At 33.0% G+C, this 57,671-nt stretch carries 56 protein-coding genes and 1 pseudogene (1 of these 57 running past the window's edge); 54 read left to right on the top strand and 3 right to left on the bottom strand.

The genetic code is table 11. The annotated features are described in order from the left end of the window. From BMZ74_RS06700 to BMZ74_RS06605, 20 genes are all read left to right on the top strand, one after another. Positions 1-1,162 carry the 3' portion of a Na+/H+ antiporter NhaC family protein gene (locus BMZ74_RS06700; protein ID WP_089861302.1) on the top strand. It extends 269 nt beyond the left edge of the window, so 1,162 of the gene's 1,431 nt are visible here — the last part of the coding sequence; its start codon lies off the left edge, out of view; it ends in the stop codon at positions 1,160-1,162. 107 nt (positions 1,163-1,269) lie between these two features. After that, positions 1,270-1,551, top strand: coding sequence for an SHOCT domain-containing protein (locus tag BMZ74_RS06695; protein ID WP_089861300.1), 282 nt, complete (start codon positions 1,270-1,272; stop codon positions 1,549-1,551). Positions 1,552-1,603: 52 nt separating this feature from the next. Then, the gene (locus tag BMZ74_RS06690; RefSeq protein WP_089861298.1) at positions 1,604-2,458 is read left to right on the top strand and encodes a DegV family protein; all 855 of its coding nucleotides are present in this window, start codon (positions 1,604-1,606) and stop codon (positions 2,456-2,458) included. Positions 2,459-2,632: 174 nt separating this feature from the next. Next, positions 2,633-2,815 carry a peroxiredoxin gene (locus tag BMZ74_RS06685; protein WP_089861295.1) on the top strand — a complete coding sequence of 61 codons (183 nt, stop codon included), beginning with the start codon at positions 2,633-2,635 and terminating at the stop codon, positions 2,813-2,815. A gap of 97 nt (positions 2,816-2,912) precedes the next feature. Next, positions 2,913-3,560, top strand: a complete 648-nt coding sequence (locus tag BMZ74_RS06680) for a pentapeptide repeat-containing protein (protein ID WP_177181384.1) — start codon at positions 2,913-2,915, stop codon at positions 3,558-3,560. Positions 3,561-3,664: 104 nt separating this feature from the next. Continuing rightward, positions 3,665-4,225, top strand: coding sequence for an AAA family ATPase (locus tag BMZ74_RS06675; RefSeq protein WP_089861292.1), 561 nt, complete (start codon positions 3,665-3,667; stop codon positions 4,223-4,225). A gap of 65 nt (positions 4,226-4,290) precedes the next feature. Beyond that, complete coding sequence (locus BMZ74_RS06670) at positions 4,291-5,259, top strand: D-2-hydroxyacid dehydrogenase (protein ID WP_089861290.1); 969 nt, start codon at positions 4,291-4,293, stop codon at positions 5,257-5,259. A gap of 121 nt (positions 5,260-5,380) precedes the next feature. Next, entirely contained in the window at positions 5,381-7,120 is a 1,740-nt protein-coding gene (locus tag BMZ74_RS06665) for a methyl-accepting chemotaxis protein (protein WP_089861288.1), read from the top strand. A gap of 269 nt (positions 7,121-7,389) precedes the next feature. After that, positions 7,390-8,940, top strand: a complete 1,551-nt coding sequence (locus BMZ74_RS06660; RefSeq protein WP_089861286.1) for an acyl-CoA carboxylase subunit beta — start codon at positions 7,390-7,392, stop codon at positions 8,938-8,940. Positions 8,941-9,016: 76 nt separating this feature from the next. After that, the gene (locus BMZ74_RS06655) at positions 9,017-9,733 is read left to right on the top strand and encodes an OadG family transporter subunit (protein WP_089861284.1); all 717 of its coding nucleotides are present in this window, start codon (positions 9,017-9,019) and stop codon (positions 9,731-9,733) included. Positions 9,734-9,801: 68 nt separating this feature from the next. Further along, the gene (locus BMZ74_RS06650; protein WP_218142054.1) at positions 9,802-10,932 is read left to right on the top strand and encodes a sodium ion-translocating decarboxylase subunit beta; all 1,131 of its coding nucleotides are present in this window, start codon (positions 9,802-9,804) and stop codon (positions 10,930-10,932) included. A 166-nt stretch (positions 10,933-11,098) separates the two neighbouring features. Then, a complete protein-coding gene (locus BMZ74_RS06645) occupies positions 11,099-11,404 on the top strand; it encodes a late competence development ComFB family protein (protein ID WP_089861282.1) in 306 nt (101 codons plus the stop codon). A gap of 45 nt (positions 11,405-11,449) precedes the next feature. Beyond that, positions 11,450-12,505 (top strand): AI-2E family transporter, encoded by a 1,056-nt coding sequence (locus BMZ74_RS06640; protein ID WP_089861280.1) that lies wholly within the window; start codon positions 11,450-11,452, stop codon positions 12,503-12,505. Between the two features lie 140 nt (positions 12,506-12,645). Beyond that, entirely contained in the window at positions 12,646-13,413 is a 768-nt protein-coding gene (gene sufC / locus BMZ74_RS06635) for a Fe-S cluster assembly ATPase SufC (protein ID WP_089861279.1), read from the top strand. A gap of 77 nt (positions 13,414-13,490) precedes the next feature. Continuing rightward, the gene (gene sufB / locus BMZ74_RS06630; protein WP_089861277.1) at positions 13,491-14,894 is read left to right on the top strand and encodes a Fe-S cluster assembly protein SufB; all 1,404 of its coding nucleotides are present in this window, start codon (positions 13,491-13,493) and stop codon (positions 14,892-14,894) included. A gap of 10 nt (positions 14,895-14,904) precedes the next feature. Beyond that, positions 14,905-16,095, top strand: a complete 1,191-nt coding sequence (gene sufD / locus BMZ74_RS06625; protein ID WP_089861274.1) for a Fe-S cluster assembly protein SufD — start codon at positions 14,905-14,907, stop codon at positions 16,093-16,095. Beyond that, the gene (locus BMZ74_RS06620) at positions 16,067-17,308 is read left to right on the top strand and encodes a cysteine desulfurase (protein WP_089861272.1); all 1,242 of its coding nucleotides are present in this window, start codon (positions 16,067-16,069) and stop codon (positions 17,306-17,308) included. The genes sufD and BMZ74_RS06620 overlap by 29 nt, the downstream gene beginning before the upstream one ends. Continuing rightward, on the top strand, positions 17,298-17,732 hold the full coding sequence (gene sufU / locus BMZ74_RS06615; protein ID WP_089861270.1) for a Fe-S cluster assembly sulfur transfer protein SufU: 435 nt from the start codon (positions 17,298-17,300) through the stop codon (positions 17,730-17,732). The genes BMZ74_RS06620 and sufU overlap by 11 nt, the downstream gene beginning before the upstream one ends. Positions 17,733-17,883: 151 nt before the next feature. Continuing rightward, positions 17,884-18,765, top strand: a complete 882-nt coding sequence (locus tag BMZ74_RS06610; RefSeq protein ID WP_089861268.1) for a DMT family transporter — start codon at positions 17,884-17,886, stop codon at positions 18,763-18,765. 31 nt (positions 18,766-18,796) lie between these two features. Beyond that, positions 18,797-19,297 carry a KdsC family phosphatase gene (locus BMZ74_RS06605; protein WP_089861266.1) on the top strand — a complete coding sequence of 167 codons (501 nt, stop codon included), beginning with the start codon at positions 18,797-18,799 and terminating at the stop codon, positions 19,295-19,297. Between the two features lie 82 nt (positions 19,298-19,379). On the opposite strand, the gene thiI is transcribed toward BMZ74_RS06605, so the two are convergent. Beyond that, a complete protein-coding gene (gene thiI / locus BMZ74_RS06600; RefSeq protein WP_089861264.1) occupies positions 19,380-20,603 on the bottom strand; it encodes a tRNA uracil 4-sulfurtransferase ThiI in 1,224 nt (407 codons plus the stop codon). A 68-nt stretch (positions 20,604-20,671) separates the two neighbouring features. After that, positions 20,672-21,820, bottom strand: a complete 1,149-nt coding sequence (locus BMZ74_RS06595) for a cysteine desulfurase family protein (protein ID WP_089861262.1) — start codon at positions 21,818-21,820, stop codon at positions 20,672-20,674. Between the two features lie 230 nt (positions 21,821-22,050). On the opposite strand from BMZ74_RS06595, the gene BMZ74_RS06590 reads away from it, so the two are divergent. The 19 genes and pseudogenes from BMZ74_RS06590 (at position 22,051) to BMZ74_RS06500 (ending at position 39,743) form a co-directional block, all read left to right on the top strand. Continuing rightward, positions 22,051-22,818, top strand: coding sequence for a TatD family hydrolase (locus BMZ74_RS06590; protein WP_089861260.1), 768 nt, complete (start codon positions 22,051-22,053; stop codon positions 22,816-22,818). A 115-nt stretch (positions 22,819-22,933) separates the two neighbouring features. Further along, positions 22,934-23,845, top strand: coding sequence for a 16S rRNA (adenine(1518)-N(6)/adenine(1519)-N(6))-dimethyltransferase RsmA (gene rsmA, locus BMZ74_RS06585; RefSeq protein ID WP_089861258.1), 912 nt, complete (start codon positions 22,934-22,936; stop codon positions 23,843-23,845). Next, the gene (locus BMZ74_RS06580) at positions 23,838-24,077 is read left to right on the top strand and encodes a (2Fe-2S) ferredoxin domain-containing protein (protein ID WP_089861256.1); all 240 of its coding nucleotides are present in this window, start codon (positions 23,838-23,840) and stop codon (positions 24,075-24,077) included. Before rsmA ends, BMZ74_RS06580 begins: the two co-directional genes overlap by 8 nt. Next, entirely contained in the window at positions 24,074-25,579 is a 1,506-nt protein-coding gene (locus BMZ74_RS06575) for a 4Fe-4S dicluster domain-containing protein (protein ID WP_089861255.1), read from the top strand. Before BMZ74_RS06580 ends, BMZ74_RS06575 begins: the two co-directional genes overlap by 4 nt. 88 nt (positions 25,580-25,667) lie before the next feature. Continuing rightward, positions 25,668-25,925, top strand: a complete 258-nt coding sequence (locus BMZ74_RS06570) for a Veg family protein (protein ID WP_089861253.1) — start codon at positions 25,668-25,670, stop codon at positions 25,923-25,925. 184 nt (positions 25,926-26,109) lie between these two features. After that, positions 26,110-27,780, top strand: a complete 1,671-nt coding sequence (locus BMZ74_RS06565; RefSeq protein ID WP_425432339.1) for a Na/Pi cotransporter family protein — start codon at positions 26,110-26,112, stop codon at positions 27,778-27,780. A gap of 380 nt (positions 27,781-28,160) precedes the next feature. After that, positions 28,161-28,753: pseudogene (locus tag BMZ74_RS06560) on the top strand (GrpB family protein). A 56-nt stretch (positions 28,754-28,809) separates the two neighbouring features. Further along, positions 28,810-29,499, top strand: coding sequence for a winged helix-turn-helix domain-containing protein (locus BMZ74_RS06555; protein WP_089861249.1), 690 nt, complete (start codon positions 28,810-28,812; stop codon positions 29,497-29,499). Beyond that, positions 29,483-31,264, top strand: coding sequence for a two-component system histidine kinase PnpS (pnpS, locus tag BMZ74_RS06550; protein ID WP_089861247.1), 1,782 nt, complete (start codon positions 29,483-29,485; stop codon positions 31,262-31,264). The genes BMZ74_RS06555 and pnpS overlap by 17 nt, the downstream gene beginning before the upstream one ends. A gap of 146 nt (positions 31,265-31,410) precedes the next feature. Then, complete coding sequence (locus BMZ74_RS06545) at positions 31,411-32,232, top strand: phosphate ABC transporter substrate-binding protein (RefSeq protein ID WP_089861245.1); 822 nt, start codon at positions 31,411-31,413, stop codon at positions 32,230-32,232. A 123-nt stretch (positions 32,233-32,355) separates the two neighbouring features. Next, on the top strand, positions 32,356-33,243 hold the full coding sequence (pstC, locus tag BMZ74_RS06540; RefSeq protein ID WP_089861244.1) for a phosphate ABC transporter permease subunit PstC: 888 nt from the start codon (positions 32,356-32,358) through the stop codon (positions 33,241-33,243). Further along, positions 33,243-34,109 carry a phosphate ABC transporter permease PstA gene (gene pstA, locus BMZ74_RS06535; protein ID WP_089861241.1) on the top strand — a complete coding sequence of 289 codons (867 nt, stop codon included), beginning with the start codon at positions 33,243-33,245 and terminating at the stop codon, positions 34,107-34,109. Before pstC ends, pstA begins: the two co-directional genes overlap by 1 nt. Positions 34,110-34,128: 19 nt before the next feature. Next, a complete protein-coding gene (gene pstB, locus BMZ74_RS06530; protein ID WP_089861239.1) occupies positions 34,129-34,887 on the top strand; it encodes a phosphate ABC transporter ATP-binding protein PstB in 759 nt (252 codons plus the stop codon). Positions 34,888-34,914: 27 nt separating this feature from the next. Then, the gene (gene phoU / locus BMZ74_RS06525; protein WP_089861237.1) at positions 34,915-35,568 is read left to right on the top strand and encodes a phosphate signaling complex protein PhoU; all 654 of its coding nucleotides are present in this window, start codon (positions 34,915-34,917) and stop codon (positions 35,566-35,568) included. 210 nt (positions 35,569-35,778) lie between these two features. Next, on the top strand, positions 35,779-36,540 hold the full coding sequence (locus tag BMZ74_RS06520) for a hypothetical protein (protein ID WP_089861235.1): 762 nt from the start codon (positions 35,779-35,781) through the stop codon (positions 36,538-36,540). A 71-nt stretch (positions 36,541-36,611) separates the two neighbouring features. Then, a complete protein-coding gene (locus tag BMZ74_RS06515; RefSeq protein ID WP_089861234.1) occupies positions 36,612-37,040 on the top strand; it encodes an RrF2 family transcriptional regulator in 429 nt (142 codons plus the stop codon). Positions 37,041-37,121: 81 nt separating this feature from the next. Next, positions 37,122-38,849, top strand: a complete 1,728-nt coding sequence (locus BMZ74_RS06510) for an ABC transporter ATP-binding protein (protein ID WP_089861231.1) — start codon at positions 37,122-37,124, stop codon at positions 38,847-38,849. 116 nt (positions 38,850-38,965) lie between these two features. Then, positions 38,966-39,439 carry a PspC domain-containing protein gene (locus BMZ74_RS06505; protein WP_089861229.1) on the top strand — a complete coding sequence of 158 codons (474 nt, stop codon included), beginning with the start codon at positions 38,966-38,968 and terminating at the stop codon, positions 39,437-39,439. Continuing rightward, on the top strand, positions 39,432-39,743 hold the full coding sequence (locus tag BMZ74_RS06500) for a LiaI-LiaF-like domain-containing protein (protein WP_089861227.1): 312 nt from the start codon (positions 39,432-39,434) through the stop codon (positions 39,741-39,743). The genes BMZ74_RS06505 and BMZ74_RS06500 overlap by 8 nt, the downstream gene beginning before the upstream one ends. 36 nt (positions 39,744-39,779) lie before the next feature. Here BMZ74_RS06500 and BMZ74_RS06495 read toward each other — a convergent pair whose 3' ends face one another. Then, a complete protein-coding gene (locus BMZ74_RS06495) occupies positions 39,780-40,295 on the bottom strand; it encodes a biotin transporter BioY (protein WP_089861225.1) in 516 nt (171 codons plus the stop codon). Between the two features lie 105 nt (positions 40,296-40,400). On the opposite strand from BMZ74_RS06495, the gene ispE reads away from it, so the two are divergent. From ispE to BMZ74_RS06420, 15 genes are all read left to right on the top strand, one after another. After that, entirely contained in the window at positions 40,401-41,261 is an 861-nt protein-coding gene (gene ispE / locus BMZ74_RS06490) for a 4-(cytidine 5'-diphospho)-2-C-methyl-D-erythritol kinase (RefSeq protein WP_089861223.1), read from the top strand. An 86-nt stretch (positions 41,262-41,347) separates the two neighbouring features. Next, positions 41,348-41,749 (top strand): MerR family transcriptional regulator, encoded by a 402-nt coding sequence (locus BMZ74_RS06485; protein ID WP_089861221.1) that lies wholly within the window; start codon positions 41,348-41,350, stop codon positions 41,747-41,749. Continuing rightward, complete coding sequence (glnA, locus tag BMZ74_RS06480; protein ID WP_089861219.1) at positions 41,749-43,080, top strand: type I glutamate--ammonia ligase; 1,332 nt, start codon at positions 41,749-41,751, stop codon at positions 43,078-43,080. The genes BMZ74_RS06485 and glnA overlap by 1 nt, the downstream gene beginning before the upstream one ends. A 43-nt stretch (positions 43,081-43,123) precedes the next feature. Further along, positions 43,124-43,660 carry an ECF transporter S component gene (locus tag BMZ74_RS06475; protein ID WP_089861217.1) on the top strand — a complete coding sequence of 179 codons (537 nt, stop codon included), beginning with the start codon at positions 43,124-43,126 and terminating at the stop codon, positions 43,658-43,660. 4 nt (positions 43,661-43,664) lie between these two features. Further along, on the top strand, positions 43,665-44,666 hold the full coding sequence (locus BMZ74_RS06470) for an AIR synthase family protein (protein ID WP_089861313.1): 1,002 nt from the start codon (positions 43,665-43,667) through the stop codon (positions 44,664-44,666). 60 nt (positions 44,667-44,726) lie between these two features. After that, positions 44,727-45,008, top strand: a complete 282-nt coding sequence (locus BMZ74_RS06465; RefSeq protein ID WP_089861214.1) for a SpoVG family protein — start codon at positions 44,727-44,729, stop codon at positions 45,006-45,008. Between the two features lie 180 nt (positions 45,009-45,188). Continuing rightward, positions 45,189-46,046, top strand: a complete 858-nt coding sequence (locus tag BMZ74_RS06460; protein ID WP_089861212.1) for a 3'-5' exonuclease family protein — start codon at positions 45,189-45,191, stop codon at positions 46,044-46,046. Further along, positions 46,039-47,400, top strand: coding sequence for a bifunctional UDP-N-acetylglucosamine diphosphorylase/glucosamine-1-phosphate N-acetyltransferase GlmU (gene glmU, locus BMZ74_RS06455; RefSeq protein WP_089861210.1), 1,362 nt, complete (start codon positions 46,039-46,041; stop codon positions 47,398-47,400). Before BMZ74_RS06460 ends, glmU begins: the two co-directional genes overlap by 8 nt. A 40-nt stretch (positions 47,401-47,440) precedes the next feature. Next, complete coding sequence (locus tag BMZ74_RS06450; RefSeq protein ID WP_089861311.1) at positions 47,441-48,382, top strand: ribose-phosphate diphosphokinase; 942 nt, start codon at positions 47,441-47,443, stop codon at positions 48,380-48,382. 135 nt (positions 48,383-48,517) lie between these two features. Then, positions 48,518-49,177, top strand: coding sequence for a 50S ribosomal protein L25 (locus BMZ74_RS06445; RefSeq protein WP_089861208.1), 660 nt, complete (start codon positions 48,518-48,520; stop codon positions 49,175-49,177). A 70-nt stretch (positions 49,178-49,247) separates the two neighbouring features. Then, on the top strand, positions 49,248-49,802 hold the full coding sequence (gene pth / locus BMZ74_RS06440) for an aminoacyl-tRNA hydrolase (RefSeq protein ID WP_089861206.1): 555 nt from the start codon (positions 49,248-49,250) through the stop codon (positions 49,800-49,802). A gap of 175 nt (positions 49,803-49,977) precedes the next feature. After that, positions 49,978-53,460, top strand: a complete 3,483-nt coding sequence (gene mfd / locus BMZ74_RS06435; protein WP_089861204.1) for a transcription-repair coupling factor — start codon at positions 49,978-49,980, stop codon at positions 53,458-53,460. 51 nt (positions 53,461-53,511) lie between these two features. Then, positions 53,512-55,143 (top strand): putative polysaccharide biosynthesis protein, encoded by a 1,632-nt coding sequence (locus BMZ74_RS06430; RefSeq protein ID WP_089861202.1) that lies wholly within the window; start codon positions 53,512-53,514, stop codon positions 55,141-55,143. Positions 55,144-55,215: 72 nt separating this feature from the next. After that, a complete protein-coding gene (gene mazG, locus BMZ74_RS06425) occupies positions 55,216-56,079 on the top strand; it encodes a nucleoside triphosphate pyrophosphohydrolase (protein ID WP_089861200.1) in 864 nt (287 codons plus the stop codon). Positions 56,080-56,123: 44 nt separating this feature from the next. Next, positions 56,124-57,275, top strand: a complete 1,152-nt coding sequence (locus BMZ74_RS06420; protein ID WP_089861198.1) for a D-alanyl-D-alanine carboxypeptidase family protein — start codon at positions 56,124-56,126, stop codon at positions 57,273-57,275. Positions 57,276-57,671: the final 396 nt, after the last annotated feature.

Genomic DNA, 57,671 nt, shown 5'->3' with positions numbered 1-57,671 from the left:
TATTAATTATTTAACTAAAAAGAAAAAATTAATAAAAAATAAACGGGGCGCACTGTTTTTGGCTTATGTTATTGGTCTGGTGATTTTTATAGAATCGTCTATTACTAGTCTTGTAGCAGGAACTGTTGCCCGTCCTTTAACTGATAAGTATAATGTTTCACGAGAAAAGCTGGCCTATGTTTGTGATTCTACTTCTGCTCCGGTGTGCGCTTTAATTCCGCTTAATGGCTGGGGGGCAATGCTGATGGGGGTAATTGGAGTTCAAATTACTAATGGAGTAGTTAATGGTTCAGCTGCTAATCTGCTTATTAGGTCGATTCCTTTTCAATTTTATAGTATAATAGCTATTCTGGCTGTAGCCTATTACATAATTACTGAAAATGATTGGGGGCCGATGAAAAAAGCAGAAAAACGTGCTGCTGAAAGAGGTCTTGTCCTTAGAGAAGGAGCCACTCCAATGGTTGCTGAAGAGGCAACTGCAACACCACCTAAAGAGGGTGTAAAACCTAATAAATGGAACATGATTCTGCCTTTATTAGTTTTAATTGCAATGATGCCAGTTGGCCTTTATCTTACAGGTGAGGGCAATTTACTGCAGGGATCAGGCTCGACTTCTGTTTTTTGGGCAGTAATTACAGCTGTTAGTTTTGCTGGTTTTTTATATGTGTGGGGTAAAATAATGACCTTAAAAGAATATATTGATTATGTTTATCAGGGAATTGGAGCTATTGTACCAGTCGCAATTTTATTAATATCAGCTTTTACAATTGGTAATGTAATCAGTGATCTACAAACAGGAGAATTTATGGCCTCACTTGTAGCTGGCAGAGTGAACGGCTCTTTCGGTCCTGCAATTGTATTTTTGCTGGCAGCGGTAATGGCTTTTGCAACTGGAACAAGTTGGGGTACTTTTGGTATTATGATGCCGATTGGTATTCAGATGGCAGTTGCTATGGGCGCACCACTAACAATTACTATTGGAGCAGTAATTTCTGGTGGAATTATGGGTGATCATTGTTCGCCAATTTCTGATACTACAATTATTTCTTCAATGGCTTCTGCCTCAGATCATATTGATCATGTTAACACTCAATTACCTTATGCACTTTTAAATGGATTAATGGCGTTAATTTTATATTTATTAGCTGGAATTATAGTCTGAAATTTGTGATTTAGCTAGTTAAGAGCAGGTAGAATTCATATTTAATTCATATTTTTGTTTTATAATTAATTTAATATTAATTTGTTAAACAAAGGAGTAGTGATAATATGTTTAGATATGGACACATGTATGGTCATATGGGTTTTTGGCCCGGGAGAGGGGGCAATCTAATGTTTTTTATCTGGATTATTATAATTGGGGTTGCTGTTTACCTGCTTTTACAGCGTAATAATAACAATAAAAATAATAATTATCAGCAAGATCATTCGATTAATAAGCAGCAAAATAGTTCTCAAAATGATGCAGAAGAACTGGCTAGAGCAAGATATGCTCGAGGTGAAATAAGTAAGGAAGAATTTGAAGAGATAATTGCTACTTTACGAAAATAGTCATTTTATTAAAGTTAAAATTTAAGTTGTAAAAAACAGGAGGAGAAATAATATGGCAGAAAAAATTGCAGTTGTAACTGATAGTACTTCAGATTTAAATAAAGATGATTTAAGTAAATCAGGAATTAATTCTATAGCGTTGAAAGTTATTTATAGTGATCAGCAGTATCATGATCGGGTAGATATTACTCCTTCTGAAGTTTATCGGAGTTTTGACCGGGAAATCCCAACAACTTCTATGCCTTCACCGCAGGAAATTGAAGATCTTTATCTTGATTTAAAAGCACAGGGTTATACTCATATAATTTCACTTCATATTTCCAGTGGGCTCTCAGCAACTGTTAATAATTGCCGTATGGTTGCTCGTCAAATTAAAGGAATAGAGGTAGAAGTTATTGATTCCAAAATGCTGTCAATGGGACTCGGAAGATTAGCACTCTATGCTCAGGAATTGGTAAAAACCGGCAAATATAAATTTAAAGATATAATTGAAAAAGTTGAAGCAAAAAAAGATAAAATAAATGTATTTTTTGTTGTTGAAACTTTAAAATATCTAAAAAAAGGTGGTCGGATTGGAAAAGTATCAGGTACAATTGCTGAGTTATTAAATATTAAACCAATTATTGCGATTGATGAAGTAGGAGAATATTTTACTTTTTCTAAAGTTAGAGGTAGAAAGAGATCTTTAAAGAAGCTTTATCAGGTAATTAAAGAACAATTGCAGGAAGGCAAAGAGTACTGTCTTGATGTTATGAATGCTGCTGCCGAAGAAGAGGCCATTACTTTAAAGAATAAATTTGAACAACTAGCTGTTTTTAAAGAAATACTATTAGGTGAAATTAGTCCAGTCATGGTTGTTCATACTGGCCCTGGACTAATTGGAGTAGTATTAACAGAGCTAGATTAATATAGTATTTTAATTATGGACCCATCCGGGTCCTTTTTTGTTTTAAATAAATTATTTTATCGTATCGTAATTAAAATTAATAATTTTTATAAACTTGACAAAAATAATCAACTTTAATATAATATAATATATTAGATAAATATTTAAACTCGCTAAATATGAAAGGTGATAAAAATGAGTGAAAATAAGTTGGCTAATATGACTGACAAGTTTGATTGGTCCGGGCGAGAAATATTTAATTATGAACTGCTTAAGCATCCAGAAAAAAACAAAACATATCTGGAAAAAAGGAAGATAAAACTGGCTAAAGGAGAGATTGAATGTGACGAATGGTGGCTCTGTAAAAAGCAACACTAAATTATGGATTAAAAATTATTAAAATCCCTTTCATAAATTTATGAAAGGGATTTCTTTTATTAAGCAGGATTTTTGCTATTTGTGGTTAAAACAGTTAATGTTAGCTAATAAGATTAAGATTGGAGTGATAAAAATTTACTTAGATTCAGAAAATAAAGAGTTTAATCAGTCTGATTTTGCAAAACAATCTTTCCGGGAAGATAATTTTTCTGGTTTTAATTTTAATAACTGTAGTTTTAAAGCAGCTCATTTAGAAGAAATTAAAACTGAAAAGACTATTTTTATAGAATGTGATTTTTCAGGAGCTCGTTTAAATGCTTCTCAGCATATAAATTCTACTTTCTTGAATTGCAATTTTTCGGGAGCTAGTTTTTTTAGTGCAATTTTTAAAGAATGCAGACTAATTGGAGCTGACCTAATTAATACTGATTTAACTGCCTTCAAAATATTGGGGGGAGATTGGTCTTATGTTAATTTTAGTCACAGTGAGCTTAATAATTTTAATTTTTCAGATGTTAAATTAATAGAAAGTGACTTTTATGCTGCTCAATTAAAAAAGACTAAATTTAAAAATGCTAATCTAAGCCGGGCCAAGCTTACAACGGCAAATTTAACCGGAGCTGATTTGCGAGAAGCAAATTTAAGTGAAGTTGATTTTACTGGTGTTAATTTTAAAAATGTAAAAATTGATTTATTTCAGGCTGGAATAATAATGGAATCAATGGGAGCAATCCTTGACTATTAAGGATGTTAATTAAAAAAAGATATGGTATAATAAAAGTTAATTAATTATTTAATTAGAGAAAATTATATTTTTAAAATTAAAGCTAGGTTAAGAGGGATTAATAAATGTTAAAAATACATATTTTAGGACCTTCTGGTTCTGGAACAACAACTTTAGGAAAAGCAATTAGTCAAAAATATGGGCTGGCTCATTTTGATGCAGATAATTATTTCTGGAAGCAAACCACACCCCCTTTTCAGAAAGTGAGATCTATTGCTGAGAGGAGGGAACTATTAAGTTCCGATTTAACCCAAGAAACTAATTGGCTAATTAGTGGTTCCCTGTGTGGTTGGGGTGACATTTTTATGGCAGAATTCAATTTAGTAATTTATCTCTGGGCTCCAATTACTATTCGGTTAGATAGATTAAAGAAAAGAGAACAAAAAAGATTTGGTAGTGCTGTTTTACCAGGAGGTAAAATGTATCAGCGCCATTTGCAATTTCTTGATTCAGCAGCTCGTTATGATTATGATTATACTGAATTCAGAAATAAACGGACTCATTTAGAATGGTTACAGAGGCTTAACTGTCCGATTTTAAAAATAGAAGAGGTTAAACCGATATCCGAAATGCTGCTAGATGTAAAAAATATTATTGCAAAAAATGATGAGTTAAAAAAAATCTAATTAGGATAGCCGGATTAATCTAAATTAATGACTAACATTACCAGGATAAATAGAGGAGGCTCAAAATGAAAGCTAAACTTTTGATTATTACAAATGATATTTTTGATATTTCAGCTAAAGATTTTACAGAAATTTTAGAAATAGGTGCTAAAAATGATTTGGAAATAGAGCTAAGGGAAGCTGATGAGGTAAAGAGGACTGATGTTACAGAGGCCGAAATAATTTTTGGCTGGCCTAATAAAAATCTATTACCAGAGGCTAAAAATCTTAAATGGATTCAGCTGCCAAGTGCTGGAGCTGATAGTTATGCAGATTCTGCTCTTTATTATAATCCTGATTTCATTTTAACTAATTCGAGTGGTGTTTATGGAAAAGCTATTGCTGAGCATGTTCTCGGGATGATCTTTGCTTATAGTAGAAATTTGCAGCAATATGCTTATCAAAAACAGAAACGAAATTGGCAGCGTCTGGATCCCAGACCAGGTTTATTTAATTCTACAGTGGCTGTATTGGGTTTTGGTGATATTGGTCAGACAGTTGCTCAACGCGTGAAAGATTTTGGAGCAGATGTTCTGGTAGTTAAGCGAACTATGTGTGAAAAGCCAACTTATGTCGACAAAATTTATTTAACAGATCAACTTTTAACAGTACTAAAATTAGCTGACTATGTAATTTTAACTTTACCATCTACTCCAGCAACTCAGGGAATAATTGGGGAAGCAGAATTAAAAATTATGAATGATAATGCCTTTCTGGTCAATATTGGAAGAGGATCATTAATTGATCAAGCAGCTTTAATTAGAGCTCTTAAAACAGATTCGATTGCTGGAGCTGGCTTAGATGTCACTACACCTGAACCTCTGCCAGTAGATAGTGAACTCTGGGATCTCGATAACGTTATTTTAACTTCTCATAGCTCTGGTTTTGAACCTGGTAATGACAGCCGACGCTATCAGCTTTTTAAGCATAATTTGCTTAAATATTTGGCTGGTGAACCCTTAAATAATCAAGTTAGTTTTAATTTAAAATACTAACTATTATTTAAATCAAACTTAGTTTAATATATTAATTTTGTCTGCAGCGGAACATTTTTATTTATTAAATATTTTTAATCAAATAATAATATCTATTTTAGTTAAAACTAGGGGGAAGCAAATGCAGAAAATAAGATTTGGAATAAAAGAAAAAATGATAATTTTTATAGTTGTCTTGATTATTCTAACTGTTTTTTCACTTGGCTTTTATGCGCTAAATAATTTAAATGCAACTCTCTATCAGCAAAAGCAGGCTCAGGTTAAGGAAATGGTAGAAGCTGCTCAGGGGGTAATTAATTATTATTATCAGCAGCAAGCAAGTGGTTCTTTGACTAAAGATCAAGCACAACAGAGAGCTGCAGCAGCAGTTGAAAAGATGACCTTTGGTCCTGGTAATAAAGATTATTTCTGGATTAATAATCATCAACCTGAGATAATCATGCATCCTTATTCTAAAAATTTAATTGGTCAGAATGTTGGCTCAATTCAGGATAAAGATGGTAAATATTTATTTAAAGAAATGGTAGCAACAGTTGAAGCTAATTCGGCTGGCTTTGTTGAATATAAATGGCAGTATTATGATAATCAAAGTAGAATTGAGCCGAAATTATCTTTTGTTAAAGAATTTGAGCCCTGGGGATGGATAGTTGGGACAGGGGTGTATCTTGATAATATTAGAAGCTCCTATCTTGAACTTAGAAATAAATTTTTATTAATCGGCATAATTATATTATTAGTAGCTTTAGTTTTAACTTATTTAATTGCCAATTATCTTGCTCAACCTGTTAAATTTCTGACAGGATCAATTGATAAACTTGCTGGTTTTGACTTGCGTTTGAATGAAGCTCCTCAACTTGCTAAATACTCTAAGCGTAAAGATGAAATTGGTGCTATTGCAGCTGCTCTGCAAGAAATGCAGTTTAATTTAGGGAAGTCAATTACTGAAGAATCAGATATAGCTAATAATTTAGCAGCTTCTAGTCAGGAACTTTCGGCTAGCAGTCAGGAAATGTCAGCTTCAGCAGATGAGGTTAGCAGTTCAATTAATAGGCTTGCTGCTGGAACCGTAGAGCAGAATAAGATGTTGAGCAGAACAAAAGAGAATATTGAAGAGTTAGAAAATAAAATAGATATAATTAGCGATAAGTCAGAGATAATAAAAGCTGAGGCAATAAAAGCTGGAACTAATATTGAACAGGGTAATGAAGCAGTAGATATTACTGCTCAGCAGATTTCTCTAGTAGTAGATAATCAGCAGCATGTTCTGGCAAGAGTTACTGAACTAGATCAACTTTCCGGGCAAATTGGTAAAATAATTGAGATAATAACTGGAATTGCTGCTCAGACAAATTTGTTAGCTTTAAATGCAGCTATAGAGGCAGCCCGGGCTGGAGAAGCTGGTCGTGGATTTAGTGTAGTAGCTGAAGAGATTAGAGGACTAGCTGAAGAATCTGCTCAAGCAACAGATGAAATAAATACTTTAATTAAGGAAATTCAAAATAAAGTTGATGATACAACTAGAATTATTGCTCAATCTGATCAAGGAGTAAAAGCTAGCAATGAAGCTGTAAATGAAGTTGAAAACACTTTTATTGAAATAGAAGATGTGGTCGAAAAATTAATTGCTTTGATTAAAGAAATAGCAGGTAACTCACAGGATATGAAGCTGAGCAGTTCTGAAGTTACTAAAGCAATAGAAGAAATAACTGAAATTAGTTCGCAATCAGCTGTCATTGCAGAGCAAGTAGCAACCGCTTCTGATGAACAGAGTAATTCAACTATTGAGATAGTAAGTGCAGCTGAAGATCTGGCGGAGATGGCTCAGAGTTTAACTGTCTTAATATCTAAATATAAAAATTAGAAGAATTAACCTATGTTTAATTTAAAAATAGTCTTTATTAGTAATTTAAAAACCCCTAAATTGTTGTTTGCAATTTAGGGGTTTTATAGTTTTATGAAAAAAACATAATTATTAGTTGACTTGTGGTCAGTTTTTTGCTATCCTTAATTGTGTCATTAATTAAATCATTTTGTTATTAACTAGTTTAATTATAATTATTTTATAAAATATCATTCTAATGTTTTGATAAGAAAATATTTGACTGACAGTTTACTTGAGGAGGCGATTTAATGTCAGTAGAAGAAAAAGAAGATTTACTAGCAGGCAAAAAAGAAAATATTCAGGCTGGTGGTGGAAAAAATAGAATTGATAAGCAGCATCAAAAAGGAAAGCATACTGCCCGGGAAAGAATAAATTATTTGTTGGATGAGGGCAGTTTTAATGAGTTAAATATTTTTGTTGAAAATAGAAGTACTTCGCTTGGCATGGATGAAAAAGAAGTCCCAGGAGAAGGGGTTGTAGTAGGTTATGGTACTATCGATGGTCGTTTAGTTTATGTTTATGCTCAAGATTTTACTGTTATGGGGGGCTCAGTTGGGGAAGCACATGCTCAAAAGATAACTCAAGTAATGGATCTAGCCGTTAAGAATGGCGCACCAATTATTGGCTTAAATGATTCAGGTGGAGCCAGGATTAACGAAGGAATTGATTCTCTAAACGGTTATGGAGAAATTTTTTATCGCAATACTAAAGCGTCAGGAGTAGTTCCACAATTAACAGCTATTTTAGGACCCTGTGCAGGAGGGGCTGTTTATTCGCCTGCAATTACTGATTTTATTTTTATGGTTGATCAGACAAGTAAAATGTTTATTACTGGTCCTAGTGTTGTTAAATCAGTTACTGGAGAAGAAGTTTCTGCTGAAGAATTAGGGGGAGCCGCTACTCACAATGAAATCAGTGGTGTAGCTCACTTTTTAGAGCCTGATGAAGCAGCAGCTCTGGATAAAATTAAAAGATTGCTTAGTTATTTACCAGATAACTATCAGGAAAAACCACCTGTAATTGAATCTGCTGATGATCCAGGTAGAAGTACAGTAGAATTAACTTCAATAATTAATGAAAATCCTAAAAAAGCTTATGATGTTAAAACAGTGATTAATATTTTAGTTGATCAGGATAGTTTTTTAGAAGTACAGCCCTATTTTGCTAAAAATGCTGTAATAGGATTGGCCCGACTTAATGGAAGAAGTGTTGGTATAGTAGCTAATCAACCTCAATTTCTAGCTGGTTGTTTAAATATTGATGCTTCAACTAAAATTGCTCGTTTTATCCGCTTTTGTGATAGTTTTAATATACCAATTATTAGTCTAGTTGATGTTCCAGGTTATTTACCTGGTGTAGAACAGGAATTTGGAGGAGTAATTAGACATGGGGCTAAAGTATTATATGCTTACTCAGAAGCTACAGTACCTAAAATAACTTTAATTATGCGAAAAGCTTATGGAGGAGCTTACATAGCAATGGGCAGTCGATCCGTGCGGGCAGATTTAGTTTATGCCTGGCCAATAGCAGAAATTGCAGTTATGGGACCAGAAGGAGCAGCTAATGTAATTTATCGAAAAGAAATTGCTGCAGCAGAAGATTCAAAGTCATTGCGACAGCAAAAAATAGAAGAATATAAAGATAATTTTGCTAATCCATATATTGCAGCCAAACGTGGTATGGTTAATGATATTATTAAAATGGAAGAAACTCGCTATAAATTAATTAACGGTTTAGAAATGATGATTAATAAAAAAGAAACAGCAGAAGCTAAAAAGCATGGTAATATTCCTCTCTAAACAGGAAGCAGGATTACTATCTAGTAAAGAGCTGTTTAATTGAAATTTAAATATCTATTAAGTTGGGAGGAAGTTTATGGGTGTCCTTAGTGAAACTTTTGAAATCACAGTAATTGGACTATCAGTTGTTTTTCTAGTCTTACTTTTATTAACAATAATTTTAAAAATTCAGGGTTGGTTGATGACTAAATTTTTTAGTAGTAGTAGAAAACCGGCTGATTCTATCAATAAAAACATAGTATTAGCAGCAGAGAAGGATGAAACTGTAAGACATTTATTAATTACAGCGGCTGTTAGAGCATATTTAGAAGAAAATACGATTAATTTTCAGGAGGGAAAAAAATTGCAAAAATATAAAATAACTATTGAAGGGAAGTCATATGAAGTAGAAGTTGAAAAATTAGCAGGAGATGAGGCTGAGGTTAAGTCAGTTCAAGCGACATCCTCAATGTCTAAAAATAAATTTTCCACATTAAATAAAAGATCTGAAAGTAAAGAAAGTAGTTCTAGTGTACAAAAAAAAGCAGCTGAAATAAAAAACAAGGCAAAGCAGCCAGTAAAATCTACTTCTACCGCTGGAGGAAAAACTATTACAGCACCAATGCCAGGCCAGATTATTAAAGTTGCTGTAGCAGAAGGTGATAAAGTTGCCCAGGGCCAGCAGTTAGCTGTTCTGGAAGCAATGAAAATGGAAAATGATATTACAGCTCCTGCAGCAGGAACAGTAGCTAGCATAGCGGTAGAAAAAGGTTCTGATGTTAATTCTGGCGATATATTATTTGTAATAAATTAATATTTTTTAATTAATACAGTATTAATTAATACATTAGTTAGCATAGCTAAAAGGAAGGTGTACTATTTGTGATAGACAAGATATTAGTATTTTTACAGGGAAGTGGTTTTGTTCAGTTAAGCTGGGGACATGTAGGAATGATCATTATTTCAGCTTTGCTGATGTATTTAGCAATTTTTAAAGAATATGAGCCTCTATTATTATTACCAATTAGTTTTGGCATTTTTCTTTCTAATATACCTGGAACTGGCCTAATGAATGAACCAACAGCTAATGCAGTTGGAGGGTTACTGCATTATTTATATACTGGAGTTAGATTAGGTGTTTATCCACCTCTGATTTTTCTAGGGATTGGAGCGATGACTGATTTTGGCCCTTTAATAGCTCAGCCGAAAACAATGCTGCTCGGGGCAGCAGCTCAGCTTGGGATTTTCACTACTTTTTTTGGTTCACGCTTATTGGGTTTTAATCCTGCTGAAGCAGGATCAATTGCAATTATTGGGGGAGCAGACGGTCCGACTTCAATTTATTTAACTTCTCTTTTAGCACCTCATTTATTGGGAGCAATTGCAATTGCAGCTTATATTTATATTGCTTTAGTTCCGTTAATTCAACCACCAATAATTAAATTTTTTACTACTAAAGAAGAACGTGGCATAGAAATGGAACAGTTAAGAGAAGTTTCACGAGTTGAAAAATTAATTTTTCCTATACTTGTTTCACTTGTGGTAGGATTAATAGTTCCTCAGGCTCTAACTCTGGTGGGAATGTTAATGTTGGGTAATATTCTCAAAGAAAGTGGAGTTACTAAAAGATTATCTGATACAGCCAGTACAGCAATGATTAATATTATTACAATTTTATTGATGCTTAGTGTGGGGGCCAGCTTAAAAGCAGAATATTTCTTTACCTTACAATTTATTTCAATTATTGTTTTAGGTCTTTCTGCCTTTGCCTTAAGTACATTTTCTGGTTTAATGATGGGTAAATTAATGCATCGGCTTTCTGGTGGGAAAATAAATCCAATTATCGGAGCAGCAGGAGTATCAGCAGTACCGGAAGCTGCTCGCTGTGCTCAAAAACTTGGGAATAAAGCTAATCCAGGTAATTATTTATTAATGCATGCAATGGGTCCTAATGTAGCAGGAGTTATTGGATCTGCTGTAGCAGCAGGAGTTTTACTTTCAATTCTTGGCTAATAATTTTTATTTACTGCTTAAACTAGTAATTATTATATTTAAATTTTTGTTTAAAGCTAAAAATAATTTAACCCTGTTAATTTAAGGCAGGGTTTTTGCTTTTAATAAAGAATTATAGAAATAATGTGTTTTAAATTAATAGCTAGTTAAGGAGGAATTAAATTTTATGCTAAATAAAGAGGAATTAAAAGTATTTCAGCAGGAATTAACAAATACAACTGAAGAAATAGTTCTAGATCAGCTTAATCAAATTCTGGATAGAGAAGAGTTTAAAGATATTTGTAAATGCAAATCATGTTTGCTTGATATGGCAACTTATGCCTTAAATAGATTGCCAGCCCGTTATGTAGCCACATCTAGGGGCGAAGTCTTTTCTAAAACTGATGAGTTGGAACAACAGCATTCAGTTGATTTATTGTCAGTAGTACTTAAATCTGTAAAAATTGTTGCAGCAGATTGTAAACATAAGTAATTTTAAAATAATTTATTTAAGGACTCAATGCTGGGAGATGGTATAATGCTCAAAGAAAAATTTTTTAAACTAGGTCATGCGCTAATTATTATTCTATTAATCATTTTTTTATTGGGCCAGATTCCTTATTTTACAGGTCCATTAACTTCAGTAATGAGTTTTATCCTTTTGCCATTGTTATTTGGAACTTTTCTTTATTATTTAATTAGACCGCTTGTTCGTTATCTGCAGAAATGGATAAATAATAAATCTATTTCTATTGTAATTGCTTTTCTAATTGTAGTAATTATTTTAAGTTTTGTTTTTTATTTTGGCGGTAGTATTATTTATCATCAAGGTAAAGAGCTAACCGGTAATTATAGTTATTTTTATGATTTTTTAGTTAAAATTGCTGATCAATTAAAAGAATATATTACAATTGAAAATGGTTTTTTAGCTAACTTAAATATTCGAGAAAGAATTTTTAGTTATCTAGATGAATTAGCTCAAAAATTATCTTCTTACAATTATATGGGGATTTTTAGTTCAATTACTAATTTTGGTTTGATTATTTTATTGATTCCATTTGTATTATTTTATTTTTTAAAAGATGATCAAAAAATATTTGCTAATCTGCTTACTTTAGTGCCGGAAGATAAAAAGGAAGTTTTTACTGAATTAGCAGTTGAGATAGATCAGCTGCTCTCAACTTTTATTAGTTCTCAGCTTGTAGTAGCATTTTTTCTGGGGCTTGTAATGTTGGCAGGATTTTTAATTATAGGTCTACCTAATGCTGTAGCGCTGGCTTTTATTGCAATGATAACTTCTTTGATTCCAATTATTGGCCCACTTTTTGGCAGTTTACCAGCCGTTTTAGTAGCAATTACAAATAGCTGGATTCTATTTTTAGGTGTTCTAGTAATTATAATAATTGCTCAGTATCTAGAAGGAAATGTAATTCGTCCCCTTGTGCAGGGCAGACAGTTAGAGATTCATCCAGTTATGGTGTTATTTGTAGTTTTATCAGGAGTATATTTATTTGGTTTTATAGGTGCTTTGACAGCTGTGCCACTTTATGTAGTTTTAAGATTATTATTTAAGAAAAAATATTTAGCTAAATAAATTATAGGCCGGTTTAACCGGCTTTTTTTGTTGCTTAAAATACTTTTTTTCTGATAAGCTTGACTAAAGTTGAGTAATGTTGTAGGATATAAATAGCAGAATGCTGAGTAGATAACTTTAATTAAGGAGATGACATAGATATGGATAAACAACTGCTAAAAGTAAATAATTTGCAGTCAGAAGTTGAATCACAACCAATTTTAAAAGGAATTAACCTTGAGGTTAATAAGGGTGAAACTCATGTAATCATGGGACCTAATGGAGCTGGTAAATCTACTCTGGCTAATGTTTTAATGGGACACCCAGATTATAAAATTACTGATGGCGAGATTATTTTTAAAGGTGAAAATATTAATGAATTAGAGGTTGATAAAAGAGCTAAAAAAGGGATTTTCTTATCATTTCAATATCCTCAGGAAATACCAGGAATTACAGTAGAAAATTTTTTAAGAACAGCTAAAACTGCTGTAAGCGGAGAACAGCAAAGTATTTTTGATTTTAAATTCTTATTGGAAGAGAAAATGGATTTACTTGAATTTGATAGTTCTTATGCTGATCGTTATCTTAATAAAGGTTTTTCCGGTGGAGAAAAGAAGAAAAATGAGATTTTGCAGATGGCAGTTTTAGAGCCAAAGCTTGCAATTCTTGATGAAACAGATTCTGGACTAGATGTTGATGCTACCAGAATAGTAGCAGAAGGTATTACTAAGCTGGCTTCTGATGATAATGCAATGATAATAATTACCCACCATAATCAAATTCTAGATTATCTTAAACCGGATTTTGTCCATATTTTAGTAGATGGTAAAATTGTTGAAACTGGTGACATAAAACTGGCAAATAAAATTGAAACAACAGGTTATAGTGAGTATAAAGGTGAATCTTTAAGTGAAAGTAATTCTAAGTAAGTCAGCTGATTTTTTTGAACCATTTATTATTGAGGGAAACTTTAATTAGTGATTTTGTTAACAGGGAGGTTTTTTAGATGAGTGATAAGACTAAAGTCAATGATATTGATCGCAGTCTTTATGATCAAAAAAATGAAGATAAATACCGTTTTAAGTCTCATAAAGGTCTAACTCCTTCTGTAATTAAGGAGATTTCAAAAGAAAAAAATGAACCAGCCTGGATGACTGAATTCAGGTTAAAATCATTAAAAATATATCAAGAAAAATCTGTTCCAGATTGGGGAGCAGATATTTCAGATTTAGATATGGATAATATTATAACTTATGTAAGACCAGACGCAGATTTACAAAATGACTGGAATCAGGTTCCAGAAGATATTAAAAATACTTTTGATGCCCTGGGAATACCAGAAGCAGAAAAAGAATCACTTGCTGGAGTTGGAGCCCAGTATGATTCGGAGGTTGTTTATCATAATTTAAAACAGGAATTAGTTGAACAGGGTGTAATTTACATGGATATGGAAAATGCAGTTAAAGAACATGAAGATATTGTAAAAGAACATTTTATGAAATTAATTACACCTAATGATCATAAATTTTCTGCCCTACACGGTGCAGTCTGGTCAGGTGGATCATTTGTTTATGTACCGGCTGGTATAGATGTAGATATACCTCTCCAGTCCTATTTCCGACAAAATGCACCTGGTTCAGGACAGTTCGAGCATACTTTAATTATTCTGGAAGATGGTGCTAAAGCTCATTTTATTGAAGGCTGTTCAGCACCCAAATATTCGGTTAATAATCTGCATGCTGGTGCAGTTGAACTATTCATAAATAAAGGCGCTCAATTAAGATATAGTACTATCGAAAATTGGTCTCGTAATATGTATAATTTAAATACAAAGAGAGCTTTAGTGGCAGAAGATGGAGTCATTGAATGGGTATCTGGATCCTTTGGATCTAAAGTTTCAATGCTTTATCCAATGAGTATCTTGAAGGGTACCAGAGCCAGAGCAGAATTTACTGGAATAACTTTTGCCGCTGAAGGGCAGTATCTTGATACAGGTGCTCAGGTTATTCATGCAGCCCCAGATACTACTTCAACTGTTAATTCAAGGTCTATTTCAAAAGATGGTGGCTATGCTTATTATCGTGGATTGCTAAAAGCGACTAAAGAAGCTCATGGAGCAAAAGCATCTGTTTCTTGTGAATCACTTATGCTTGATAATCAGTCAAAGTCAGATACATTGCCGATTATGAAGCTTGAAACTGATGATATAGATATTGGCCATGAAGCTAAAGTAGGTAGAATTAGTGAAGAAGCTATTTTCTATTTAATGAGTCGGGGAATTAGTGAAGAAGAAGCTAAGGCGATGATAGTCCGGGGATTTGTAGAACCAATTGCTAGCGAACTCCCCCTTGAATATGCTGTTGAATTAAATAATCTAATTAATCTCGAACTCGAAGGCACTATAGGGTAGGTGACTAATAATGTATAACCAAGAATTAGTAGATAATTTGACAACAGGACAATCTAAATTGTTAAGTCAGCGTCGTAAGGATAGTTATCAAAATTTTGCTGAATCAAATTTAAGTGATCTAAAAAGAATAAATCTGGTTGATTATAAGTTTCCGGAGTATAAAGCTTATAATAAAGAGTTTTTGAAAAAAGAAGACTGGCAGCAGGATTTAATTGTTAAAAAAATGACTGATAATTTAGCTGACGAAGCTGAAATAATTGCTCATTTAGATAAATTTAAAAATATGAAAACTGCTAAAGGAAATCAGGGTTTAAACTCTAAACATCAAGCTCTGGCAGAAAGTTTTTACAATACAGGATTGTATATTAAAGTACCAGCAGATGTAAATGTAAAGTTACCACTTGAAGTATTTTATCAGCTGGATGAGGATAATCCTTGTCTAATTGATAATAATTTGATTGTAGCAGAGTCAAATTCTAGTTTGACTATTGTGATTGACTACCAGATGGAAGATCAACAGCTGGCTGCCTTTCATAATGGTTTAACAAGGGTAATTGTTGAAGAAAATGCTGTTTTGAATATAGTTAAAGTACAGAGATTTAATGATCAGAGTGATAATTTTGATATCAATTTAAGCCTGGTTGCTGCTCAGGGAGAAATAAATTGGGTTCCAATTGAATTGGGAGCGAAGACTTCAATAACAAATAATATAAATAATTTATTATCAGATGGCAGTCGTGCTAATATTAATTCAGCTTATTTTGCTGATCAAGACCGTAAACTTGATCTTGGTTTTAAAATAAATCATCAAGGTCGGCACAGTATTAGTGAAATTGAAAGTAAAGGTGTCTTAAAAGATACTGCTCATAAAGTTTTCCGGGGTGATCTTTATTTTCAAAAGGGGTCATCACTGGCTAAAGGAGCAGAAAGAGAAGAAGTATTACTGCTTGATAAAACAGTTATTTCTGATTCTATACCAGCTTTATTTTGTGAAGAAGATAATGTTGAAGGCGAACATGCTGTAAGTGCTGGTCAAATTGAAAAAGAACAGCTTTTTTATTTAATGAGTCGTGGTATGTCAAAATCAGAAGCCAGACAGTTAATGGTAGAAGCTGCCTTTAATCCTATTTTGGCCAAGATACCTCTGAATGATCTTAAAGGAAGTGTAATTAATGAAGTCAAAACAAGAATTCGCAGCTAAATATAAAAGAGACTTTCCTATTTTAAAGCAAAAAATAAATGGCCATGATTTAATTTATTTTGACAATGCAGCTACAACTCAAAAACCAGAATCAGTTTTACAGGCAGTCAATGAATATAATCGCAAATTTAATGCTAATCCTCATCGAGGAGCACATACTTTGAGTGTTAGATCTACCCAGGCCTATGAAGCTGCTCGTGAAAAAGTGCAGAGTTTTATTAATGCTGCATCACCAGCAGAAATAATTTTTACTAGAAATACAACTGAATCATTAAATTTATTGGCAAATTCGCTGGAAGCAATAGTTAAGCCTGGTGATGAAATTTTAATTTCAGTACTGGAACATCACAGTAATATTTTACCCTGGCAGCAGTTAGCTGAACGTAAAAACTTAACTTTAAAATATTTATATCCTGATGAGAATTTTAGAATCAGTCAGGAAGAATTCGAAAAAAAATTGAGCAGCAAAACAAAAATTTTAAGCATTTCTCAAATGTCTAATGTAACTGGAGTAGTAAATCCAGTTAAAGAAATGGCTGTTAAAGCCCATCAACAGGGAGCATTAGTAGTTGTTGATGGAGCACAGGGAGCACCTCATTTGAAGACAGATATGCAGGACTTAGATGCAGATTTTTATGCCTTTTCTGGTCATAAGATGCTGGGACCATTGGGGATTGGAGTTTTATATGGTAAGGAAAATCTTTTAAATGAATTACCACCTTTTTTAAAAGGTGGTGGTATGATAGAATATGTAACAGAAGATTATTCTACTTATGCTGAACTGCCTGAAAAGTTTGAAGCAGGTACGCCCAATGTAGAAGGAGCTGTTGGTCTGCAGGCAGCTATAGATTATTTAGAAAATATTGGTATGGATGCTATCTGGGAGCATGAACTTGGTTTAACTGAATATGCATTAGCAAGAATGAGTGAACTTGATTATGTTGAAATAGCTGGCCCGCTTGATTTAGAAAAGCGGGGAGGAATTATTTCTTTTAATTTAACAGGTATTCATTCACATGATCTTGCTACGATTGTCGATAGTCAGGGCGTTGCTATTCGTTCTGGTCATCATTGTGCTCAGCCTTTAATGAAGTACTATAATTTCAATTCAACTGGTCGAGCCAGTTTTTATTTATATAATGAAAGATCAGAAGTAGATAAATTTATTCTGGCTTTGAAAAAAGTAAGGGAGGTTTTTGGATATGGATCTTAATTCAGTTTATACAGAATTAATTATGGAGCATAATAAAAATAGCCGTAATAAAAGACAGCTGCCAGAAGCTGATGTCTGTGAACATGGTCATAATCCAAGCTGCGGTGATGATATTACTATTGAATTGAAATTAGATAATAATCTTATTAAAGATGTAGCTTTTCACGGAAGTGGCTGCGCAATTTCGCAAGCTTCTACTTCAATTATGATTGATTTAATTAAAGGAAAAACTACAGCTGAAGCCCAGGAATTAGTAGAAACTTTTATTGCAATGATAAAAAAAGAAGTTACTGATCCACAAAAATTAAGAAAGCTAAAAGATGCTATGGCTCTAAAAAATATTTCAAATATGCCGGCACGCGTTAAATGTGCTGTTTTGTCATGGCATACTTTGCGAGAAGCTTTAAATAAAGCTAATAAATAGAATAAGATTCTAGTTAATCGTTTGAACTAACTTTTACTAACTTCACCTAAAAAGGTGAAGTTTTTGCTTTACATAGTAGTTTAAAATCTATATAATAACATTGATAATTAATCTCAACAAGATTATAACACAATAAGTAGAGGTGGATAATTTGGAAGCTAGAAAAAAAGGAATAACTTATATTCTCTTATCATCCCTGTTTTTTGCTTTAATGGCTGCTACAGTAAAATTTTTAGGAGATTTACCCAATGTTGAAAAAATATTTTTTCGTAATTTAGTAGGTGTTTTTATTGCTTTAACATTAGTTAAAAAAAGTGGTAGTTCTCTGGCTGGAAATAATAAAAAGCTGTTAGTTTTACGCAGTATTTTTGGCCTGTCAGGAATAGCTGCTTATTTTTATGCCCTTAGTACAATAAAATTATCTGATGCAGTTATTTTAAATAAAATGTCACCATTTTTTGTTGTAGTATTTGCTGCCATTTTTCTGCAGGAAAAAATAAAACGTAAACAGTTAATGGCTTTAATAACTGCTCTTTTAGGAGCAATTTTAGTAATTAGGCCAGGCTTTGAATCTAATTTAGCCCCAGCCTTAATTGGTTTGCTCTCTAGTATTTTTGCTGGAATGGCATATACAACAGTAAGAGAACTTAGAAAAACTGATGCAGCAGCAACAATAGTTTTTTATTTTTGTGCTTTTTCAACTCTGGCTATGTTACCATTTATGATTTTTGGAAAATTTGTTTTACCGGATTTAAGGCAGAGTATTGCCTTGTTAGCCCTGGGCTTATTTGCAGCAATAGCTCAGCTCTTTATGACAAACGCATACCGTTATGCAGAAGCAGGTGAGTTATCCATTTATACCTATGCTAATATAGTTTTTTCTTCTCTATTTGGTATTTTATTTTTTCAAGAAATTCCAGATTCTTTGTCATTAATTGGAGCTATTTTGATTATTACAGCCGGTTATTTAAATTATCGCAGTAAAAATAAAGAAGCTCAAGCTGAGCTAGAACGTGAACAAGCAATAGAGTAAAAAATAAGCAATTAAGCTGGAGGGATACTATATGGAAAAGGTCACTACTATTTTTTTAGATGTAGATGGAACAATGACAGATGGTAATATTTATCTAGACAATCAGAAAAATGAATTAAAAAGTTTTAATGTTAAGGATGGATTATTGATTGCTGCTTTAATTAGAGCTGGTTATCAAGTTTTAATTATGACCGGTCGTGAGTCACAGGTAGTTGCTAGAAGAGCAGCAGAATTAGGAATTACAGCTTGTTATCAGGGGATTAAAGATAAACGATTTCTCTTAGAAAAATTAATGAAAAAAAATAATTTCACTTATCAAAATCTGGCTTATTTAGGTGATGACTTAAATGATTTATCTGTAATGAAACAGGTTGCTTTTGCAGGTTGTCCAGCTGATGCTGTTCCAGAAATAAAGGCTGTTGCTGATTATATTTCTGAATTTAGGGGAGGAAGAGGAGCAGTTAGAGATATTTTAAGCTATTTACTTAAAGAGCAGGGTGAGTATGAACAAATAATTAATCAATATAGTTAATATTTCTTCTAGCCAAAAAATTTAAAATAAATGAAATAAAAAACCAGCCTAAAAATTGGGCTGGTTTTTTTATTATTTAACTTTAGCAGGCGCCTTCATTAATAGTGATAATTTCCATTTTAGCAATTGCTTCTTTTACTAATTCTTCTATAGCTAGTTCTTCTTCTGCATATTCCACAGTAGCAAGTTTTGGTTGAGTAACTGGATTCTGAGGTACAAAGATCGTACAGCAGTCTTCATGTGGTCGAATAGAAATTTGATAACTGGCAATCTTTTTAGCTAATTTAATAATTTCATTTTTATCCATAGTAATTAAAGGTCGCAAAACTGGAAACTTTGCTACTTGATCAGAAGAACGTAAGCCTTCAAGAGTTTGACTGGCTACCTGACCTAAATTTTCACCTGTAACCAGAGCTAGAGACTCGTTTTGAGCAGCCAGCTGATTAGCAATTCTGATCATCATTCTTCTCATAATTGTGACAGTATAACGACGTGGACATTTTTTTAAAATAGCCTGCTGAATTGCTGTAAAGTATGGTATTTGTAACTTTATTTCTCCACCATAGCGACTTAATATTTTTGTGAGATCAATAACTTTTTGTTTGGCTCTTTCCGAGGTATAAGGGGGAGAATTAAAATAGACAGCTTCAAGTGATAAGCCGCGTTTTAACCCCAGCCAACCTGCAACTGGACTATCTATTCCGCCTGATAAAAGCAGTAGTGCTTTACCAGATGATTTAACAGGTAATCCTCCTGGACCAGCTTCACGCCGGACAAAGATATAAATTTTCCCTCTTCTAATTTCAACTTCCAGCAGATGCTCTGGCTGATGAACATCGACTTTTAGCTCTGTTTCTGGACCTTCAACTTGACGCAGTATTTCTGCCCCTAGCTCTCTACTTAAAGCTGGGCTTTTAATAGGAAAAGACTTATCTGCTCTAGTTGTTTCTACTTTAAAAGTAGTTGGATAATTTTGAACCTCAGCCCGAAAAAGTCTAACTACTTGCTTTTTTAAGCGATTAAAATCAGACTGATCAAACTCACTAACTTTTTTAGAACTATAATTAAATTTTTGGGCCGGACTTAAAGAAATTATGCCAGGTACATTAATCAGACGCTGACAAATAGCATTTATTTTAGCTGCTTCTGCTTTAAGAAAAATACGACCAAAAATAGTTGTTATTTCAAAATCACCTAGATCACTGGTTGCTCTTTTTATATTTGCAACAAGTTGATTGATAAAATCATTAATATTATCACCTTTCAGGCCAATTTCTCCATAACGGATAATAATTAAATCGTACAAAATTTTCACCTCATTATAAATTATTCTTAGTTATACTAAAATTTTATGTTTATAAAATAACTTTTTAATTAAAAAAGTTTTAGAAAATCAATTTGTTCTTTTAAACTACTGATAAAGTAGTCTAAATCTGCTTGTTTAAGATCAGCTGCCAGACTAACTCGCAGTGCACTTTCACTTAATTTAGAGTCAAGCCCACAGGCCTTTAAAATCCGACTACCTTTACTTTTGGAAGAACAGGCTGAACCAGTTGCTAGATAAACTCCCTGAGCTGCTAATGCATGTACCATAGTTTCTCCCCGGATTCCAGGTACAGAAAAATTAATAATATGGGGAGCGCTTTGCTGGGGAGAGTTAATTATTACTGAATCAATTTTTGTTAATTCTTTTATAAGATAGTTTTTTAATTCAGTGAGCTGAATAGCTAACTTGTTTTCAGAATTTAAGTGAGGAAGTTCTTTAAGAGCAGCTCCCAGACCAGCAATTGCTGGTACGTTTTCTGTTCCAGAGCGCCATTTGTTTTCCTGCCCCCCCCCTTTAAAAATAGGCTGTAATTCGATTCCGCTTTTTAAATAAAGAGCCCCAATTCCTTTAGGAGCATGAAATTTATGGCCGCTAATTGAGTAAAGATCTATCGGTATATTTGCTAGATCAGTATAGATTTTAGCAAAGCCCTGAACTCCATCGGAATGAAAAAGAGTTAAAGGGTTTTTGTTTTTAATAATATTTGCTATTTTAGCTAAATTATTGACTGTACCTAGCTCATTATTAACCTGCATTAGACTAACTAAAACTGTATCATCTCTAATTAAATTATTTAGATGATCTAGATCGAGTTGACCTTTTTTATTTACTTTAACAAAATCTATATCCCAACCAGCTTGAGCTAAGTTAAGAAAAACATTATTAACTGAAGCATGTTCAATTGGAGAAGTAATTAGATGCTTACCTCGCTGTTGATAGGCTTTAGTAATTCCCTGAATAGCAAGATTATTACTTTCAGTCCCACCAGAAGTGAAAATCAATTCTACAGGATTTATATTCAGGTAATCAGCTAATAGACAGCGGCTATTATTAATTATTTTTTCTGCCTGAATACCATAGCTATGTAGAGAAGATGGATTACCATAATACTTTTTTAGAGCATCAGTAACCGCTTTAATTACAGATTCTGTTGGTTTAGTTGTAGCTGAATTATCTAGATAAATTTCTTTTTTCATGTTAACACACTCCTGATTTTAAACACTAAAATTTATTATATCATTATTATAACTATAAATAAACAGCAAAGCTGTAGCTTATAATTAACTATGATTAGATTTATTTTATTTTATGTTAACTAGTGTTATAATTAGTTTAGTTATTCATTTTTAAAAAATGAAGATTGATTTTAAAATAATTATTATAAGTAAAATTTAATTAATAGCTTAAATATTAGGAGGAATTTGATTTGCGTTTAATTGATACTCATGCCCATCTTGATTTTGAAGATTATGATAGTGATCGTTTTGAAGTTTTAAAAAGAGCAGCAGCTGCTGGAGTAGAAAAAATAGTAAATGTTGGAGCAGATTTGGCTGGCAGTCAGCGTTCAGTGAAGCTGGCTCAGCAATATAATGAACTTTATGCTGTAGTAGGAATTCATCCGCATGCAGCTGATACTGTAAATAGTGATGTTCTAGCAAATTTGACGCAGCTGGCTGAGCAGAGTGTAGTAAAAGGAATTGGAGAAATAGGACTTGATTTCTATTATGATAATTCTCCTCGTGAAATTCAACAAGTAGCTTTTAAGAAACAGCTGCAGCTGGCTCAAAAAATTGATTTGCCAGTGATTATTCATTCTCGCGAAGCAGCTGAAGAGACACTTGCTTTACTATCTGAAGTAGGAGATTTTAAAGAAAAGTTAATTTTTCACTGTTATTCTTATGGTCCTGACTATATAGAAGAGTTAATTAAAAGAGATTATTATATTGCATTTGGTGGTATGTTAACTTTTAAAAATGCAGAATCAGTCCGTCAGGCTTTAAAAAAAGTTCCGTTAAATAGACTGCTTTTAGAAACTGATTCTCCTTATCTTACTCCAGTACCTTATCGGGGACAGCGTAATGAACCAGCCTATGTAAAACAGGTTGCTGAACAGGCAGCTCAACTAAAAGAACTTCCTCTGGCTGAGTTAGCAGATTTAACAACTGCCAATGCCAAGAGAATTTATAAATTATAGCTTATATAGATATATTTTGACTATACAGATTCAGCAGGGATAACATTTTGCCTGCTGCCCTTTGTTATGATAAAATAATAACAAACACTTTAAATTAAGGATGATTTAATTAAAAATGGGAAATAAAATAGCTTCACCTTCGTTAACCAAAGAAATTCTTAACCGTTATCAGCTTAATCTAAAAAAAGGTCTGGGACAGAACTTTTTAGTTGACAGTAATATTATTAACATTATTAGTCAGACAGCTCAAATAAAGGGGGATGAGCTTTTAATTGAAATTGGTCCTGGTATTGGCGCATTAACTCAATCCCTGCTTGGAGAGCTTGATCAGTCTGGCCATCTGCTGGCTATTGAGAAGGATAGCACAATGTTTGCAGCTCTGCAGGATATTTTTAATGATGAAACAAAGCTTACCTTATTAAATGAGGATGCTCTAAAAATAGATTGGCCGGAACTTGTTGCAGATTATCAAAAATCTGATACTTCAGTCAAAATAATTGCCAATTTACCTTACTATATTACAACTCCAATTATTATGAGTATTTTAGAAAGTGAGCTTAAAATAGATAAGTTAGTCTTTATGGTGCAAAAAGAAGTTGGAGAGAGAATTTGTGCTGGCCCGGGTACAAAAAAGTTTGGCTCATTAAGTGTTGCTGTACAATATTATCTGGAACCAGAAATTATTCATCATGTACCTGCTGAAGTTTTTATTCCTCAGCCAGATGTAGACTCTGTAATAGTTAGTTTGAGTCCTTATTCTGTCAACAAATATCAGAATCAAGTTCAAGATAAAAATTTATTTTTTAAAATTGTGAAATCTATTTTTCAGCAGCGTCGTAAAACTCTGCGTAATAGTTTAAGTAAATCAGCAGTAATTGCTCTAGAGAGAGAACTTGTGACAGCTGCTCTTAAAGCTGAAAATATAGATTTGAAAAAACGAGGTGAAAAACTTACTATTACTGAAATGATTTCATTAAGTAATAGGATTTTACAATTGCAGGATCGGAAGGAGGAAAAAGATGATTAAAGTTGATATTTGTGTTGGTAGCCATTGCTCTTTAGTAGGTGCACTTAATTTGCTAGATAATGTGGAAGCTCTTCAATTAGAATATCCCGATCAGATTGTGGTTAATAAAGTAGAGTGTCTTGATATGTGTGATGATATTAAGAATGCTCCTCTAGTTAAAGTAGATGATGAGTTAATAACTGCTGCTCAAACGCAATTAGTGATTAGTAAAGTTATGGAGAGGATAAAATGAGCAAATTAAAAGGGATTTATACTGATATTGTTAAGATCAGGCGGATGGTTTTTGCAGAAATTGCTAGACTTGCTCTTAAAGATGCTGAATGTGAAGAATTTGATAAAATACCATATCGAATTATAGATACAGAAGAAGCTACCTATCGCTCCAGTATCTTTAAGGAAAGAGCTATTGTTGCAGCCCGGGTTCGAATGGGTTTAAGTATGGATTATGCAAGTAACCAGGAACATAAATTGCTTTCAGAAGGAATTAGAGAATTTCTGGCGGAAGAAGGCCAACTTAAAGAACCATTAGTTAATGTAATTAGATTTGCCTGTGAAAAATGTCCAACAAATGCTCATTTTGTAACTAATAACTGCCGCAAATGTCTGGCACATCCTTGTAGTATTGTCTGTCCAGTTGACGCAATTACAATTGAAGAAAATGCAGCTGTAATCGATCAGGAAAAATGTATTAATTGTGGTAAATGTAAAGCGGCTTGTCCTTATGAAGCTATCGTAAATTATGAAAGGCCATGTGCTGCTGCCTGTGGTGTAAATGCAATTGAAAGTGATGAACACATGCGAGCAAAAATTAATCATGATAAATGTGTCAGCTGTGGGCAGTGTATAATTGCCTGTCCCTTTGGAGCAATTGCTGATAAGTCAATGATTTATCAGCTTCTAAGATCTATTAAAGCCGGGAATGATGTAAGAGCAATTATAGCTCCTTCGTTTGTTGGACAGTTTGGACCTTTAGTTTCTGCTGAGAAAATAGTTGCTGCCTTAAAGAAATTAGGTCTAAATGAAGTGCGAGAAGTTAGCCTGGGAGCTGATTTTGCTTCTCTACATGAAGCAGAACTTTTCGCTCATGATATTCCAGATAAACAACCTTACCTTGGAACATCATGCTGCCCTTCCTGGACTTATGTTGCAGATAAGCATGTGCCTGAGGTAAAAGAAAATATTTCTGAATCAAGTTCTCCAATGATTTTTGCTGCTGAATCTGTTAAGGCTGATAATCAAGAAAGTGAAGTAGTTTTTATTGGGCCCTGTGTTTCTAAAAAGTTAGAAGCTTTAAGTCCAAAGGTAAAAGATAAAGTTGATTATGTGATTACTTTTGAAGAATTAGCAGCAATTTTTGTAGCTGCTGGAATTGAGTTAACAAAAGTTGAAACTGAAGCTGAAATAGAGGATGCTTCTTACTACGGCAGAGGATATGCTAATGCTGGGGGAGTAGCTGCAGCAATTAGTCAAAATCTTAAAGAACAGTATGAAATTGAACCAGAGATAAGCCGCGCAGATGGTCTGGCTAGTTGTAAAAAAACATTACTGCTGGCAAAAGCGGGTAAGCTTGCTGGCTATTTGATTGAAGGCATGGCCTGTGAAGGAGGCTGCGTCGGTGGCCCGGGAACTTTACTGGCTACTAATAGAGGCGCAAAGTATGTCAGCAAATTTGCTGATCAATCACCATATAAATTTGCTTTTGAAAATAAAAACCTGGCTAAAGACAAGAATTAATTATTGTCTTAATTCCTATTGTTTTGCTAAACTATTTATCTTATGGTATAATTTAAGGTGAATTGGCTCAAAAACGAGGTGAAACTGAATGGAAGAAAATGTTTTAGATAAGATAAAAGAGAATGTTAAATCTTTTGTCGGTCAGAGGGTCAGTGTTAAAGCTAATCGAGGCAGGAGAAAGGCTATTGAAAAAGAAGGTATTTTAGAAAAAACCCATGAAAATGTATTTATAGTTAGGATAAAAGATCACAATCAAATTAGAAGATTATCTTATACCTATGCTGACTTACTAACAGATGATGTTGTTGTTAGGTCAACTGATGATGAGACTAAAATAGGTAGTTAATTTATTAACATAGAAATTAAACTTAATAGCAGCCTGAAAAGGCTGCTTTTTTTCCTGTTATTTAGCAATTAATGTAATTATTAAACTAAGGAAGGGAGTTGGTTTAAATTTGTTAATATAAGTTTATAATATAATAAGAGATAGTTTTAAAATTACGAAAGGGGAGATAAGTTTGGGAATTGATATGGCTATCGGTTTACTGGGAGGTCTGGGCCTTTTCATTTATGGAATGAAACAAATGAGTGAAGGCCTACAAAAAACTGCCGGTAAAAAATTGCGTCATTTCCTGGCTGTTATGACAGCAAAACCTATTATGGGTGTTGCTGTAGGAACAGTTGTTACAGCTATTATTCAAAGTAGTAGTGCTACTACAGTTATGGTTGTTGGTTTTGTTAATGCTGGTTTAATGTCTCTGGCTCAATCTATTGGTGTTATTATGGGTGCTAATATTGGAACAACAGTAACTGCTCAGTTAATTGCTTTTAAACTAGGTGATTATGCTTTTCATGCAATTGCTATTGGTGCTTTTACATATCTTTTTTCAACCAGGAAAAAGGTACAGTATTTTGGTCAGATTCTGCTGGGCTTTGGACTTTTATTTTTAGGTATGGAAACTATGGAAACTGCAATGCATCCACTAAGAAGCTCGCCTGTCTTTTTAAATTGGATGGAAAGTTTTAGTCAATATCCAGTTCTTGGAGTTTTAACTGGAGTTGGAGTTACAGCAATTATTCAGAGCAGTAGTGCTACTTTTGGTATTCTGCTTGGTCTTGTAAGTACAGGTGCTATTCATTATTCAGCTGCCATCCCAATCCTTTTAGGTAGTAACATTGGTACTACTGTTACTGCAGTTTTATCTGCTATCGGAGCAAATTTAACAGCCAAACGAGCTGCAGCTGCCCACTTTTTGTTTAATGTTTTCGGTGCAGCTTTGATGATTCTATTTATTTACTTAATCCCTAATTTTACCAGTGGATTAGAAAATTTATTATTGACTATTAGTGGTTTATTTGGTCAGGTCAATCCTTCTGAAGAAAGATTGATTGCTAATACTCATACTTTTTTTAATATCTTAAATACCTTAATCTGGCTGCCATTTACTTCTTTTATGGTTTATCTAGTTAAAAAGATAATTCCAGGGGAAGATTTAACTATTAAACGGGGAACTACTTTCATTGATGAAAGAATGTTGAGTACTCCTTATGTGGCAATTGATCAGGTTAAAAAAGAAATTCTTGCTATGATTAATATTTCTCAAAAAATGGTTATTACTTCGGTTGAAGGATTTTTAAATAAGGATAAAGATGCTATTAAGAAAATCAGACGACGCGAAGAAATTGTTAATGAAATGGAAGAAGAACTGCTCCATTTTATTCAAAAAATTCCTCAGGGCCAGCTAAATGATATTGATATTAGAACTCTTGATAAATACTTTGCAGTTGTTGATGATATAGAGAGTATTGCAGATGACGCAAATGATATTGCAGATTTAATTGAAAACAGTCTGGAAAATAAGCTCAAATTTTCTCCAGATGCTCAGGCTACTATACAGGAAGTTTTTGCAATTGTATGTGATGTTTTAGATAGTACCAGAGAGCTAATTGAAACTGATGATCTAGAAATTGCTGCTGAAATTCTTGATGCTGAAGAAAAATTAGATAGAATGCAGATTCAATTTAGAGAAGAAAGTATCAGTAGAATAAAAGGGTCAAAAGCAGGTAGCTGTGATCCTAATTCTGGTATTATTTTATTGGAACTGCTGGATGATTTAGAACATACTAGTGATCAAATGGCTGATATTGCACATAGCATTATTGAAATTTATGAACAAAAAACTGAAGAAAAAGTAGTTTAATTTACAAAAAATTAACAAATAGAATACTTTATTTGGTCAGAGACTCCTTTTTAAGGGAGTCTCTTTTTGCTATAATGGAGAAAAGGGATTATTTAAATTGACCATAGTCTTCATTAACGACTCTTATTGAGATTTTATTGTGGTTGTTTCTAACTCCCTACAGTCAGACATCGAAACAACTAATCATAATAAAATTTAATTGAGGCTATTTTGACTAAAGTGTCAATTTAAATAATCACTTTTCTCTGTTAGGTACTTGTAATTTGAGTTGGTAGCTTAATTTAACAAATTATTCTAATGGTAGGTACGTTTAAGTTTTCTAACTTGCTTCGGTCTGAAGCACTGCTGTGAAGTTAGAATAAGTTAGGAGGTTATATACAATGACTAAACCGCTTTCTGAAATGTCGCTGGAGGAATTATGGCAGCTTTTTCCTATAATCTTAAAAAAACATAAAACTGAATATAAAGAGTGGTACTGGGAACAAAAGAAGAATTTGCTGGCTGCTCTACCGGAAAAATATATTGAGCGGATCAATCATATTGGCAGTACAGCAGTTTCTGGTCTGCTGTCAAAACCAACAGTTGATATTTTGCTGGAAATAAGCAGAAAAGCTGGTCTCACAAAAGTAGAAGCTGAGCTAAAAAATGCCGGCTGGACTCTGATGCATAGAAATGAAAAAGATCAAGAAATTAATCTAGTTTTTAATAAGGGCTACACTCCCCATGGCTTTGCAGATAAAGTGTTTCACTTACATCTGCGCTATCTTAAGGACTGGGATGAATTATATTTTAGAGATTATTTAATTGCTCATTCAAAAATTGCAGAAGCTTATGGAGAATTAAAAAAACTTTAGAAGTAGAGTATAAAAATAATCGTGACGGATATACTGAGGCAAAAACTGATTTTATTAAAAGATATACTATTGAAGCCAGAAAAGAATTTAAAGAAAAGTATTTACCTAAAGAAAATTAAAATTTGAAGTTATTTAATTAGACTAGGCCTAAATAAAGAATCCAGGAGGATTTAAAATGGAGAAGATTTTGGTTGTTGAAGATGATAAAAATATTCGTGAATTAATAGCTTTTAATTTAGAAAATGCTGGTTTTACAGTAGATACTGCAGGAGATGGTAAAGTAGCTTTAACTAAACTGAGTTCAGAATTTAACTTAGTAGTTTTAGATTTAATGTTGCCCGAAATAGATGGAATGGAAGTTTGTAAAAAAATGCGTTCAGATGATCAGCTAAGGCAAATTCCAATTATCATGCTAACTGCCAAAGGAGAAGAAGTAGAAAGAATATTGGGCCTTGAAATGGGAGCAGATGATTATATGACTAAGCCTTTTAGCCCCCGGGAATTAATTGCCCGCATCAAAGCAATCTTTAGACGAATTAAAGAACTTCAAGTTGAACAAGAAAAAATTGCCGAAGAAATAATTGAACTAGCTGATTTGAAACTTGATATTTCAAGACATGAAGTTATTTATCAAGATAATAAAATAATTTTAACCCCCAAAGAATTTGATTTGTTGAGATATTTAATTATAAATCAGGGTCGAGTATTAAGTAGAGATTTATTATTAGAGAGAATTTGGGGTTATGAATATGCCGGTGATACAAGAACAGTTGATGTTCATATTCGAAGATTACGAAAAAAAATTAATGAAGATTATATAGCAACAGTAAGGGGGGTGGGATATAAATTTGTTAAAATGGCATAAACTAGGTATCAAAAATAAGGTGTTTATTATTTTTATTATCATTCAGTTAGCAATAATTGCACTTAGCTTTTATTATTTTAGTGAAAATCATCGTCATTTTTATTTAGAACAAGAGGAAATTTCATTGAAAAACTATAGTAATCTGATCTTAAATGATTTAGAAAAATTTGATTTAAAAAATCAAATTAATCTGGATGATAAAGTCACTGATTGGGCAGCAGATACGGAAAGTAGAATAACAATTATTAATGCAGCAGGTATCGTTCTGGCTGATTCTTCTCATCAGGCTTCTGAAATGGATAATCATCGTAATCGTCCAGAAGTTGCAGCTGTTTTAGGAGATTCTGCTTCTAAAATGGCAATCAGGCATAGTAATACAATTGGTGAAAAAATGCTTTATCTTGCCCGACCAATTTTGAGAAATGGCCAGATAGTTGGAGTTGTCAGGATTGCAAGATCCTTAAGTTTTATTCAGAGTGTTTTAATTAAAGATATTAAGAATTATTTATTTTTCTTCGTTATTTTGGGAGCAATTACAATTTTTTTAAGCTGGCAATTAACTAATAGTATAATTAAACCACTAGAAACTATGACTAATACAGCCGAAAAAATTTCGCAAGGTCATTTAAGTCAGCGCATTCCAGCTCGAAAATATAATAGCGATATTGCTAAATTATCAAAAATGTTTAATTATATGGCTGCTGAACTAGAAGATAAAATAAATGAGATTTCTCAGGAAAAAAATAGAATAGAAACCATCCTGGAAAGCATGGTTGATGGAGTAATTGCTGTTGATAAAGAAAGAAGAGTATCTTTAATTAATCCTGCTGCTCAAAAAATATTTAATATTAGCGAAAAGAAGGTCAAAGGTAGAGAATTAATTAGTTCCCTTTTCAGTCATCGTATTGATATGTATTTGCAGCGTGCTCTGGATGAAAAAAAGAGTATTAGTCGAGAAATAAATTATCAGAATCCAGATAACAAAATTATTCAGGCTACTTTTATTCCTCTGTTAAGTAAAAAGAAAAAAATTAATGGTGGTGTAATAGTCTTAACTGATATTACTGAACTGCGCAAATTGGAAACAGTTCGTAATGATTTTGTAGCTAATGTTTCCCATGAATTGCGGACACCATTAACTTCAATTATTGGTTATCTTGATACTTTACTTGAAAGCGAAATTAAAGATAATCAAACTAGAAATAAATTTTTAAAGATTATTAAAGAAGAAGCAGATAGGCTTTCTATTTTAATAAGTGATTTGCTTAATTTAAGTAAAATAGAATCGGAGTCAATTGATCTGAAAGCAGAAAATTTTAGCGATGTGATTTTAAAAGTAATTAATCTTTTAGAAAAAAATGCAGAACAAAAAGAAATCAATTTAGAAGTTAAAATGCCTGACCAGCTACCTTTTGTTTATATGGTTAAAGAACAAATTGAGCAGGTTTTAGTTAATTTAATTGATAATGCAATAAAATACACTCCAGCTCGTGGTAAAGTAGAAATAGTTGTAAATAAAACTGGTGATAAAGTTTATTTTGCAATTACTGATACAGGAATTGGAATTCCAGCTACTGATCAGGATAGAATTTTTGAGAGATTTTATCGAGTTGATAAAGCACGTTCTCGGTCTCTAGGCGGAACAGGAATCGGACTTTCTATTGTCAGGAATATAATTAAACAGCATGGAAGTGAAGTTAAAGTTAAAAGTAATGAAGGTCAGGGAAGTACTTTCAGTTTTTACTTGAAAGTAGCTAGATCTTAAGTATAAAGCCGCCTAAAGGCGGTTTTTTTCTTTGTTAACATTCTTTTAACATTAGAGAAATACTGCTGTAACATTAGAATGTTAGATTATTAATAGAGCAAATTTAACTAAGAAAACTTAAAATCCTTTAAGGGGGAAAATTATTAATGAAGAAAATCAATTTGTTGTTTACTGTTCTGGCTCTCTTAGTATTAGTTGTTGCACCTGTTAGTGTTTTGGCTCAGGAGACTTTAACTATTCAGGGGTCTTCTACTGTATTACCGATTGCGCAAAAAGCAGCTGAAGTTTATATGGAGAAAAATTCTAGTGTAGATATTTCAGTTCGTGGTGGTGGCTCAGGCAATGGAATTGCAGCTTTAATTGATGGTGCAGTAGATATTGCAGATGCTTCTCGTTTTGTTAAACAAACAGAAGTAGAAGCTGCTGTTGGTAATGGAATTTATCCTGTTCCGCATCGTGTAGCAATGGATGGGATAGCTGTTGTAATTAATCCAGCCAATTCAGTTACAGAATTATCATTAGAAGATTTAATGAATATCTACACAGGCAAAGTGACAAACTGGTCAGAATTTGGTGGACCTGATCAAGAAATTGTTGTTATCTCTAGAGATTCAAGTTCAGGTACATTTGAAGTTTTTAATGAATTAGTTTTAGAAGGAAATAGATTAACTCAAGGTGCTTTATTACAGGCTTCCAATGGAGCAGTAGCCGGAGTTATTGCTGATACTGAAGGAGCTATTGGCTATGTTGGTCTTGGTTATTTATCTGATTCCTTAAAAGCAGTAAAAGTATCCGGTGTTTTACCAAGTAATGCTACTGTTGCTAGTGGAGAATATCCAATAGCTAGACCATTATTTATGTTTACCAATGGATGGCCTGAAGGTTTAACATCTCAATTTATTAATTTTATTTTAAGTGCAGAGGGACAAAAAATAGTTAAAGAACAGGGTTTTGTTCCTCTTCATTAAATTAATGCTATTTAAATAAACACTTAAATATATAGTACTAATTATCTGGAAAAAGGGAGAGGCCTCTCCCTTTTTCTGAATGTTTATTTATAAAAACTTTATCCATTTTAAGAGGTGAAATTAATGTTTAATTGGAGAACTAAAGAAAAAATTATTAAAAATATCTTATTGTTTTTTGCTTTCTCTTCAATTTTATTTTTAACTGGAATTATAATTGTTTTGTTTAAAGAAGGAGCACCTATTTTTACTAAAGTTGGTATTCATGAATTTCTTTTTAGTAGTGACTGGTACCCAACTTATGAACCGCCAGGATATGGAATATTTAATCTGCTGGCTGGCTCAATAGTTGTTACTATTGGAGCAATGGTAATTGCTGTTCCTTTTGGAGTAGCTTCTGCTATCCATATTTCATATATATTACCCCAAAAATATAAAAACATTGTTAAACCGACTATCGAAATGCTAGCTGGAGTTCCTTCAGTTATCTATGGCTTATTTGGCATGAAAATTCTGGGGCCATTTTTGCAGAAAATATTCCATCTACCAACAGGCTTAACAGCTTTAACAGCAATGATTATGTTAGGTATAATGGCACTACCAACTATAGTTAGCCTGGCTGAAGATGCAATTACAGCTGTTCCTAAAAACTTTCGTGATGCCTCACTAGCTTTAGGAGCAAATCGTCTGGAGACAATGCTGCGTGTTATTTTACCGACAGCGTCCTCCGGTATTGTAACTGCCATTATTCTTGGCATGGGAAGAGCTATTGGTGAAACAATGACTGTTTTAATGGTAGCTGGCGGTGCTGCGTTGTTTCCAGCTAATATTTTAAAACCAGTTCGACCAATGACATCTACAATCGCAGCCGAAATGGGAGAAGCACCTGTTGGCAGTAGTCATTATCAAGCTTTATTTGGTATTGCAATTATTTTGTTTTTAATAACTCTAATCTTTAATATCTTTGCAGATATGGCACAGCAGAGATTTAAAAAGAAAGTGAGTGGCGAATAATGGATAAAAATTTAGCAAAAAGAAAAATTACAGAAAAAATAATTTTTAATTTATTAGGATTGCTAATGCTATCTTCAATAGCAATTTTAGCTTTAATTATTTTCTTTATTTTTAAAAGAGGGATTGGAGTAATTAGTCCAGGCTTTTTACTGGAGATGCCTAAAAATGGTATGACTGAAGGAGGTATTTTACCGGCTATTCTTGGTTCTTTTTATCTTGTAACGGGTTCAATTATTGTGGCAACACCTCTGGGTGTTTTTGCTGCAATTTATATGACAGAGTATGCTAAGAAGGGGAAATTAATTCGAATTATTCGGATTGGAGTAAATAATCTGGCTGGAGTACCATCAGTTGTTTTTGGTTTATTTGGTCTTTCAATTTTTGTTAAATATTTAAACTTTGGTGTATCAATATTATCAGGTTCACTAACATTAGCAATAGTTATTTTGCCGACAATTATTAGAGCTTCTGAAGAAGCCCTAATGTCTGTTCCAGATGATTATAGAAGTTCTTCGCTGGCACTTGGGGCAACTAAATGGCAGACAATTAAAAATGTTGTTTTGCCAGCAGCTTTACCAGGTATTTTAACTGGCTGCATTCTGGGAGTTGGCCGGGTGGCAGGAGAAACAGCCCCAATAATTTTTACAGCTGCAACTTTTTTTTCAATGCGTTTACCAGATTCTATTTTTTCAGAAGTTATGACCCTGCCCTATAATATTTATGCTCTAGTTGCTACTGGAACATTTCCCCAAAAGCAGGTTCCCATAGCTTATGGAACGGCAGTAGTACTGCTTGTTTTAGTATTATTAATTAATTTAATCGCTATTTTTATGAGAATTAGATATAGTAAAAAAAATCATAAATAGGTTGAAAGGGGTAAAAAAAATGAGTGATAACAAAATGGAAGTTAAAAACCTGGATTTCTATTATGATGATTTTCAGGCTTTAAATAAGATAAATATTCCACTTAAATCAAATAAGGTTACTGCTTTAATTGGTCCTTCAGGATGTGGAAAATCAACTTTTTTAAGAACTTTAAATAGGATGAATGACTTGATTGAAGGAACCAGGGTTGAAGGTGAAATATTGTTTGATGAGAAAAATATTTATGATCCGGATGTTGATGTGGTAGCACTTCGTAAACGAGTTGGAATGGTTTTTCAGCAACCCAATCCTTTTCCGAAATCAATTTTTGATAATGTTGCTTATGGCCCTAGAATTCATGGTTTAAAAGATAAAGGAAAGCTGGCAGAAATAGTTGAAAAGAGCCTGCAAGGAGCTGCTTTGTTTTCTGAAGTAAAAGATAGGCTTGACGATTCAGCTCTTGGACTTTCCGGTGGGCAACAGCAAAGGCTTTGTATAGCACGCGCTCTGGCAGTAAGGCCAGAAGTTTTGTTGATGGATGAGCCAGCTTCAGCGCTTGATCCAGTTGCAACCGCTAAAATTGAAGATTTAATTGCAGAATTAAAAAAAGATTATACAATTGTCATAGTAACTCATAGCATGCAGCAGGCAGCTCGTGTTTCTGATAATACAGGATTCTTTTTAATGGGAGATCTGGTTGAATTTGATAAAACAGATAAAATATTTGAGAATCCAACTGATCAAAGAACTGAAGATTATATAACTGGACGTTTTGGCTAAAATCATCAAAATTAAGGAGGACTAAAAATGAATGATTCTCGCAAAAATTTTCATCTTGAAATAAATGAATTAGAAAATGAAATGTTAAAGATGGGCAGTATTGTTGGTGAAAGTATTCGCAATAGTATTAAGGCCCTGGTTGATAAAGATATTGCTTTAGCAAATCAAGTTATAGCAGACGATGATATTATTGACGATTATGAATTAAGTCTAGAAGAGAAATGTACTAAATTAATTGCTTTACAGCAGCCAGTAGCAATTGATTTGAGAAAGATAATTGTGATTTCTAAATTGGCTACTGATTTAGAAAGAATTGGTGATAATGCTTCTAATATTGCATATAAGGTAAAAAAAATAGATCAAGAAAAACTAATTAAAGAGATGAATAGTTTACCTAAAATGACTGATCTAGTAGTTAATAGGCTCAGAGAGAGTTTGGAAGCTTTTGTTGATATGGATTTAAAGAAGGCTAAAAAAGTTGCTAAAAGTGATGAAGATGTTGATGTGTTTGATGAGCAAATTGTAGCTGAACTGCTGACAATTATGAAAACTGATTGTGATAAAATTGAACAGGGAGTGTCTTTAATGTTTATCAGCCGTTTTTTAGAAAGAATTGCTGATCATTCAACTAATATTTGTGAAAGAACTATTTATATGAAAACAGGTAAAATGAAATATTAATTAAAGAAATATTCTTATAAAATAATAATCTTTTATATTAAAAAAAGCTGATATATATCAGCTTTTTTTAATGTGAAAATTAATAGGCATATTTTAAAATAAAAACTATTGACATTAATATATAAACTAAATATAATTAATATATAGTTTATATATTAATTATATTTAGATAATGAACTATATATTTATTAAAAGGGGAGGGAAGTATTTATGCGGAAATTTTCTGCTAAAGAAATCCTGGCTAAATTAGTCGATAATGATAAAAGTAAGCATAAACCATATATTGTAGAAAATGAAAAGCTTAAAGTAATTCCTGATGGTAAGGGAATAGGCTGGTTTTCAGATAGTAAAGGTTCTTTTTTATATCAAGAATTAACAGATGACTTCATGATTGAAACATCTGTTAAGGTTAAGCAGAAAGCAAATAATAATAAGCAAAGAGCACAATTTTCTTCAGCTGGATTATTAATTAGAAATCCATTATCAAGTCCAGGAAAAGAAAACTGGATTATGTATAATATTGGATATCAGAACTCATTTTATGGAAGAGAAATGAAAGTTACACGGCCTTCAAATGGGTTTAGGTTTGATCCTATGTATTTTATTGGTTATCGGTCATTATCAACTTTATATTTGATTCCAGCATTAGAAACAGGATTTGTCAGATTAAGAATGGCAAGAATATCAGATGAGATACGCTTTTACTACTTTGCAGATAATAAATGGCAAGAAGAAAAACCAACTAAAGGGATAGAAGTTATGGGAAATGGAATAAAATATCAAGTCGATCAGTTTAATAAACAAGAGTTTAGACCAACTAACTTATCACTTCCAGCTAAACTTCAGGTTGGGTTGATTACAAATCCAGGTATGAATACCAGGAAACCATGGCAAAAATATCGGGATAGTGAAATGCTTTTTGCCTACTATTCTTATAAAGAAATTAGTAGCTTTACTGAATGTTTAAAATAATAAATTAGTTTTAAATTTGTTTTTAGTTTAAATTTTAAATTATTAGCCAATATTTTGGAGGAGGTTTAATTTTGGGATATTCACTAGCATTTTCTCAGGCCATTATGATAATTATATATATTTACATTAAAACTGAGTTGGGGGAAATTAATTATTTATCCAAAAAAAAGATATCTAATGCTTTAAATATACCAGCGCCTACTATTTCTAAGATAATACGATCATTAATTGATGGAGGAATTTTAAAATCAAAAGAAGGCAAAAAAGGTGGTTTTTCATTGAGTATGAAGCTAGCAGAATTGACTTTTTATGATATTTTTACTGCTATTGAACGTAAAAAGCCACTTTTTAAATCAAATTTCGATATTAATTTAAGTGGTGATAAAGTAGAAAAAGTAATAAAAGGAATCAATGATTGTCTTTATGCAGCCGAATTAGCAATGAAAAAAGAACTTAAAGATAAAAAAATTAAAGATTTAGTAAGTCTTTATCTTGAATAAATTTCTCCTTTATTTATTAATTGCAATAATAATTGTCCTGTGATAGAATTTCTAATTAATAAATAAAAAGGGGGGGAGCAGATGCTGAAAAAGTTTTTAAGTTATTATCGCAATCACTGGCAGCTCTTTGCAGTTGATATTGGTTGCGCAATTTTGATGTCAGGCCTGGATCTTATTTTCCCAATTTATATTCAGCGCTTGATTGATCAGTATTTTCCACAGCGCAATTTAAATATGATAATTAGAATTTCAGTCATTTTGTTAATACTTTACTTAGTAAGGTTTATTTTTCAATATATTGTTCATTATTGGGGGCATGTAGTTGGAATCAGAATGGAAACAGATATGAGATCAGAACTATTTACCCATTTGCAGAAGTTATCATTTAAATTTTATGATAATAATAAGGTTGGTTATTTAATGTCCCGGGTAATTAATGATTTAAATAATATTTCAGAACTGGCTCATCATGGCCCAGAAGATCTTTTGATCTCTTTGATGCTGCTCTTAGGATCATTTTTAATTCTTTTAAATATGCATGTTAAATTAGCTCTATTTACTTTTGCTTTAATACCAGTTATGTTTATTTTTTCACTTCATCTGGGCGAAAAAATGTATCATGCTTTTAAAGTTATCAGAGAAAGAATGGCAGAAGTTAATACAATTATTGAAGATAGTTTAAGCGGAATTAGAGTAGTTAAATCATTTACTAATGAAGAATATGAGAATGAAAAATTTTGTCAGGGTAATCATAATTACAGGCGTTCTCGAGAATCTGCCATGAAAAATATGGCTCAATTTCATTCCGGAATGAATCTTTTTATTAACTTAATTAAGTTAAGTACTTTAGCTGCTGGAGGTTATTTTATCTATACAGGATCTTTAACAGTAGGACAGATGGTAGCATTTCTTTTTTATGTTGAAATGTTCATGAATCCAATTAAAAGGTTGGTTAATTTTAATGAACAGCTGCAGAGAGGAATGTCTGGTTTTAGCCGTTTTAAAGAATTACTGGAAGTTGATCCTGAAATTACTGATTTACCAGAAGCGGTAGATTTAACTGATGTTAAAGGTCTGATTAATTATGAGAATGTAAGTTTTGGTTATGATAATGATGAAAAAGTTTTTCGAAATATAAATCTTGAAATTAAACCAGGTAAAACAGTTGCGTTTGTTGGGCCCTCTGGAGTGGGGAAATCTACTTTAACTAAGTTATTACCTAGATTTTATGAAATTAGTCAAGGCAGAATCTTAATTGACAATATTGACATTAAAACAGTATCTTTAGAGTCTTTGCGGAGAAATATTGCGACTGTACAGCAGGATGTGTTTTTATTTAATGGTACAGTAGAAGAAAACATAGCTTATGGTAATGCAGAAGCAAGTAAAGCAGATGTCATTGAGGCAGCCCGAAAGGCTAATGCACATGAGTTTATTTTGAATTTGCAGCATGGTTATGAGACTGATGTCGGAGAACATGGGGTTAAGTTGTCTGGAGGCCAGAAACAGCGTATTTCAATTGCTAGATCTTTTTTGAAGAACCCTCCAATTTTAATACTTGATGAGGCAACTTCTTCGCTTGATAATAAAAGTGAAAAAATAATTCAGCAATCACTTGATAAACTTGCTAGAGGAAGAACAACTCTAGTAATTGCTCATCGTCTTTCTACAGTAATTAATGCTGATCAAATAATTGTTTTAACCGAAAATGGTATTGTGGAGAGAGGAACTCATCGCGAACTGATGGAACAGCAAGGAGAATATGCTTCACTTTATAATGAACAATTTTCAACTGAATTAGCTGGTTAGTCGGAGAATATTTCTCCGGCTTTTTTCTTTGACAACTTAAGCTAAATTTGCGATACTATAGACATAGTAACCGTTAATTAATTAGTTTTTTGCTGTAGTTAGAAAGGAAGATAATAATGAAAAAAAGACTTTATAGATCACGTACAGATAAAAAAATTGCAGGAGTATGTGGAGGCTTAGCTGAGTATTTTAACATTGATTCTACATTAGTTAGGTTAGGAGTACTCTTGATATTTTTATTTTATGGGGTTGGTTTGATTGCCTACTTATTGGCCTGGTTAATAATGAGAGAAGAGCCTGAGCACGAAACAGCTTATAATTCTACTACTTATTATCCGGTTCAATCAGACTATCAAAGTAGAACAGCTGATAAAGATTTTGATTTTACTACAGAAACCAAAGTTAATAAACAGGCTGAAGAGTCAGAAATAGCAGCCAGAAGAAGGCAACTTCTAGCCGTAATTTTAATTGTTGTAGGACTAATTTTTTTACTTGATATCTGGTTACCAGATTTTTATTGGGAAAAATATTGGCCGTTACTTTTGATTATTGGAGGTATTTTATTACTTAAAGGTGATAACAGTGAATAAAAATCGTGATAGAACTTTGCTGGCTCTTTGTTTAATCTTGTTCGGTGTTTTATTTTTAGGAGCTAATTTGGGTCAGTATACCTTCAGTTTTTTCTGGTTTATGCACACCTATTGGCCAATTTTAGTGATAATTTTAGGTTTTCATGTTTTGTTACAAGAAAGTAAATTTTGGTTTCTGGTTCCATTACTCTTAATTATTTTAACTGTTTGGTTAACTTATTATTTGAGCAGCCAACCATCGTTTAATATTTCACCTAATTTTAGACAGCATTTCTTTTATTTTAAAGAAGGGCCATTTAGATAATAAAATACCACCCATATGGGTGGTATTTTATTTAAATTAGTGTCTGGCTAAACTACGTTTAATTATAGGAGCAATAAATATAACAAGGGTTATTTTAAATATGTCACCTGGAATAAAAGGTATAATTGTCATAGTTAAAGCAGCTAAAAAGTTATTTCCAGTTAGCAGCATAAAATATAAGCAACCAATTATGTAGTCAGTGATTATTGCAGCTGTACAGATAAAAAAACTTTGTCTTTTATCATTGGTTTTTATTCCAGCTAAACCTGCCATAGCTATAAATCCGATTAAAAACCCACCTGTTGGACCAGCTAGAATACCTGGGCCAGCAGCTCCACCAGCAAAAATTGGTAAACCAACAGCTCCCAGGATAAGATAGCCCAACTGACTTAGCATAGCATATTTTGCACCAAGTAATCTGCCGGCAAGTAAAATGAAAAAAGTTTGTAAGGTTATTGGTACAGGAGAAAAAGGTAAAGGTATTATTAAATAGGCTCCTACTGCTGTTAATGCAATTAACATTGCAGATTGGATCATTTTATTAGTTTTCATTTTAGTCTCCTTTACTCGATTTTTAATGACTGAAGGTCAATTTTACAAAAATAATAATATCATAAATAATAAAGTTTTTAAACTAAAATTTATTGGGGGTCAAATATGGATAGTTTAGTTTTAAATGCTCCGGCAAAGATAAATTTAGCTTTACAGGTCCAGAAATTAAGAGAAGATGGTTTTCATGAATTAAAAATGATTATGCAAAGTATTTCTCTTGCCGACAAGATTAAGCTTAGTAAAAGCTCCGAGGGGATTAGTTTAAGCAGTTCTAGTAATGAATTACCACTTGATAATTCTAACCTGGCATTTAAGGCTGCAGAGAGTTTTTTTTCTGCTAACCAGGTTGAAGGTGGAGTTGAAATATACTTGGAAAAAAATATTCCTATTGCAGCTGGATTAGCAGGCGGCAGTGCTGATGCTGCTGCAGTAATGAGAGGTTTATATAAACTTTTTGAATTGGAAGAGCAAACTGCTAAAGTGAAATCGCTGCTGGCTCAGCTTGGTTCTGATATACCTTATTGCCTGCATGGCGGAACTGTCTATGCAACTGGTCGAGGGGAAGTTTTAGAACAATTACCTGAGTTAGATAAAAAACACTTACTAGTAGTTACTCCAGCAGTTAAATTAGCAACACCTACCGTGTATAAGCAATATGATAATTTAGCTGCAGAATCTGAGTTTAATTTTGAAGCCATATTAAAAAATTTAAAATTTGAAGAAAAAGTTAATTGGAGTTTAGATTATAAGAATGATCTACAGCCTGCTGCTGAAAGTTTATGTCCGCAAATTAAAGAAGTAGAAGAACTGCTTAAAGAAAGTGGTGCTGAGTTTACTTTACTGTCAGGAAGTGGCCCCAGTGTTTTTGCAGTTTACCCGCTGGCCAAACAGGCAGAACAGGCTGCAAAAAATTGGCCGCGAAAAACTGACTTTATAACTGCAGCAGAAACGATCCCGAGCTATTGATTTAGGCTGATCTATTTGATTGACAGCTATTTTTATTCGTGTTATACTTTCTGCAATAAATAACTTAACCAGGAGCAGTGATGTCGATGAAAAAGGATAAACATATTACTATGAGAGAAGCCAAGGAAAGGACTGGACTTACTTCTCGTCAAATTCGCTACTATGATGAGCAAAATCTTATTTTTCCAGCTAGAAGTAAAGGCAATCAGAGATTGTTTTCTGAATCTGATCTCCAGCGCCTCTTGAAAATCAAAAAATTGCTGGCAGCTGGTAATAGTATAGAGACTATTCGCCTAAAAATGAAGACACCTCAAGCAAAAGAAATTGATCCTTATGCTCAATTGAGTGAATTTGAAGATTCAATTAATGATTATGCTGATGAGGAACTTGATTCACTTTATCCTGTCTCCAATCGCTTTGCCTTATTAAAAAAACTTACTTTTAATGATCATGACATTAATGATCAAGAATTTGAGGAGGAAAATTGATGGCCAAATTAAGTAAAGAAGAAATTCTTGCTTTAGCAGCTGAAAATAAAGTGGAATTTATTAGGCTGCAATTTGTTGATATTTTAGGTATCATAAAAAATGTAGCAATAACTATTGAGCAGCTGCCAGCAGCTTTAGAGGGAGAAATAATGTTTGATGGTTCTTCAATAGAAGGTTTTACTAGAATTCATGAATCAGATATGTATCTTAAGCCTGATTACGATACATTTACTATTTTCCCCTGGGAAAATGAAAGTGGGCGGACTGCAAGACTGATGTGTGATATTTATACTCCAGCTGATGAGCCATTTGCTGGCTGTCCCAGGAATGTTTTAAAGCAAGTTATTAAAGAAGCAGAAACAATGGGGTATCAAATGTATGCTGGACCTGAACCAGAATTTTTCTTATTTGAAAAAGATGAAGTTGGTAATTTAACTACTAGAACACATGATAAAGGAGGTTATTTTGATTTATCTCCAATTGATCGAGGCGGAGAAGCCAGGCGTGCTACAGTTATAGCACTCAAAAAAATGGGTTTTGAAGTAGAAGCTACTCATCATGAAGTTGCTCCTGGTCAGCATGAAATTGATTTTAAGTATACTCCTGTACTTAAAACTGCAGATAATATAGCTACTTTTAAGTTTGTAACTAAAATAATTGCTATGCAGCATGGTCTTCATGCTACTTTTATGCCTAAACCAATTTATGGTGAGAGCGGTTCTGGGATGCATGTTCATCAATCACTTTATCAGAATGGAGAAAATGTTTTTTATGATCCTGATTCTGAACTAGGACTTAGTGAAATTGCTCGTTATTATATTGGAGGTCTCTTAAAACATGCCCGGGAAACAACTGCAATTTTAAATCCAACTATCAATTCGTATAAAAGATTAGTTCCTGGCTATGAAGCACCAGTATATATATCCTGGTCAGCACAGAATAGAAGTGCTTTAGTTAGAGTACCTTCTGCCCGTGGTGATGCTACTAGACTTGAATTGCGTAATCCTGATCCAACGGCTAATCCCTATCTGGCAACAGCTGTTATGTTAAAAGCTGGTTTAGACGGAATTAAGAATAAAATTGATCCTGGGGAGCAAACTATCGATAATATTTATGAGATGAATTATCATGAACGTCGGGCTAGAGGAATTAAAAATTTACCTTCTTCTTTAAGTGAAGCATTAAAATATTTTCAGACAAGTGATTTGATGAAAAAAACTCTTGGTGATCATATTCATCATCATTTTCTGGAAGCTAAAAAAATTGAATGGGCGGTTTATAAACGTCAGGTTCATAACTGGGAGATTGATCAGTACATAGCTACTTATTAGGATTTAATAAAAATAAGAATAATTTGTGGAGGGGAGTTTAGTTATGACAGGTAGAGAGAATATTCAGCAGCATCTCAAAAAGCTTGATTTAAAAAAATTAGATACCAGGTCCCTTTCTTTTTTAGCGCTATTTATTGCTTTTACAGCTGTGGCAACTTATTTACATATTCCGGGTCCGAGCAGCTCATACTTCAATCTGGGAGAAGTTGCAATTTATACAATAGCTTTAACTTTTGGTGCCAAAGCTGGTGGAATTGCTGGTGGAGTTGGGGCTGCACTAATGGACTTAATTTTAGGTTATTCTATCTGGGCTCCGTTTACTTTTTTAATAAAGGGACTTGAAGGATTTATTGCTGGTAAAATAGCCAGTCAGAATAGTAAAGAAAAATTTGATCGTAAAATTTTTGCAATTATTGTAGCAGGTAATGTGATGATTTTAGGTTATGCAATTGCAAAGGCGTTTTTATTGAGCTGGGCAGTAGTTTTACCGGAAATTGGAATTGATTTTGCTCAGATGATAATTGGAGGTATTTTAGCTATTCCACTTTCACATCATCTTGATAATTATTTTAGGAAGTGATATTTTGGAAATTGGTAAATTAGCAGGTAGAGAATTGAAGCAGGTAATTTTAAATAAAATAGATCATTTTCGTTCAGATATATTAGTTCCTGCTGGTATTGGAGAGGATAGTGCTGTAGTAGATATAGGTGATTCACTTTTAGTTGTATCTTCAGATCCGATTACTGGCGCAACTAATAAAGCTGGATTTTTAGCGGTTAATGTTTCCTGTAATGATATAGCTGCTGCTGGAGCGGAACCGTTTGGAATTCAGGTTATTTTAATGCTGCCTCCTGAGCTTGGAACAACAGAATCAGAAAATTTAATGCAGGAAATTGTTGATTCAGCTAAAAAGCTAGGAGTTGAAGTTCTGGGAGGGCATACAGAAATTACAGATTTAGTTAAACAGCCAATTATAACAATTACAGCTCTGGGTAGAGCTGCTAAAGGAGAGTTGGCTGCTACTTCTGCAGCCCGATCTGGTGATATTCTATATATAAGTAAAGGAATGGGGATTGAAGGAAGTTATATCCTTGCAAATGACTATCCAAATTTATTGTTAAAAAATGGTGTTAGTCAGGCTGCTATTGATTCAGTTTTAAATTTTATTAATCAGCTAAGTGTATTACCAGAAAGTAGATTAGCGAGGCAAAATGGAGTTAAAGCAATGCACGATGTTACTGAAGGTGGTGTTTATGGTGCGATTGCAGAAATGGCATCAGCAGCTAATTTAGGATTTTTAATAGAAAAAGATAATTTTGTTCCACATGATTCTGTAGTTGAAATATGTACTAAATTAGATCTTGACCCAGCAGGTTTAATTTCATCCGGATCTTTGTTAATGGCTGCTCCACCTGAACTTGATCTGGAAGCTGTTTTTGCTAATTCTGGAATTGATATATTTAGAGTAGGTAAGCTTTTATCAGCCGGAAATTTCATAGTTGAAAATGGTCAGCAGGAGAGCTTTGAACTACCTGAGCAGGATGAGTTATGGAATTTTATAGAAAAAAATTATGGAAATTCTTGACATTTCCAATAAATGGAATTATAATTATAATTAACAAATAATTCCAGAGGTGGTGCTATTATGAAAATTACAGATGTCAGAGTTTTTCCAGTCAATATTAATGGTAGTATGGTTAAAGCTTATGCAACAGTCACTTTTGATGAATCTTTTGTAGTTAGAGATATGCGTATTGTAGAAGGGAAGAATGGCGTTTTTCTTTCTATGCCAGCTCGTCGTAAAAGAAATGGTGATTTTAAAGATGTTTGTTTTCCAATTTCAGCTAAATTACGTGATAATTTAGAAAAAATGGTTTTAGAAAAATTTAGTGATCCGCTTACTGAAGAAGTTATTCCGGATGCTTAAAAATTAAAACTTACGAATTAATATTTTAGCTAAAACTTAACTGACAACACATTACTTGTTGTCAGTTAAGTTTTTTAGCTTGACAAAACAGCTATTCTCTGTTATACTGCAAGCGATTAAAGGCTATAATGGAATATTAGTGCCTGTTTATATCTAATTAGATTTGAGGGATAAAAGTAAATGCAACCATATGTAATGAGTAGTGATCTTTATCGATTTAAGCTGGCCCTGGTGGTTGGTCGCGGAAAACGTTTAAAAAAAATAATGCGCAAATATCCAACTGAAAAAAAATTCAAAAATGCCAGCAGTGATGATATAATAAAATTAATTGGAGCTCGTAATCAGCCTGATCTACTGGATAAATTATTTTCCCTTGATTCATTATATGACGAACTTGTTACTTTTAAAGCTAATCCTAACTGGAGCAAAAGACCTCTAGCCAGAAAGATAATGGCAATTGATACTGAATATTATAAAAGTAAACTTGATTTAATTCAGTTTGTTGTACAGGAAAATAATCAGATTATTGATTCAGGAATAATTTTTACGAATGAAGATATAGCTCCTGCTTTAAGTCCTGAAGCAGGTATAACAAAACTGCGTGAGATTATTGCTGCACATCAGCCGGAAGTTTTAGTAGGTCATAATTTTAATTCTGATGTTGTAGTTCTAGAGAGTGCTCTGGGAAAAAGAATTCCTGAACTTTATTTTTATGATGATACAATGGATTTAATGTATTATAGTAATTTAGCTAATATTTTAGGATGTGCTGGTTTGAATGATACTGTAAATAAATTATTTGCTCATCAAGCGCCTGATCTTGATACTGCATATTCTAAGCCAGCTTTTTTAGTTCACTATGGATTGCAGGATGCTCTTTTTACACTATTAATTAGAGAGTACATAATGTATGGTGATTTTTCGAGAACAGAATTTGACTTTGAAATTAATCAAATTATTAAAGCTGAAAGTGAAGAACTATTTGATAACAGAATTAGGCTTTCACTGCTTAATAAGGGAGGGTTAATTGATGGATGACTTATTAACTATAATTCTGGCTGCTGGTAAAGGTACCAGAATGAAATCAAGCCAGATAAAAGTACTCCACCCAGTAGCAGGTAAGACAATTATCAATCATGTTATTACAGCTCTGGATGGTTTACAGAGCAAGATTGTTAATGTGATTGGATATCAAAAAAATGAAGTTCAGACAGAATTGGATAAAATAGCTGGTGTTGATTTAAATTATGTTATTCAGGAAGAACAGCTGGGAACAGGTCATGCAGTTAAACAGGCTGCAGAATATATTAAAAATCATCAGGGACCAGTTTTAATTCTTTATGGTGATACACCTTTACTGAAGCAGAAAACTCTGGCTAAATTTGTTGCAGAACATTCTAGTAATAGTAGAGATTTAACTATTCTGACTGCTAAGCTCGCTGACCCGACAGGTTATGGTAGGGTTATAACAGATCAAAAAGGTAGTTTGAGTAGAGTAATTGAAGAAAAAGATGCAGATCAAAAAATAAAGCAAATTAAAGAAATTAATAGCGGAGTTTATTGTGTAGATAGTAAGTTGTTGATTAGTTTTTTGAATAATATGGACAATAATAATGCTCAACATGAATACTATTTAACAGATTTAATTGCTTATGCAGCTAAAAAAAATTGCCAGACAGGTAGTTATCTAATTGAAGATCCAGCTGAAATAATCGGGATTAACACTCGAAAACAGCAGGCTGAAGCTGAAGAAGTACTTAGAGCAAGAATTATAGAAAAACATTTTAATAATGGTGTTACAATTATTGATCCAGCTACTACTTATATCGATGTTGAAGTTGAAATTGAAAATGATGTAACAATTTATCCCTTTACCTATCTGGAAGGGAAAACTACAATTGCTTCTGGTTCAGTAATAAATCCTCATTGCCGCTTACAGGATGCAGTAATTGCTGAAAATGTCAATTTATTATCTAATACAGTTATTATATCAAGTTCAGTTGGAGCTAGATCTAATATTGGTCCTTTTGCTTATTTAAGACCTGGATCAAAAGTTGGCCAGGATTGTAAAATAGGAGATTTTGTTGAGCTTAAAAAAACTACCGTGAGAGATGGAGCTAAAGTTCCTCATTTATCTTATGCTGGTGATGCTGAAATTGGAGAGCGTACTAATATAGGAGCTGGTACAATTTTTGCTAATTATGATGGAAAAACAAAATCAAGAACTAAAGTTGGTAAGGATGCTTTCATTGGCAGTGACTCTATTTTGATCGCTCCTTTAAATATTGGTGATAATGCCAAAACTGCTGCAGGATCTGTTGTAACCAGAGATGTGAAAGAGGGCACTACTGTGATGGGAGTACCTGCCCGAATTTATAAATCATCAGATTAGGGGAATAATTATGAAAAGGATTAATCTGGGAGGCCAGAAGATGTCTAGTTATAGTGAACAGCTAAAAATTTTTGCTGGTAATTCTCATCCTCAACTTGCTCAAGATCTTTGTGCTTACTTGGGGACTGAGCTTGTTCATGCAGATGTTAACAGATTTAGAGATGGTGAAATTGGAGTCAGAACTTATGAAACTGTACGAGGGGCAGATGTCTTTGTTATTCAGCCAACTTCTCCTCCAGTAAACGAGAATCTGATGGAATTATTAATTATTATTGATGCTTTAAGGCGAGCTTCTGCCAGGCGAATAACTGCAGTGATTCCTTATTATGGATATGCTAGACAAGATCGAAAAGCACGACCTCGTGATCCGATCACATCTAAATTAGTTGCTAATCTATTAACTACAGCTGGGGCCAGAAGAGTTTTATCAATTGATTTTCATGCTCCCCAAATCCAGGGATTTTTTGATATACCAGTTGACCATCTTTATGCTTCTCCGATTATGGTCGATTATTTTAAAAATTTTGAGCGATCTGATTTAATAGCAGTTGCACCAGATGTAGGATCTGTAAAAAGGGTGCGTTCTTTTGCTGAAAGTTTAAATATTCCAATGGCAATTATTGATAAGCGCCGACCAAAGCCTAATGTAGCAGAAGTCATGAATGTAATCGGAAAAGTTAAAGATAAGAATGTTATTTTGCTTGATGATATTATTGATACTGCAGGAACTATAACAGCGGCAGCAGAAGTATTAAAAGAAAAGGGAGCAAAAGATGTTTATGCCTGTGGTACACATGCACTTTTTTCTGGACCTGCTATTAAAAGACTTAAAGCTGCCCCAATTACTAAGATTATTGTTACTAATACCATTGCTCAGCAAGACCATGATTTAGAAAATTTAGAGGTATTATCAGTAGCTCCTTTAGTAGGAGAAGCAATTGATAGGATTTTTAAAGATTTGTCAGTTAGTGTATTATTTTAGATATTTTTTTTAAAAGGCTTGCTCAAATTGAGCTTTGATGTTATAATAAAATTTGTTATGTCTTATTTATTGTAAACCTGCCAGTAGATTAAACTAGCTGGCTTGAAATTTAATTTATGCAAGGAGAGGATAGTCATGGAGAGACATTCTATTAAGGCTGAACTGAGGACTGAAACTGGAAAAGGTGTAGCTCGTAAAATTAGACGAGAAGATCTTATTCCTGGTGTTGTTTATGGAAGAGGAAATGACCCTAGATCTATTAAAATAGATCCACTGGATATTGAGAAACTTCTCCATTCAAATGCTATCTTTGATCTGACTTTTGTCGGAGAAGATGGAGAAGCAGCAACCGTAATTATTAAGGATTTTCAGAAAGATGTAATTAAAGGCAATTTGCTTCATGTTGATTTTCAATTTATTTCTATGGACGAAAAAATTACTGTATCTGTACCACTTCATTTAGAGGGCGATGCTTTAGGTGTACGTGATGGTGGAGTATTACAGCAATTAATACGTGAAATTGAGATTGAGGCTCTTCCAACTGAAATACCGGAAGAAATTACTCTTGATATTTCTGAACTTGGTATGGGCGAATCTTTAGCAGTAGCTGATCTTGATTTACCAGATATTGATCTGGTAACAGATAGTGAAGAAGTTATTGTAACAATTGTTGCACCTACAGAAATGGTTGTTGAAGAAGAGGAAGAAGAAGACGAAGACTTCTTAGAACCAGAAGTTATTGGTGAAGAAGAGGAAGAAGCTGACGCAGAAGCAGAAGCTGAACCAGAAGAATAAAATTAAAGTAAAAATACAGGCACAGTCATTTTGCGACTGTGCTTGAATTTACTTAGTTGGAGGGTAAACTTTGAAGTTGATAGCTGGGCTTGGTAATCCAGGAGAAGAGTATTCTCTGACCAGGCATAATATAGGATTTATGGTTATTGCAGAATTAGCTGAAAAATACTCTGTTAATAGCAGTTTTAAATTTGATGGTCTAAATGGTGATTTTTTCTTTGGGGGAGAGAAAGTACTGATCTTTCAACCAATGAAATATATGAATCGCAGTGGGGGGCCACTGTTGAAAATAGTTAATTATTATAATTTAGAACCAGCTGATTTATTAATTGTTCATGATGATCTTGATCTTAAGCTGGGCCAACTTAGATTTAAAAAAGATGGTGGTAGTGGCGGACATAATGGGATTAAATCTATTATTAACAGTCTGGGAACAAAAGAATTTAAGCGTTTAAAAATTGGTGTTGGTAGACCACCAGAAAATGTTCCTGTTCCAGATTTTGTGCTGAGTAAGTTTCATGGCAAGGAAAAAAAACTTGCTTTTGAAACCAGTCAAAAAGCAGTTGCTGCAATAGATACTTTTTTAAAAGATGGAATTATAAAAGCAATGAATAAGTTTAATTGATAAGCCCGTACATTCTGATGTAGGGGCTATTTTGCCATTTTTAATACTAAGTAAATTTATACTATAACTATCTGTTAGCTATTTTGATTATTTACATAATTAATCTATTTATACTTAGTAGATTTATAACTAACAAAGTTTATACTGGAATCCAACTAGACTAAGGAGTAAACAAATGGAATTTAGAAATTTATTAGTAGAAAATCAGAAATTTAAAAAAATTGCCAAAAACATTAATAGCTCTGCTAGTTCAATATCTGGATTAAGTGGTAGTAGAATATCATATTTTGCTGTTAATTTCTTACAGACAACAGATCGGGATGTTGTATTTTTTTTACCAGATAATTATTATTTGCAGCAAATGCAGGAAGATTTAATTAGATTAATTGGTAAAGATGATTTTCTTGTTTTTCCAGAAGAAGAGATTCTACCGCATGAACAATTAATGCCAGACTTAACAACTATGAGTGAAAGAAGTAAAGTGCTGACAGAATTAGTTTTTGCTGATAGTTCTAAAAAAAAGATTATTTTAACTACTCCTGGAGCAGTTTTTAAAAAACTCCCACCTTATAAAGTTTATCAAGAGAACAGTTTAAAAATTAAAGTTGGCATGGAATTAAATTTAAAAGAATTCAGTCAGCAATTATTTGCTCTTGGTTACCAGCGGGAAGAAATGGTGGAAGCTCCAGGTCAATATAGTATTAGAGGTGGGATTGTTGATATATTTACTTTACTGGCAGAATGTCCTGTTCGCTTGGAGTTGTTTGGTGATGAGGTTGATTCAATCCGAGAAATTGATTTGCAGGCAAGAAGATCAAAAAACAAAATAGAAGAAACAATTATCCCACCTTTTGCAAATCTGGTGATTAATCAGCAAATTGTTGAAAAAGCCTATCCGAAAATAGAAGCTGCCTATAGTCAAGCAATAAAAAGTCTAGAGAAAAATAATTATAGTAAAGCAGCTAGCTATTTGCAGGGAAAAGCTGCTGAAATATTAGAAAATTTACAGGAAAAACGGAGATTTCCTGGTTTTGAACAATTTCTACCTTTTTATTATCAAGCTCCAGCTAATTTCTTTGATTATTTGTCAGAATCGATTATTTTTGCTGTAAGGCCAGATAAGATAAAGCAGCAAAAAAATGAATATTATCAGGAGATTGCAAATAATTATAAGAGATTATTGGAGCAGGGAATGATTATTCCAGAATATCTAGATAATTTCATCTCTGAAAATGAATTTTCCCAACAGGTAGCTAAAAATAAAATTGTTAGTATAAATTCAGCTTTTAATCAAAATGAAATTTTAGAAAACGAAATTCATTTTGATACTGCTACTTTAGAACCGTTTCATGGACAGTTAGAGTTATTTAGCGAAAAAGTGATTAAATTACTTAAGCAAAAATATAAAATAGCCATTACTTTAAATTCTGCCAGTAAAGTGCGTAGAGTAAAAATGTTTTTAGAAGAAAAAAATCTTGTGGTTGGCACTGATTTTTCAGAAAGCAGAATAGTTCTTTTGGCAGATAGTCTGGCAGAGGGGTTTCTATTTAAAGATATAAAATTAGCTGTTTTTAGTGAAAAAGAAGTTTTTGGCAGTGAACAAAAACGAAAACGCAAAATAGGTGACTTCGAAGATGGAGTAGCAGTAGCAAGTGTTAATGATCTTAAAGCAGGAAATTATGTAGTTCATGAAAATCACGGGATTGGTAAATATCTTGGTGTGAAAACTCTAGAAATACAGGATCAGCATAAAGATTATCTTGTTTTGAAATATGCTGGTGAAGATAAACTATATGTACCTACAGAAAAGATTGATCTAGTACAAAAATATATTGGTTCTGATTCTGGACGACCAAAACTTTATAAATTAGGTAGTAGTGATTGGAAAAAAGTTAAAGAAAAAGTCCAGCAGTCAGTAAAGGAAATGGCAATTGGATTATTAGAGTTATATGCAGAGAGAGAAACATTAACTGGATATCAATTTCCAGCTGATGATGTCTGGCAGCAGGAATTTGAAGATGCTTTTCCATTTGAAGAAACTCCAGATCAAAAAAAAGCTATTCAGGCAGTGAAAAAAGATATGGAGTCAACTAGTCCAATGGATAGACTTTTATGTGGAGATGTTGGTTATGGAAAGACTGAGGTAGCTATTCGAGCAGCTTTTAAAGCAGCATTAGCTGGAAAACAGACTGCAGTTTTAGTTCCTACTACAATTTTAGCCCAGCAGCACTATAATACTTTTGCGGAAAGAATTAATGAATTTCCAGTTGAAGTTGGCATATTAAGCCGCTTTAATTCAGCAGCTGAACAGCGTCAAACACTAAAAAAGTTGATTAAAGGGGAAATAGATATCTTAATTGGAACGCATCGGTTGCTTTCAAAAGATGTCATTTTTGCTGATTTAGGTTTATTGATTATTGATGAAGAGCAGCGTTTTGGTGTTACCCATAAAGAAAAGCTAAAAGATTTAAAAAGAAATGTTGATGTTTTAACTTTAACAGCTACTCCAATTCCAAGAACATTACATATGGCTTTAGTTGGAGTTAGAGATATGAGTTTAATTGAAACTCCACCTGAAAATAGGTATCCAATTAGAACTTTTATTAAGGAGTATAATAGAGAATTAATTGCCAGTGCAGTTAGAAGAGAATTAGCTAGATCAGGTCAGATTTATTTTGTGCACAATCGTGTAGCAGATATAGAAAAAATAGCAGGCAAATTACAGCGAATTATGCCTGAAGCAAAAATTGCTGTAGCACATGGTCAGATGAATGAAAAGCGGCTTGAAAAAATAATGTATGATTTTTATCATCATCAATTTGATATTTTAGTATGTACAACTATTATTGAAACAGGACTTGATATCCAAAATGTAAATACAATTATTATTAATCAGGCAGATAAGATGGGGTTATCACAACTTTATCAGCTGCGTGGTAGAGTAGGTAGAACTAATAGAATTGCCTATGCTTATTTGCTGTATGAGAGGGAACGTATTCTGCCAGAAGTAGCAGAAAAACGTCTGGAAGCAATTAAAGAATTTTCTTCTTTAGGATCAGGATTCAAAATTGCAATGCGAGACTTGGAGATAAGAGGAGCAGGTAACCTGCTTGGTCCCGAACAGAGCGGTCATATAGCAGCCGTTGGTTTTTCTCTTTATACAAAATTGCTTGAAGGAACTATTGAAGACTTAAAAGGAAATAATGATCGGCAGCAGTTGTCAGTTGAAGTTGATCTCAAATTTGATGCTTATTTACCTGATGAGTATATTAAATATGAAGCTAGAAAAATTGAGATTTATCAGAAAATAAAATCTATAAAAAATGAACAAGATGCTACAGATGTAATTGATGAATTAATCGATCGATTTGGAGAGCCACCAATTGAGGTGATGAGATTAATTAATACAGCACGTATTAAATTTTTAGCAGCAAATTTAAATATTAATTTAATCAAAGAAGATGGAGCTAAAGTTAAATGCCAATTTATTAATTCAGATCTAGTAGATGGCAGGAAATTAGTTAAGTTTAGAGAAAAATATAAACGCAGGATTAAAATAAAAGCTGCCAAGAAACCTCAAATATTAATTAAATTTAAAGACAGAAATAGAATTGACCAGCAGTTATATAGAATGTTGCAGGAACTAAAACAGCTTTAAATAGGTTTAAAATCTTAATTAAATCTATAAATAAGCTGAAAGGAGTTTTAAATGTCAGGAAATAAAAAAGGAAGTTTTATCAAAGGAGCAGCGATCTTAACTGCAGCAGGTCTGGCAGCTAGAGTAATGGGATTTGTTTATCGAATTATTTTAACCAGGATAATTGGTGCAGAAGGTATGGGACTATATCAGATGGCTTATCCTATTTACACAACTTTACTGGTTGTTTCAAGATCTGGAATTCCAATTGCTTTGGCTAAATTGATTGCTGATAAAATAGCTGCTTCAGAGAAAAAGGCTGCCTATCAGATCTTTAAAGTTGCCAGGCGAATGAGTTTCTTTATTGGACTTTTAATTTCAATACTTATGGCTTTAGTAGCTAAGCCACTGCTTAATTTATTATCGCTAGATCCTCGAGCCTATTATGCAGTAATAGCGATTTCGCCAGCTATTTTTATTGTTTCTATTATGGCTGCTTATCGTGGCTTCTTTCAAGGTATGCAGGATATGGTTCCGACTGCTATTTCTCAAATTTTAGAACAATTTATTAGAATGATTACAATGATTAGTCTGGTAATCTTTTTAGTGCCAACGGGAATTAAATTTGCAGCTGCAGGAGCAAGTTTTGGAGCAGTAAGTGGTTCTTTGGGTGGACTATTGGTTTTATTTTTTATATACTATAAACGGAGAGAAAATATTTTTTCTTTCTTGGCCAGGGGTGAAGATCAGCTAACAATTAAATCAGGAACAATTGTTAAAGATATTGTAACTCTAGGTGTTCCAATTACGCTGGGAGCACTAGTAATGCCTTTGATGAGTTTAGTTGACTTAATTTTTGTTCCTCATAGATTACAGGTAGCCGGTTATCTTGTTAATCAAGCTACCAGACAATATGGAATGTTATCAGCTGTAGCAATGCCGCTTGTTAACTTTCCGACTATAATTACTGTTTCATTGTCAGCTAGTCTTGTGCCGGCAATTGCAGAGGCATTTACTCTGGGAAGAAAAAAACTAATTAATTATCGGACACAAACTGCTTTGAGGTTGACTGTTTTGATATCACTGCCAGCAGCAACAGGTTTATTTATGTTGGCTGAACCAATTACTGATATTATATTCTCGGAACCAGGGGCGGCTGTTCCACTGCGTTTTGTCTCCTGGGGAGTATTTTTTATTGCTTTACAGCAGACAAGTACAGGGATTTTAAATGGTATTGGAAAAACTTCATTACCAGCTCGTAATTTGGCGCTGGGGGCTTTGTTTAATGCAGTTATTAATTATACTTTAACTGCTTTACCTGCTTTTGGAATTCGGGGAGCTGCTCTGGGGACAACTATTGGTTTTGCAATAGCTGCTTTTTTGAATTTATATTATGTCAAAAAAGAAAGTGGATTTATAATTGATTTTAAAAGCCTTATTTTGAAACCGATTATTGCTGTTTTATTAATGGCAGGTTTTGTCAAGTTAGCTTATTTAGGTGTTTTCATTCTGCTAACTAAGCTTAATTTTATTTATGCTTATCAATTTACAACTATTGCAGTTATAGTTATGGCTGGATTTATTTATTTATTTATTTTGTTATTATTAAAAGAAATAAAATATAATGATCTGGCAGTTATGCCAGCTTTTGGGGAAAGATTAGCTTCCTTGCTGCTAAAAAGGGGATTGCTGGAGGAAGAGTAACTAATCTTTATTATTTGCTAATAAATATATTGCTCTAAAATGAGATTGACTAAATACTGAGGAGGATTTAGATTGCAAGCCGATAAGAAAGCGAAAATTTTAACGGAATTAGAAAAAGTAATAGATCTAATGGAAGTTTTAAGAAGTCCAGATGGCTGTCCCTGGGACAGAGAACAAAACTATGATTCTCTTACTTCTAATATAATTGAAGAAGCCTATGAAGTTGTTGAAGCAATTAAGTCGCAAGATATTAATTCTTTTAAAGAGGAATTAGGAGATTTATTATTACAGGTTATATTTGAAGCTCAAATTGCTGCTGAGGAAAATGATTTTGATTTAGGAGATGTGGCTAGAGTTTTGAATGAAAAATTAATTAGGCGCCATCCTCATGTTTTTGCAGATAAAGAGGTAGACAATCCAGATCAAGTTTTAAAGAATTGGGATGCTATAAAAGAACAGGAAAAAGAAGTTCAAGACATTCAACCTTCTTTAGTTGACAAGCTTGATCAAGGACAAACTGCCCTAAATCAGGCATACCAAATTCAAAAAATAGCTGCTAAAGTTGGTTTTGATTGGAAAAATTTAACTCCTGTGCTTGATAAGATAGAAGAAGAACTTGCTGAATGTAAAGAGATTATGGGGGTTCTACCAGATAATTCTTTGTTTTCTAACCAAAATAAAGTAAATTCCGAAATTGATAATTCATTAGTTCAGGCAGAACTGGAGTCAGAAATTGGTGATCTGCTTTTTGCGGTTGTTAATTTGGCTCGATTTAAAAAAATAAATCCTGAAGTTGCTCTGGTAAAGACTATTTTGAAATTTAAAAGTAGATTTAAATATATAGAAAGAAAAGTTGCAAAAAATAGTTCTGATTTTAAAAACTATAATCTGGCAGAACTTGATGAATTTTGGAATCAGGCTAAAAAAAATGAATAATAATAAATAAAATTAAAAACAAATAATCTATTAGGAGGATTAGAATGAGAAATAAATATATTGTTTTAGCTATAATAGCTAGCATTTTGTTAACTTTTACAGTAGTTATTCCAACTGCTGCTTTTGATATTAAACCTGATTCAGCTATTTTGCTGGAAGAAGATACAGGACAGGTTTTGTTTGCTAAAAATGCTGATCGTAAATTGCCACCAGCAAGTATTACTAAGATAATGACTTTGTTAATTGCTATGGAAAAAATAGAAGCAGGAACTATTTCACTTACAGATAAAGTTACTATTAGTCGTTTTGCGGAATCAATGGGAGGCTCGCAAATATATCTTGCTGCAAATACTCAAGTTGAATTAGAAAAACTTTTAGAAGCGATTACAATTGCTTCTGCTAATGACGCAAGTGTGGCTGTGGGAGAATATATTGCAGGTACATATAGTAATTTTGTTGCTATGATGAATGATAAAGCAAAGCAACTAGGAATGAATTCCACTAATTTTGTAAATTCAACAGGTTTACCAGAACCGGATCATTATTCAACAGCAAGAGATATTTCAATTATGGCAAGAGAATTAATTAAACATGAAAAAATATTAGACTGGTCATCAATCTGGACTAAAACTATTCAGCTGCCAAATAGAGAGGCTATGCTGGTTAATACTAATTCATTAATTAATAAGTACCCTAGTATGGATGGTTTAAAAACTGGTCATACTGATGCTGCTGGATATTGTCTGGCTGCTACTGCTAAAAAAGGAGATACCAGACTTTTGTCAGTTGTATTGCAGGGAGAAACACTCAACGATCGTGAAGAAGCAACGATCAGATTATTAGACTATGGTTTCAACGCCTTTTCAAAACGAAAGATTGCTACTGCTGGGGATAAAATTCAAAATATACCAATCAGACAGGCGGCTGATAAAATAACAGTTGGTGAAGTTAAAACTCCACTTTATGTTATGGTGCAGAAAGGCCAGGAAAGAGAAATTTCTCAAAAAGTCAATCTTAAAGAGAATTTAACAGCTCCAATTAAAAAAGGAGAAGTTCTGGGAGAGTTAACTGTATATAATAATGATAAAATTTTAGGCAAAACAGATGTTATTGCTTCTACAGATGTAGCAAGGGCAAATATTATTGTGCGACTCTGGCGTAAGTTAATATCATTTATAACAGGATTTTTCTCTTGAAGAAATCTTTAAGATAAAACCTTGAATTTAAGAGCTCTGAAAAATAAGTAGTATGGGAATTATATCCTGTGCTGCTTATTTTATTTTTTATATAATTAGAAAGCTTTTTACTCATATTAATCTTATATTATATGATTTATGACATTTTTAATTTATCTATCATAAAATTATTTTAAATAAACTCCAAAAACTTCTTGACAGTTATAAAATTAAATGTTACTATATTAAACGTTGCAGCAAGAATATCATTTGTTTAACTGTAATTATTATCTTCTTTTTTAAAGTAAAAACATCTTGACAAGAGAGGGTAAAAGTGGTAATATAATATATGCCGCTGAAAAGCAGAAGAATGAATTTTTCGGCCGCAATAAATTATCTTAAAAAGTTCTTGACAAA

The sequence above is a fragment of the Halanaerobium salsuginis genome (assembly GCF_900114545.1).
Taxonomy (GTDB): domain Bacteria; phylum Bacillota; class Halanaerobiia; order Halanaerobiales; family Halanaerobiaceae; genus Halanaerobium; species Halanaerobium salsuginis.
The sequence above is the reverse complement of the archived record's forward strand: the minus strand, read 5'-3'. Positions and strand labels throughout refer to the sequence as shown.

Bases quoted from the DNA above. Each gene is read 5' to 3' on its own strand.
- BMZ74_RS06695 (WP_089861300.1), top strand. From the start codon at position 1,270: ATGTTTAGATATGGACACATGTATGGTCATATGGGTTTTTGGCCCGGG.
- BMZ74_RS06690 (WP_089861298.1), top strand. From the start codon at position 1,604: ATGGCAGAAAAAATTGCAGTTGTAACTGATAGTACTTCAGATTTAAAT.
- BMZ74_RS06685 (WP_089861295.1), top strand. From the start codon at position 2,633: ATGAGTGAAAATAAGTTGGCTAATATGACTGACAAGTTTGATTGGTCC.
- BMZ74_RS06680 (WP_177181384.1), top strand. From the start codon at position 2,913: ATGTTAGCTAATAAGATTAAGATTGGAGTGATAAAAATTTACTTAGAT.
- BMZ74_RS06675 (WP_089861292.1), top strand. From the start codon at position 3,665: ATGTTAAAAATACATATTTTAGGACCTTCTGGTTCTGGAACAACAACT.
- BMZ74_RS06670 (WP_089861290.1), top strand. From the start codon at position 4,291: ATGAAAGCTAAACTTTTGATTATTACAAATGATATTTTTGATATTTCA.
- BMZ74_RS06665 (WP_089861288.1), top strand. From the start codon at position 5,381: ATGCAGAAAATAAGATTTGGAATAAAAGAAAAAATGATAATTTTTATA.
- BMZ74_RS06660 (WP_089861286.1), top strand. From the start codon at position 7,390: ATGTCAGTAGAAGAAAAAGAAGATTTACTAGCAGGCAAAAAAGAAAAT.
- BMZ74_RS06655 (WP_089861284.1), top strand. From the start codon at position 9,017: ATGGGTGTCCTTAGTGAAACTTTTGAAATCACAGTAATTGGACTATCA.
- BMZ74_RS06645 (WP_089861282.1), top strand. From the start codon at position 11,099: ATGCTAAATAAAGAGGAATTAAAAGTATTTCAGCAGGAATTAACAAAT.
- BMZ74_RS06640 (WP_089861280.1), top strand. From the start codon at position 11,450: ATGCTCAAAGAAAAATTTTTTAAACTAGGTCATGCGCTAATTATTATT.
- sufC (WP_089861279.1), top strand. From the start codon at position 12,646: ATGGATAAACAACTGCTAAAAGTAAATAATTTGCAGTCAGAAGTTGAA.
- sufB (WP_089861277.1), top strand. From the start codon at position 13,491: ATGAGTGATAAGACTAAAGTCAATGATATTGATCGCAGTCTTTATGAT.
- sufD (WP_089861274.1), top strand. From the start codon at position 14,905: ATGTATAACCAAGAATTAGTAGATAATTTGACAACAGGACAATCTAAA.
- BMZ74_RS06620 (WP_089861272.1), top strand. From the start codon at position 16,067: ATGAAGTCAAAACAAGAATTCGCAGCTAAATATAAAAGAGACTTTCCT.
- sufU (WP_089861270.1), top strand. From the start codon at position 17,298: ATGGATCTTAATTCAGTTTATACAGAATTAATTATGGAGCATAATAAA.
- BMZ74_RS06605 (WP_089861266.1), top strand. From the start codon at position 18,797: ATGGAAAAGGTCACTACTATTTTTTTAGATGTAGATGGAACAATGACA.
- BMZ74_RS06595 (WP_089861262.1), bottom strand. From the start codon at position 21,820: ATGAAAAAAGAAATTTATCTAGATAATTCAGCTACAACTAAACCAACA.
- rsmA (WP_089861258.1), top strand. From the start codon at position 22,934: ATGGGAAATAAAATAGCTTCACCTTCGTTAACCAAAGAAATTCTTAAC.
- BMZ74_RS06580 (WP_089861256.1), top strand. From the start codon at position 23,838: ATGATTAAAGTTGATATTTGTGTTGGTAGCCATTGCTCTTTAGTAGGT.
- BMZ74_RS06575 (WP_089861255.1), top strand. From the start codon at position 24,074: ATGAGCAAATTAAAAGGGATTTATACTGATATTGTTAAGATCAGGCGG.
- BMZ74_RS06570 (WP_089861253.1), top strand. From the start codon at position 25,668: ATGGAAGAAAATGTTTTAGATAAGATAAAAGAGAATGTTAAATCTTTT.
- BMZ74_RS06565 (WP_425432339.1), top strand. From the start codon at position 26,110: ATGGCTATCGGTTTACTGGGAGGTCTGGGCCTTTTCATTTATGGAATG.
- BMZ74_RS06555 (WP_089861249.1), top strand. From the start codon at position 28,810: ATGGAGAAGATTTTGGTTGTTGAAGATGATAAAAATATTCGTGAATTA.
- BMZ74_RS06545 (WP_089861245.1), top strand. From the start codon at position 31,411: ATGAAGAAAATCAATTTGTTGTTTACTGTTCTGGCTCTCTTAGTATTA.
- pstC (WP_089861244.1), top strand. From the start codon at position 32,356: ATGTTTAATTGGAGAACTAAAGAAAAAATTATTAAAAATATCTTATTG.
- pstA (WP_089861241.1), top strand. From the start codon at position 33,243: ATGGATAAAAATTTAGCAAAAAGAAAAATTACAGAAAAAATAATTTTT.
- pstB (WP_089861239.1), top strand. From the start codon at position 34,129: ATGAGTGATAACAAAATGGAAGTTAAAAACCTGGATTTCTATTATGAT.
- phoU (WP_089861237.1), top strand. From the start codon at position 34,915: ATGAATGATTCTCGCAAAAATTTTCATCTTGAAATAAATGAATTAGAA.
- BMZ74_RS06520 (WP_089861235.1), top strand. From the start codon at position 35,779: ATGCGGAAATTTTCTGCTAAAGAAATCCTGGCTAAATTAGTCGATAAT.
- BMZ74_RS06510 (WP_089861231.1), top strand. From the start codon at position 37,122: ATGCTGAAAAAGTTTTTAAGTTATTATCGCAATCACTGGCAGCTCTTT.
- BMZ74_RS06505 (WP_089861229.1), top strand. From the start codon at position 38,966: ATGAAAAAAAGACTTTATAGATCACGTACAGATAAAAAAATTGCAGGA.
- BMZ74_RS06495 (WP_089861225.1), bottom strand. From the start codon at position 40,295: ATGAAAACTAATAAAATGATCCAATCTGCAATGTTAATTGCATTAACA.
- ispE (WP_089861223.1), top strand. From the start codon at position 40,401: ATGGATAGTTTAGTTTTAAATGCTCCGGCAAAGATAAATTTAGCTTTA.
- BMZ74_RS06485 (WP_089861221.1), top strand. From the start codon at position 41,348: ATGAAAAAGGATAAACATATTACTATGAGAGAAGCCAAGGAAAGGACT.
- glnA (WP_089861219.1), top strand. From the start codon at position 41,749: ATGGCCAAATTAAGTAAAGAAGAAATTCTTGCTTTAGCAGCTGAAAAT.
- BMZ74_RS06475 (WP_089861217.1), top strand. From the start codon at position 43,124: ATGACAGGTAGAGAGAATATTCAGCAGCATCTCAAAAAGCTTGATTTA.
- BMZ74_RS06465 (WP_089861214.1), top strand. From the start codon at position 44,727: ATGAAAATTACAGATGTCAGAGTTTTTCCAGTCAATATTAATGGTAGT.
- BMZ74_RS06460 (WP_089861212.1), top strand. From the start codon at position 45,189: ATGCAACCATATGTAATGAGTAGTGATCTTTATCGATTTAAGCTGGCC.
- glmU (WP_089861210.1), top strand. From the start codon at position 46,039: ATGGATGACTTATTAACTATAATTCTGGCTGCTGGTAAAGGTACCAGA.
- BMZ74_RS06450 (WP_089861311.1), top strand. From the start codon at position 47,441: ATGTCTAGTTATAGTGAACAGCTAAAAATTTTTGCTGGTAATTCTCAT.
- BMZ74_RS06445 (WP_089861208.1), top strand. From the start codon at position 48,518: ATGGAGAGACATTCTATTAAGGCTGAACTGAGGACTGAAACTGGAAAA.
- mfd (WP_089861204.1), top strand. From the start codon at position 49,978: ATGGAATTTAGAAATTTATTAGTAGAAAATCAGAAATTTAAAAAAATT.
- BMZ74_RS06430 (WP_089861202.1), top strand. From the start codon at position 53,512: ATGTCAGGAAATAAAAAAGGAAGTTTTATCAAAGGAGCAGCGATCTTA.
- BMZ74_RS06420 (WP_089861198.1), top strand. From the start codon at position 56,124: ATGAGAAATAAATATATTGTTTTAGCTATAATAGCTAGCATTTTGTTA.